Origin of the sequence: Micromonospora sp. NPDC053740 (assembly GCF_040677775.1) — a bacterium.
Classification (GTDB): domain Bacteria; phylum Actinomycetota; class Actinomycetes; order Mycobacteriales; family Micromonosporaceae; genus Micromonospora; species Micromonospora alfalfae.
The window spans coordinates 55469-109782 of record NZ_JBFASO010000012.1 but is presented as its reverse complement, the minus strand read 5'-3'; the positions used below and the strand labels follow the sequence as shown (position 1 = coordinate 109782).

The following is a 54314-nucleotide window of genomic DNA, read 5'->3' as shown; positions in this document are numbered from 1 at the left end:
GGGGGGGGTAAGTTCTGGTTTGGGGGGGGCGGGTGTGGGGGGGTGGTGGCCCCCCCTGGGGTGGGTGGGCCCCCCCGCGGCCCCGGGCCCCCCCCCCCCCGCGACGGGTTGAGGCCCGGCGATCATTAGGTTGACCAGCGACGATGCAGGCATAACCCGAACAGGTGTCAAGCTGCTTGACAGTTGTCAAGCAGCTTGACTAGGCTGTAAAGTATGAGGGCGCGGGAAGTCAACCAGCGGATCGAAAAGCTAGGCGGCAAAGAAACCCGCCAACGCGGATCACACCGCCGCTACGAGGCATCAACCACCCGCAACGGGGAAACCGTGACCGCCAAAACCACGGTCGCCCAACACTCGGGCGACATACCAAACGGCACCCTACGAGCCATCGAGAAAGATATGGAACCCGTCTTCGGAGAGGGCTGGCTGCGATGAACGAACACGCATACCGGGTCGTCGTCACCCGCGAAGATGGCGCATGGCTCGCCGACGTGCCCGAACTCGAAGGCACCCACACCTACGCCCGCAACATCCCCGGCCTCGATCAGGCCGTCCGCGAAGCCATCGCCCTCACCGAAGACCTCCCCGACGGCGCCGAAGCCACACTGCGGCTCGTCTACGAGTACCACACCGGCGATAAGCGTCTGGACGCCGCAGCCGCCGAACTGCGGGCGCTACGCGACCGGGTCCGCATCGACGAGCAGCGCGTAGCCAAGCAGACGGTTGAGCTGGCGAAAGAGATGGTGTCGCGCCACTCCATGTCGGTGCGCGACGCCGCAGCTCTTATCGGCGTCAAGCCGCAACGCATATCGCAGGTCGCACCGCGGAAGGCAATGCCGCGTGCCAGTGTTCGCAAGGGCGTTCGTACCGCCGGCCAGCGGTCAGTGGTGACGACTTCCACTAAGGCGGAGGCGAGAGAAGCGGGCAAGAGGCATACAGCATGAACGTCCGCGGCTTTGAGGGCTGGCTTGCTGGGGTGCTGGGCGCGCAACCGTGGGCTGAACAGGTGACCCGATGGTCGACGGGCGAGGGCCCGAAACCAGTCGGGTTGACGCTGGCGGGGCGGGTGCACCTGCAACTAGTCGGCGGGGACCAGAAAGCGGCGCCGCTCGACCCCAACGACGCCGGTGTGGTGCCTGCCGTGGAGGCGTCCCCGACTGATCCGGCGGGTTGCGCTGAGGCGATCACCCGCACCGTCGCGGAGGCTGGCATGCCGCGGGTGAAGTCGGCGGAGACGTACGCGGCGTGGGGTGGCAGCACGAAGCCGGGCGGCATGCGGGTGGTGTTCGTGGACGGGTCGGAGCTGTTCGCGTCGATCGTCGACTCGGGCCGCAGATAGCCCCCTGGCCGATCCCCGGGAACTGGCGGCGGCGCGGGCTCGCGTCCACTACGGTCGGACTCCCCCGACCGAGAGGAGCACCGCCCCGTGACTGACTTCAAGGGCGTTCGCGTCTACGCCGCAGGGAAGATCACCAAGAATGGGTGGCGGCACGGCCTGTTCCCTGTCATCGACGACGCCGATTACGAGAACCCCGGCGCCACCCCCTGGCCGACTGACGCACCCATCCGCAGTCTGCCCGGTGCCGTGTACGTGGGCCCGCATTTCATGAGCGACGACCACGGCTGCTACCACGGCGAGAACAGTCACGGCGTGGCCGCAGGCGACATGGCCTGCTCCGTCTACCCCGGCCTGTCCCGGCCTGAGGTGGCCGCCCGCTGCCTGGGTGCGATCCGCTCCGCCACCCACGTGTTCGCGTGGGTTGACGACCCGACCTGCCACGGCACCCTCGTGGAGATCGGTTACGCGCGAGCGTTGGGTAGGCAGGTTCACCTGTACACGCACGGTGGGCGCAAGGAGTTGGATGACTTGTGGTTCGCCGGGCAGATCGCGACGGCCCACGGGTCGGCGGCTTCGGCCAGGGAGGCTTGGGCGGATTTCTGCCTGCGCCTTCGGTAGTTCAGGTGACACGAAGCCCCAACCTCGGTTGAGGTTGGGGCTTCGTCGTGTCCGGGGTCAGGCGGCTCATGTTCGCGAGCGGGTTGGGTGTTGGGCACCCGCCGACCGGATGTCGGGCTGTCAGGTAGGCGACTGCCCGTCTTCGCCTGACTCGTTGACCGCCTCGTCGGCGACGGTGAGTGGAACAACGGCGGCGATGCGCCGCCCTCTGCTGGTGACGTAAGTGACCTTCCCGCCGGCAGCGTCGTAGAGCACGTCGGCTAGGTGCTCACGCGTGTCCCTGACGCTTTTCTCGGTGGCGGTCAACTTAGCCCTCTTTGACATGGCACGGATGTTATCTGTTGGCTATGAGTGTACACTGGTGTACACAAGCGCTGCCAACGATAGCGGGAGGCATCCATGAAGCAGGCACGCGACATGTCCGACGCCGAGATCATCGCCGCGATCGACGGCGACCCTCGGCTTAGCCACATCACCGCCGCCGCCCGGCGCGACCCGGCCACCATCGTGCGTGACCCCGACGTCGACCCGCGTTCATACGAGGCCGCCAAGGCGTCGCACGAGGATCGGGCGGCGTACATGGCGACCATGCCGCAGTCCCGGGGCGCGTTCACGATGCTCAAGGACGCGCTTACCGCGAACAGGGAGGGCTGACCATGACGACCTGGACCGTGATTTCCACCGTCGAACGCCTTGGTGGCCTCGACGACGCCCTCACCGGGCACCCGTTCGCCGCCATCGAAGGCCGCGCCGAGGTCGCCGGGTTCAACATCCACACCGCCGTCATCAACGCCGCCACCACCGACGCCGCGTTCGACGTCGTCCGTGAGGCGTTTCGGATCGCCGGCAACATCGCCCCCAACTGCGACCCCATGCACAGCCCGATCGTCGCCGACCGGTGGACGGTCATTGGCACCGCCACCAACGGTGTCTGCGCCACCCACAACGTGCTCGCTGTCGTTGCCGGTGAGCACACGGTGCACGGCCGGTGCGAGTCGATGCTGTCGCACCGGTGGGAGCGGGTTGTTGACGCGCCGGACGTTCACGCCGCCGAGTCGGCCGGGCACAAGGCTGCGGCCGAGGTGTACGACGAGACGTGGGACTGACCATGGCGGAGTTCCTGCCAACCGGAAGCGACCAGGCGACACGGATCGCCGCGAAGGAAGCGGAACTGGCACGGGCACTGAAAGCGTTCAACGCCGAGTGCGACCGCCCGGTGGGTGGGTCTTCTCGGCGGAAGAGTTTCGGGGTTCGGCTCGACGCGCAGATCAGGCGGGCAGCGCAGCTCGGCGGCGACGTGCAGCGGATTGAGCGGGAGTTGAGTGCCCTGCGCATCCAGGGCGCTCAGAGGCTCGGCCCGGCGGGGCAGCACGATGCGTCAACGCTGGCTGGGGTGCGGTTCGTCCGCACCGATATCGCCTGGTATGAGGTCGTCAAGGTCAACCGGGCGACGGTCAAGGTGAAGGTCCGTCCGGGAATGGACGATCTGATCAAGATCGGGAAGATCCTCGAAGCGCGGGATGCGGACGGCGCGACACTCCCGGCTGACGCGCCTCGCCCGGTCACCCAGGCGAAGGGCTGACCAATGCCGGTGATCAAGAACCGCGCGGCGTTCGCCGAGTACGCCGCACCGGAAGCCGTCGCCGCCCACCTGCGCAAGGCGCAACAGGCTGCCGCCCGAGCGAACGCCGAGGTGCGTTGGCTCGCTGACCTGCTCGCCGAGAAGACCAAGGCCGCCAGTGAGGGCGGCACCCAACCGACGAACGGAGACACCGCATGCCAGTAGTCATCACCGGTGCCAGCGACGACCTGATCGAGGTCGACGGCGACATCCGCGAAGAGTTCACCTACAAGAACGACAACGAAGGCGACCTGCTCGCCTTCTCCGACGGCACCCTCCTGCACGTCGCCTTCGGCCGCTTCGGCGTTTGGCGCATCACGCCCCTAGTGCAGGGCTCCGCGAAGCTGACGATCGTGCAGCAGGCTGACTACGAGGGCACCGACACGGCCACCCTCGACGGCGACGTCCGCTGGGTGGTTCACGGCATCGGCCACGCCAAGCGCAAGGACGCCTGACCGTGGCAACCACCACTGAGGCGGTAGACGAGCGGATCGAGCGAGCCGCCCGCGCCCTCGCCTACTTCGAGGGCTCCGACGCGTTCGACCAGCCGGACACCCCCGACTGCGAGGTTGCGCGGGACGTATACCGGACGCGCGTCGCCGCTCTACTGGCCCGAACCGTTCCGGCATCCCAGCGGGGCGCCCGTCCCCAACCTCCCGCCGTGCGGCCCGACCCGGTCCTCGCGTGGAGCTTCAACCGGCACATCACCGCCGACCAGTTGGCGGCTTTGGCCCCTGGCGAGATCACCGCCTTGTTCGGGGCGCTCAACACCATCGCAGCCGTCACCCAGCACAAGCCAACCGGAGGTACCGCATGACCGACACCATCGCCACCCTCGCCGAGGTGGAAACCGCCATCAACCAGGCTGCCACTGAGGGCCTTCCCCGCCCGACCTGGCAGACCGTCGGCGTCAACCACGGTAACCACGGCCCATTCATCAACCTTGGCCTGAACACCCCAGCCGACGTCGACCGGTGGGCGGCGCACGTCAATGCGACCGTCGGATACGGCGACTGCACGTACACCCCGGCGGTCGGGGCCCCGTTCCACGAGTACGGCACCAACGCCCCCGGCAGTGTGTACGGCCGCTGGCTGGGCCGGACCGTGTACGTGTCGTGTCAGGTGCCCGGACCGCACCCGGCCTGACCGGCGTACCGCCGCGCCGGAACGTGTGTCCGACGCGAGCGGCAGCCGACCAGACCGCCGAGAGGAACTCTGAATGCCTGACTACGCCATCGCCATCCTCATCTTCGCCGTCATGTTCGGTGCGGCGCTGTCCATGCACCTGTACGCCACCCGGCCGAGGCGACGCCGATGAGCAACAACCCGACGTCGCTCATCGAGCAAGCAGCAGCCACACTGCGCCGCCGAGGTGAGGCCGCCGAGGTCGTCCCCGGCGAGCGGTACATGGTTGACAGCAGCGCCGACCACGGCCTGGTCGTCGGCGTGTACAGCCCCGGCGATGTCAACCCTGACGGCAGCGTCAGCACTGGTTGCGCCGCCTACTTCGCCTACCCGGATGGTGCGGACGGCGCTGCCCCCGCCCAGTCCCTTGCGGTGGCCGCGTTGATGGCCGGTGTGGACCCGGTCGCGTCGAAGGCGCTGGCGGACCTGCTCGACGAGTCGGCTGGCGTGTGGGCCAGCCTGCCGAACAGCGTGCGCGGGCTGCTGGTCCGGTTCGCCCAGTCCTACCTACGGACGTCCGAGGCTCGATGACCATCCCCAACGACTTCGGCCCGAACTCCTGCCATTCGTGCTCCCGCCCCGACGTGATCCAACCGGACGGCACCGTCACACCACACAACGTGCTCGGGTTGGCCTCGCCGTGCGACGCACCGCCGAGCATCTACCCGGCCGCCCTGCCCCCGGTGTGGTTGCTTGACGTTGACGGTGTGGTTAACGCCCGCAAACCCGGGTGGGGTGCGGCACCCCGTAAACGTGGCTGCTGGTCCGCGTCCGACGCTTACGAATACGTGATGCGGTGGGCTCCCCCACTGGTCGACCGGATCCGCGACCTGCACAAGTCGGGCACGGTGGAGGTGCGCTGGTGTACCACGTGGTGCCCGGACGCCGACGCGTTGGAGCGGTTGTGGGCGCTGCCCACTCTCGCGCGGGCGTTCACCGAGCACGTCAAGGGTGAGGAGGCGCACGCGTTGAAGGTGGCCGCCGCCCGGCGGGTGCTGGCTTCTGGCCGTCGGCTGGTCTGGACGGACGATGACGTGGTGCCCCTGGACGGGGAGCTGCACGACGAGCTGATTGCCACCGGTCGGGCGCTGCTGATCCGCCCGAAGTCGGCAACCGGGTTGCAGCCCGAACACATGGACACGATCGAAGCGTTCGCCCTCGACATCCCTGGCGACGACGTCATCGGCGCGGCTGGAGGTGCCCGGTGATCGACGCCCGCCACCTGAAGCTCATCGACCGCATGTGGGTCATCCCGCAGCGAATGCGGGCCCGGCGCAAGCCCGAGCCGTGTGCCTGCCCCGGTCCGTATCCACACCCGTTCTGCTGGGTCGTCACCTGCCGGTGCGATCACGGGATCGGTGCGCGGTGACCTGGCAGTGCGCGCGTTGTGGCCGGTTCGTGCCCGCCACGGCTGTGCAGAGCGAAGACCGCATCGACCCGGGCGCTTACTACGGCGTCACGTCCCGGATGTGGGCTGACTGCCCTCGCTGCGGTGAGGTCGACAACCCGCGCCCCGTCATCGGCGCGGCCGGAGGTGCGTGATGCCAAAGAAGAACCCGCCCACAGGCGACCCCATCCTCGACGTCCTGAAAGCCGAACGGGAACGGCGGTGCTGGTCCCAGCAAGACCTGGCTCGGGCGATCGGACGCCAGACGTACCAGACCGTGTGGCAGTGGGAGAACGGCAGCAACGAGCCGAAGCTATCCAACCTGCGCGATTGGGCGGCGGCGCTCGGATACGACGTGACCCTGACCGCTCGCTCTGCCGAAACGCCCACCGCTGTGTGCGGCGCGGTCGCGGTGGCTGCACCACCTGACCCGAAACCTCCCATTTAACGACGTCCACAGAGACCAAGACGATCACGACAGGAGAGACCCATGGAACGAGAGCTGACGGAGCGCGACGAGAGAGACATCCGCGCCACTGCCCGACGCGACTTCACCCGCGAGGTCTGCGCACTCCTGAACTTCTGGGAGCCGACCGCTCGTGACGCTCTGGCGTCGGACGAGGAGCGGGACATCTACAACGACGAGGTCGAGGCGATGGTCGACAAGCTGGGGCGCTGCGGGTCGCAGGTGACCCACCCGTGACTGACCTCGTCGTGCGGTCCGTGCCGGGTGACCAGATCGCCCGGCCGTGGACGGTGCACACGTCGTGGCGGGCGAATGGCAACCTCCGCGCCGACAACCTGACCGAAAGCCACCCCGACTGGCCGACCGCCCGGCGCGCCGGCCTGCAATACGCCTGCCTCGCCGGGATCCGCTACGTCACCGTCACCGACCCCGACGACGTGGTGGCCGGCGACTACGACCGGTACACCAACCGGTGGCGTGAATACGCCCTCCAAGTCGGGGCGTGCACCGGCGAAAGTGAACCCGACGGGGTGCCGTGCGACGGTCAGCTGTACGCCAAACCCAGCGACGTGCAAATGCGCTGCCCTCGCTGCGGTGGTTGGACCGGCTACCGGGCGCACGGCATGCGGCAACCGTTCGAGGCGAGCAACACTGCAAGCAGGGCCAACTTGTACTGACATGCCCGGCCGGTGCCCCACCAGGCGGTTAACACACAATCGCCCGCGTGGGCACGTGGGAGCCGCCAGACATCAGCTCAGCAGAGCTGGCGGCGGTACTCCGCGACCAAATCCTTACCGGGCAACTCGCCCCCGGCGCACCCATCCCCTCCGACCGATGGTTGCAGGAAACCCACGGGGTGAGCCGCAACCTTGTCCGCCGGGCCATCAGCATCCTCCGTGGTGAAGGACTGGTCGTCACACGGCAGGCGCAAACTACGAGGGTGAGGCCGGTTCACCGGAAGCAGCCGATCGACCTGGCCGGTGTGGTGCGGGTCGAAACGCGTATGCCCACGGCCCCGGAGCGGCAACGGTTGGATGATGTGTTGCCGGGCGGCCTGAATGAGGGTGTCCCCGTGTTTGTGGTGTTCCGGGCGGGTGTGGACACGCCGGAGTTGCTGCCTGGGGATCGTTGGTTGTTGCCGGGGCCGGCACAGGCTTAAGCGACGTTAACGAGAGTTCCGCCTGCTGGGATATGCATTCGCGGAACCTTTTCGCCATGTGCATGTCAGCACATGTGGAAGTTGCCCGCTGCGTCGATTAGGGCACTATCGACTACTCACAGCCGCAACATCAACTACTCAAAGTCCGTGGTCAAAGGTGGCACGACCCCCGAACAGCCGTCAACCGTTCGGACCACACTTAAGGGATCTTTAAGGCAAAGACACACCCAGACACCGGATAGTTACCGACGCAACAACCCTGAGAACGTGAACGACACGTCACACGTACCACCGGAGCCCCTGGGGAGGGACCCACATGAACCAGCAGCACAGTCGCAGGCCACCACCACGCCTCCTGCTGCTCGCTGGCCTCACTGTCGGAGCCGGCGTCGGCCTGGCGCTCGCCGCCGGCAGCCCCGCCCACGCCTCCGACCAACCCGACCCCACACACCGCATCGCAGGTGTTGTTCGCGCCGCCACAGACGCGCCCGCGCGACTCACCGAACCCGCGACGCGCAAGCCCGCCGACCGGCCTCGCCCCGTCCGCGACCTCACCGCACACACCCGCCGCGCCGTGGACCAAACCGTTGCGGACACCAGCCGAGCCGTCAGGCACGTCACCGACACGCTCGATGAGGCCACCCGGCCTGTGCCCGTGGTGGGCCGCACCGTGGACACCGTCACCGACATCGCCGACCGGGTTGTCGACACCACCACCGCCGTTGCCGCCCGCCCGGAGCCCGCCAACACGGACGTGGCACCGCCCGGCGTCGACCACGAGCCCACCGGTGTCACACCGCCCGCCGCCGGCACCCCGCAGACTGCGCCCGAGCCGGCACCACCCGGTCCCCCCACACTCGGTGGCGTCAGCTCGGGCGCACCCACCACCCAGCACCCGACCGCCGGGCACCACCGCGAATCGCAACCCCGCACACAGCCTGCCGCGGCTCACACCCGCGAACGCCCCACGGTGACCATTCCCGACGGGCCGCAAGCCAGCGACGGGTGCAGCACCACCCACCGCCTCGGCGACACCACCCGCACCCTCGACTACGTCACCACCGGCAGCGGTTGGGCCGCCCCACCACCACCCGGGCTACCGGCCCACGGTCACCCCGAGCACCACGACGGGCGGACCCAATCACCGTCCCCGCCGCCCGGCTGACACGGCGCTTCACCCCTGGCATCCGTGCACCCTCACCGTGCACGGAGGCAACCGCCGCACGCCACCGATCGGCGTCACGGCGGGGAGACGCGCACCCGTTCACCGCGCAGTCTCCGATCCCTCCCCCGATCACGATCGGAGCCACATCACCATGTGCACCGCAACCATGCCCCACCCGGAAGACAGCCAGGACCTGCGCCGCGCCCAGTACGAGCACGACGAGATTGAGGCGCTTATCCGTGCCCGCCGAGACACCCGCGTGCCGTTCGTGTACGCCATGACCGCCGCGACCATGGGGTCCGCCGCCCTGCTGTTGTGGGGTGTCATCGGGGCTGTTGCGATTAGCAGCCCTGCCGCCCCGCAAACCCGAGCGTTCTCGGCGGTGGTCGCGTTCTCGGCAGTGCTGGGTGTGGCGGCGTGCGTGTCCGCGTTCGTGTACGTGTCCGAGCGCGCGGACCGGCGGCGGGCCGCCGAGTCGGACCGCATCCGCGACTACCAGGACAACCGGCAGGTGCGGGTGATCCGCGAGGCGATCGGCGTGTTCTTGAACGACGGAGACGCGGCGGCTCGGGACTTCATGGCGGAGACGCAGCAGATCGTCAACGGCCGTGGGGGCGACGTCCGACAGTTTCGGCGCCCCGGTAGATGAGCGATGAGGACACGCCCGGCGGGGTGCTGAAGTGGGGGCCGTGCCCCCAGCGTGCCCCCAGCAAATTCCGTGTCCTCGATCAACTTCCCGTGTTTGTGCTGGTGGGGCGGGCGGGGCTCGAACCCGCGACCGAGGGATTATGAGTCCCCTGCTCTAACCGGCTGAGCTACCGCCCCGAACACCGCGCCGGATCTTATCCCGCTCGGCGGTCAGCGGCCAGCATCGAGCCGGCCGGTGCCCACGCCTGCGCCAGCACGATGGGCTACAGGAATATAACAGCGCGCTCGGGTAGGCCTGTCAGCCGGCGCGCAGCTCGTCCAGCACCGCGCCGGCTGCGCGCCAGCCGCTGGTGAGGGCGCCCTGGATCGATGGGCTGTCCCGGTGGTCACCGGCGACGAACAGGCCCTCGCCCAGCGCCACCGGCTTGCGCAGCCGTCCCTGCGGGGGCGGCGCGGCGGGTAGCGCCTCGGGGATTGCCACTGTGGTGAGGTGGGTCCAGCCTGCGGTGGAGCGGCCGTACAGCCGGGTCAACTCGGCCCGGATGGTCGGCTCGGGTGGGGCGGTCGGGCCGACCACCGAGGTGGCGATCAGGTGCCGTCCGGCGGGCGCGTACGTCGCGGCGGCGTTGCTGAGCACCACGGTGTTGGCGACGAGTTCGCGTCGGTTGCCGTCGACGAGCAGGATCGGCTCGGTGAGGGGCGGCTCGGGCGCGCTGTGGTACTAGGTGGTGTAGCTGTGCATGCGTACCGTCGCCAGGGCCGGCAGCAGCGCGGCTGCGGCCGGCGGGTCGACGGCGACCACGACGGCCCGGCAGCTGATGTCGCCGGCCTGGGTGCGGACCCGGCCCGGGGTGACCTCCGCGACCGGGGTGTCCAGGTCGAGCAGGTCGGCGGGCAGTGGCGCGGCGATGGCCCGGGGCAGCGCGGCCATTCCTTCGGCGGGCAGGCCGATCCGGCCGCGGGCGAAGGAGCGCAGCACCATCGCCAGCACGTGACTGGAGGTGGAGAGTTCCCGGTCGATGAACACACCGGACAGGAACGGTCGCAGCAGTTCCTCGATGATGGCGTCGGAGAGGCCGGCGCGGCGCAGCGCTGTCTCGGTGCTGGTCTCCGGCGCGGCGAGGAGCCGGGTCGCGGGGAGGGTGGCGCAGCCGGTGGCGAGCGCGGCGAAGCGCAGCCGGTCGAGCAGGGAGCCGACGTCGGCGAGCGCGGTGCCGGGCCCACCGGTCGGTTCGCGCAGCGGGTTGACCAGCCGCAGCAGCTTGTCACCCTTGCGGACCAGCACGCCGGAGGTGAAGTAGCCGAGGTTGAGCTGGTCGGTGTCGAGCAGCGTGCCGAGCCGGGGGTAGGCGGTGTTGAGCACCTGGAAGCCCCGGTCGATGAGGTGACCGTCGACCACGTCGGTGGCGACCCGGCCGCCGAGCCGACCCTCGGCCTCCACCAGCCGCCAGGGCACGCCGGCGCGGTGCAGCCGGCGGGCGGCGGCGAGGCCGGCCAGGCCGCCGCCGACGATGACCACATCGGTTTCAGCCAGCACCGCGCGCCTCCCGCTCACCGTTCGCCCGGGACAACCGGCCCGGCCACCAGATCTTCGGCCCGATGTCGTACGCGAGTGCGGGCACCAGCAGCGACCGGACGATGATGGTGTCGATCAGTACCCCGATCGCGACCGCCGTACCCAGCTCGACGAGGATCACCAGTGGCAGGACGGCGAGGGCGGAGAACGTCGCGGCGAGCACGATGCCGGCGGAGGTGATCACCCCGCCGGTGACGGCGAGGCCGGCGAGTACACCGGCGCGGGTGCCGCGCTTCACCGACTCCTCGCGGACGCGACTCATCAGGAAGATGTTGTAGTCGATGCCGAGCGCGACAAGGAAGACGAACGCGAACAGCGGGAACGACGAGTCCACGCCGGGGAAGTCGAAGACGTGGCGGAACAGCAGCGCGCAGAGGCCGAGGGTCGCCGCGAAGCTGAGCAGCACTGTGGCGATCAGCAGCAGCGGGGCGAGCAGCGCGCGCAGCAGCAGGGCCAGGATGACCGCGATGACCACCAGCACCACCGGGATGATGACGTTCTGGTCGCGCTTCGCGGCGTCCGAGGTGTCCACGTTGATAGCGGTGAAGCCGCCGACCACAGCGTCCGCGCCGGGCACCTGGTGTACGGCCACCCGCAGCTCCCGGATGGTTCGTTCGGCGCCGTCGCTGTCGGGTGGGTCGGCCAGGGTCGCCTCCAGTTGCACCCGCCCGTCGACGACCTTCGGGGCGGCGTTCTCCTCGGGTGGGCCGGTCTGCGGGCCGGTGGTGAGGGGGCGGACGTCGGCGACGCCGGGCACGTCGGTCGCCACCTGGGCGACCTGTCGGGCGGTCTGCTCGGTGGTGAAGATGGTGGCCGGGCTGCCGGTGCCGGCCGGGTAGTGCCGGGAGATCACCTCCTGACCGTCGACCGAGTCGGTGCGCTGGGTGAACAGGTCGGACTGGCCGAGCGTGGTGGCGCCGAGCTGGGTGAGGCCGAGGGTCAGTAGGGCCAGCACGACGGCGGTGGTCAGCCAGATCGGGCGGGCGTGCCGGGCCACGAAGCCGGCGACCCGGCTCCAGATGCCGTGTTCGGCTCGCGGGTCGGCCTGGTCGGCTCGGGGCCGTCGGGGCCAGAACGCCCACCGCCCGCCGAGCACCAGCAGCGCGGGTAGGAAGGTGAGCATCACCAGCAGGGTGGCGGCGATGCCGATGGCGGCGACCGGGCCGAGCGCCCGGTTGGAGTTGAGGCTGGACAGCAGCAGACAGAGCAGGCTGACGATGACGGTGCCGCCGGAGGCGATGATCGCTGGCGCGGCGCCCTTCCAGGCGGTCTTCATGGCGTCCCACGGGCGGTCGTGCCGGTGCAGCTCCTCCCGGTAGCGCGCGATCAGCAGCAGTGCGTAGTCGGTGCCGGCGCCGAAGACCAGCACTGTGAGGATGCCCTGGGCCTGCCCGTTGAGTTTGACCACGTCCGCGTCGGCGAGCAGGTAGACGAAGACCGAGGCGAGGGCGTACGACATCCCGGCGGCGAGCAGCGGGAAGATCCAGAGGACCGGGCTGCGGTAGACGATCAGCAGGATGACCAGCACCACTCCCAGGGTGACCAGCAGCAGTGGTCCGTCGATGGCGGAGAAGACCTCGATCAGGTCGGCGAGCAGGCCGGCCGGGCCGGAGACGTCCACTGTGAGGCCGTCCCGGTCACCGCCGGTGATGTCGCGCAGTTGCTCGACGACGGTGCCGATCTCCTCGCCCTCGGCGTCGTCGACGGGTACGACGACCTGGAGTGCCTGGCCGTCGTCGCTCGGGATGGGCGGGGGCAGTGGGGTGACCACGCCGGGGATCTGGGCGAACCGGGCGGCGTCGGCGCTCGCCCGTTGCCGGTCCGCGTCGGTGATCCCGGAGGGCCGTTCGTAGACGACCAGAGCCGGGATGGTCTGCCGGTCGACGAAGTCGCCGGCGAGATCCTGGGCGCGGGTCGCCTCGGCGTCGGTGGGCAGGAAGGCAGCATTGTCGTTGGTGGCGACCTCGCTGAGGCGCCCCGCGTACGGGCCGGAGACGCCGCCGATCACCAGCCAGGCCAGCACGACCGCCACCGCGATCAGCGTGGCCTTGCCGCCTCGTCCGGACATCCGCACTCGCTCCAAGGATCGACGCGTCAGTCGACGCACTCTGAACGCGACTCAACATCGCCCATCCTGCCGCCGAAACCTCCCGAGACAGTGCGAATCCGGCATCCCGCCCGGGTCGATCATGGAGTTGTGGTGGGGGATGAAGGGCGCAGAACAGCACGCAACCGGCACCACAACTCCATGATCGACCCGGGAGTTGGGGTGGGGGTGGGGTGGGTATGACGAACGCCCGCCGGCTTCAGGCCGACGGGCGTTCGTGGGGAAGCTCCCCCGATTGGACTCGAACCAATAACCTGCCGGTTAACAGCCGGCTGCTCTGCCAATTGAGCTACAGGGGATCGTGCTCCGCGCGACCTCGGATCTCCCCGACGCCGTGCGACGGGACAAGAGTACAGGACATTCCCCGGTGATGGTCCAGTGGGTTCCCTCCCCGCCGTCGCATTGACAATCGGGGTAAATCGCCATCCCGGCACAACCATGCTTGAGCGGAGAGCAGGATGGGTAGTTAGCTGCGGACAGAGGACGCAGGCGCGAACAGGTCGCCTTCCGACGGGGCAACTCGCCGGGGTGACGGCGCGTCAGGTACGGAAGGAGCCGCCATGCGCGGAAAGATCATGTTTCTTGGCGGGCTGGCTGCGGGATTCGTCCTGGGCGCCCGTGCCGGCCGGGAGAAGTACGAAGAGCTAGTGGTCCGAGGCCGCAAGGTGCTCGACCACCCGACCGTCCAGGAGGCGGCCGGGGTCGCGCAGGCCCAGGCCAACAAGCTCTACAGCGAGGGTAAGGACAAGCTCGGCCAGACCAAACTGGGCGAGAAGCTGGGCAACGGCAACGGCAACGGCAGCACCGGCAAGCAGGAGCTGACCGCCGCCGACGACGCGTTCGCCGGCACGCCCGCCACGGTGGGCGCCAAGGCGGGCACCAGCACGGTCGGCACGACCTCCGGGTCGCCGTCGTCCACGAACCCCCGCACCAAGCCGTCCGGCTCGGGCACGAACGCCAGCACGCTCTGACCAACCGCACGTCGACGGGCCGGTCGCCGCAGGGCGACCGGCCCGTGGTCTGTCCGACGTGCGGTCAGTCCTTGCTGCTGAACGCCGCGTCGAAGGCGGCGCTCGGGGCGTCGAAGGCGAGCCGGCGGACGAACTGCAACGCCTCCGGGGCGCCGACCAGCCGGTCCATTCCGGCGTCTTCCCACTCGACCGAGATCGGGCCGGTGTAGCCGATCGCGTTCAACGCGCGGAAGCAGTCCTCCCAGGGCACGTCGCCGTGGCCGGTGGAGACGAAGTCCCAACCGCGCCGCAGGTCGGCCCAGGGAAGGTGCGAGGCGAGCCGGCCACGCCGGCCATCGCCGGTACGCACCTTCGCGTCCTTGCAGTCCACGTGGTAGATCCGGTCGGCGAAGTCGAAGATGAAGTTCACCGGGTCCAGCTCCTGCCACACGAAGTGCGACGGGTCCCAGTTCAGCCCGAACGCGGGCCGGTTGCCGATCGCCTCCAGCGTCCGCTTCGTCGTCCAGTAGTCGTACGCGATCTCACTGGGGTGCACCTCGTGCGCGAAACGCACTCCCACCTCGTCGAACACGTCGAGGATGGGGTTCCACCGGTCGGCGAAGTCCTGGTAGCCGCGCTCGATCATCGACGGCGGCACCGGCGGGAACATCGCGAGGGTGTGCCAGATCGACGAACCGGTGAAGCCGACGACCGTCTTCACCCCGAGCTTCGCCGCTGCCCGCGCGGTGTCCTTGATCTCCTCGGCGGCCCGCTGACGAACCCCCTCGGGCTCCCCGTCGCCCCAGATGCGGGCGGGCAGGATGTCCTGGTGCCGCTCGTCGATCGGGTGGTCGCAGACCGCCTGACCAACCAGGTGGTTGGAGATCGTGAAGACCTCAAGGTTGTGCTTCGCGAGGGTCTCCCGCTTGCGCTCGACGTACGAGTCGTCGGCGAGCGCCTTGTCGACCTCGAAGTGGTCGCCCCAGCAGGCGATCTCCAGACCGTCGTAGCCCCACTCGGAGGCGAGCCGGCAGACCTCCTCGAACGGAAGATCGGCCCACTGGCCGGTGAAGAGCGTGATGGGTCGCGCCATTGTCCTTCTCCCCTGTTGTGATGGGGATTCCTTGTGCGGACCGGGGCGAGGGTGACCGGACGTGCGTGGCACCCGAACGGTCACCGGTGGGTGCGGAACACACCTGAGCCCGGCGGGTTGCGCCTCCCACCGGGTCACCGGCCACCAGCACGGTCGCCGACCCCCACCCTATTTCCGCAGTGCCCCATCGGGGAAGCCCCGCGGTCGGCCGATCATCCGATCATTTCCTCGGGCGCGGGCAGGACAGCCCGTACGGTGAAGCCGCCGCCGGCGCGCGGGCCGGCCGAGAACGTGCCGCCGAGCCGCTCGGCGCGCCTGCGTACCCCGACCAGACCCCGACCGGCGCCCTGGGTGCCGCCGCCGGACGGAGCGGGACCGGCGCCCTCGTCGCGAACCTCGATGGTGATGCCCGCGGCGTCGTAGCGCAGGCGGACCCCGACCGGCGCGCCCGGCGCGTGCCGGCACGCGTTGGTCAGCGCTTCCTCGATGATCCGGTACGCCACCACGTCGACCGGGCCGGGCAGCGGCCGGGGTTGCCCGGCCATCTTCCACCGCACCGGTTGACCGGCGGTGAAGCCCTCCACCAGCGCGTCGAGACGGTTCAGGCTGGGTGCCGGCTGGGACGGGTCGTCGGGCTCGTCGGCCCGGCGCAGCGCGTCACCCAGCCGGTGCCCGTGCGCCAAAACCATCCCGCGCCACTGCGCGAACCGCCCCATGCAGGTCAAGGTACGGCAGCCGGCTGTGAGTCGGTCCGCGGGTGTCCGCGGGTGTCCGCGGGTCGGCGGACGAATCAGTGCGAGCGTGATGCCTCTGAATCATCAAGATGACTCAGAGGCATCACGCTCGTGAGGGACACCGCTTGCTGACCCGCGTCGTCGCGACGGCCGCCGGGGCACGCCGGCCGGGCTTCGTCGGCACTCGGGCCGGGTGCCGGGAGGGGCCGACGACGTGAGCGTCGACCCCTCCAGCACTAGTCGGTCAGGGCAGGGTCCACTTCTGGTTGGCCGCGTTGAGGCAGGTCCAGAGGTGCACGACGGTGCTGTCGGCGGAGTTGTTGCCGGAGACGTCCAGGCACTTGCCCGACGACGGGTTGCGCAGGGTGCCGTCGGACGCGGCGGCCCAGTTCTGTGCGCCACTGCCGTTGCAGGTCCAGAGCTGGATCTTGGTGCCGTCGGCGGTGCCGCTGCCGTTGACGTCCAGGCACTTGCCGAGCGCCTTGATCGTCGAGTTCGGCGTCACGGTCCAGGTCTGCGCCGTGCTGCCGTTGCAGGTGTAGAGCTGGATCTGGGTGCCGTCGGCGGTGCCGGCGTTGCGCACGTCCAGGCACTTGCCGGCGAGACCCTTGATCGGGCCGACACCGGTGCCCCCGCCGGTGCCCTTGACCAGGGTGAAGTCGTCCAGGTCGAAGAGCCCAGTGCCGCTACCGGTGAAGGTGAGGTAGAGGTTCTGGGTGCTGGACGGGACGTTTGACAGCGCCGTGGAGACGTTGGCGAAGGTCGTCCAACTGCCGGTGTTGGGCACCGCGACGGTGCCGAGCACCGGGCCGGTGGCCGAACCGGTGCGCACCTGGATGGCGCCACCCGCGCCACCGGAGACGACCCGGGCCGTGAACGAGGTGACCCCGGCCAGGTTGACCCCGTTGTACGCGGCCCAGTCGCCCGGGTCGATGTAGCCGACGGTCTGCCCACCGTTGGCGCCCGCCTTGGTGAACGCGGAGACACCGTTGGCCGAGCTGAACGCTTCGGCCTGGATCGTGCCGGTGGGCGGCGGCGTGGTGCCCAGCTCCTTGATCCGGATGTTGCGGAAGGAGGCGTCGTCACCGGTGCCGTGGTTCTGGATGCCGATGTGACCGGCCAACGAACGGACCGGGTTGGTGTTGGTGAAGTCGTTGATCTTCACCCCGTTGAGGAAGATCTGTAGCCGCTCGCCCTCGACCAGCAGCTCGTACGTGTTCCACTCCCCCGGCGCGTTCAGCGCCGCGTCGCGGGCGGCGATGTCGGCGGACTTGTAGGTGTAGACCGCGCCGGTGGTGCGGTCGGCCGCGTCGGTGGCGTCGATCTGGATCTCGTAACCGTTGTCCACCGCCGACCACGGGTCACTCGACGGTGGGAACCCGATGAAGATGCCGGAGTTGTCGTCACCGGCCAGCTTCCAGTCCAGCTTCAGCGAGTAGTTGGTGAACTGCTTGGCGTTGTACCAGTACAGCCCCATGCCGCCGACCGAGGTCAGGGTGGCGTCGGTGTTGGTGAAGCTGCCCGGGCCGGCCTGTGACCAGCCGGCCGTCGAGCCGTTGAACAGCGGGGTGTAGCCGGTCTCGGGCCGGCAGTCGGCCTTGCTCCGACCGGAGGCGTACCGGATGCCGCCGAGCAGGTGGTTCCGGAACCCGGACTCCGCGTACGACGCCTGGGTGTGCCCCGCGCCGGTGTAGAAGGACCGGCCACCGCTGTAGCTCTTGCACCAGCTCAGCGGGTGGTCGGCGCCCATCCCGCCGCCGGAGTACGACGACTCGTCCAGGGTGGCCAGCACGTGGGCGCTCGACCGGGCGTTGGTGCGGTAGTTGTACCACTCGTCGGTGCGGGTCCAGGTCTGCGGCAGGTGCCCGGTGGCCGCGTGGCCCCGGTCCTCCACCTTCATGTTGGCCTGCTGGATCGCGGGGTGCGAGGCGAACCACGCCCCCACGAGGTTGCCGTAGAACGGCCAGTCGTACTCGGTGTCGGCTGCGGCGTGCACACCCACGTATCCGCGGCCGGAGCCGATGTACGACTCGAAGGCGGTCTGCTGGCTGGCGTTGAGCACGTCGCCGGTGGTGTTGAGGAAGACGACCGCCTCGTACTGGTTGAGGTTGCTCGTGGTGAACGCGGCGGCGTCCTCGGTCGCGGTGACCGTGAAGTTGTTCGCTGCGCCCAGGTCGCGGATGGTCTGGATGCCGACCGGGATCGCGTCGTGCCGGAAACCGGCGGTCTTGGAGAAGACCAGCACGTCGTACGGGGCGTCGGCGGCGCTGGCCGGGGTGGCCGGGGTGGTACAGGCGATGACGGCGAGTGCGGCCATGGCCGCACCGAGGACGGGTCGCAGGCGTCTGCGCATATCGCTCTCCTAATTGCGGTTAGGAGGGGCCCCTCGCATCACACTAGGCGTTGTCGAAGGGCCCCTCCCGCCAGCTCAGGGCAGGGTCCACTTTTGGTTGGCGGCGGCGGTGCAGGTCCAGAGATGGACCACCGTGCTGTCAGCGGAGCTGTTGCCGGAGACGTCGAGGCACTTGCCCGACGACGTGTTGCGGAGCGTGCCGTCGGCTTGGGCCGCCCAGTTCTGGGCGGCGGTCCCGTTGCAGGTCCAGAGCTGGATCTTGGTGCCGTCGGCGGTGGCACCACCCGACACGTCCAGGCACTTGCCCAACGACTTGATCGTGGAGTTGGGGGTGACCGCCCAGGTCTGCGCGGCACTGCCGTTGCAGGTGTAGATCTGGATCTGCGTGCCGTCGGCGGTGGCGGCGTTGCGCACGTCCAGGCACTTGCCGCCGAGGCCCTTGATCGCCCCGGCCCCACCGGCCGGGGGCGTCCCGGTGACGAAGGTGAAGGCGTCCAGGTCGTAGAGCGCGCCGGTGCCCGACCCGGCGAAGGTCAGGTAGAGCGTGGTCGTGCCGGTCGGCGGGTTGCTGATCGTCCCGCTGACCGTGGTGAAGGTCTCCCAGCCGCCGGTCACCGGCACCGTGGCCGAGCCGAGCACCGTGCCGGTGGCCGAACCGGCCCGGACCTGGAGGGTGCCACCGGCGCCCGCCGAGGAGACCCGGGCGTTGAACGAGGTCACGTTGCCCAGCCGGTACGGCTGGAACGCGATCCAGTCGCCGTTGTTGATGTCGCCGACGGTCTTGCCGCCCTCGGCCGGGGTCTTGCTGAACACGTTGATCCCCGACGAGGTGCCGTAGAACTCGGCCTGGCGGTGCCGGGGCGGCAGCGTGTGCTGGGTGTGCGTGGTCAGCCCACCGGCGTCGGTGTACTCCGCGTCGAAGATCGCGAAGATGTTCGCCGCGTCGTCGTGCTCACCGTCGACCGGGATGGTGATCGAGCCCGAGCAGCCGGTCTTCGAGGTGATCTGGTGCCCGTGCTGGTCGTGGCCGAGCACGTAGGTCATCTTGACCTTCGTGCAGTCGATGGTGCCGTCCTCCGGGTCGGTCACCGTGATGCTGTACGCCACGGTGTCCCCGAAGCCGAACAGCTGACCGTTGCCCGGGTTGTTGATCGTGACCGTGGGCGCGGTGTTGCCGACGCTGATCTGCACGCTGCTGCTGCCGGTGGCGCCCTGCGGGTCCCGCACGGTCAGCGTGGCGGTGTAGGTGCCGTTGGCGCTGTAGGTCTTCGTCGGGTTGGCGGCGGTCGAGGTGGTCCCGTCACCGAACGCCCACGCGTAGGTCAACGTGCCGCCCTCGGGGTCGGACGAGCCGGCCGAGGAGAAGGTCACAGCGAGCGGGGCGGCGCCGGAGGTGCGGTTGGCGCTGGCCTTCGCGGTGGGCGCCCGGTTGCCGCCGCCGACGTAGTCGAAGCGGTAGAGCGCCGAGTTGGCGTCACCGTTGAAGTAGCCGGTGCCGTAGTCGAGCACGTAGTACGCGCCGTCCGGGCCGAACGCCGAGTCCATCACCTGCTTGCCGACCCAGGGGAAGGTGTCGATGGCGCCCCGGGAGCCATCGGAGTTGACGTGGATCGGCTTGATCCAGCCCCGGCCGAACTCGGTGGCGAAGAACTGCCCGTCGAACGACTGCGGGAACTTGGTGGTGGAGGTCGACGAGGCGTTGTACCGGTAGACCGGGCCGCCCATCGGCGACTCGGAGCCGCCGCCGAACTCGGTCGGGGTGCCGGCGTCGCCGGCGTACCGGATCCAGGCCGGCTGGGCCGGCGGCAGGGTGGTCAGGCCGGTGTTGCGGAACGAGTTGTTGGTCGGCCCGCCGGTGCAGTTGTACTTCGCGCCGCTGGCGCTGGTCGCGAAGTCGAACTCGTTGTACGTCTCGGTGCTGGTGTTGGTGCCGGTGCAGTACGGCCAGCCGTAGTTGCCCGGTGCCGCGACCCTGTTGAACTCCACCTGGCCGGACGGCCCGCGGGTGGAGCTGGTGGAGCCGGCGTCCGGCCCGTAGTCACCGACGTAGACCACCCCGGTGGCCTTGTCCACGCTGATCCGGAACGGGTTGCGGAACCCCATCGCGTAGATCTCCGGCCGGGTCTTGGCCGTGCCGGGGGCGAACAGGTTGCCCGACGGGATGGAGTACGTGCCGTTGGCGTTCACCTTGATCCGCAGGATCTTGCCGCGCAGGTCGTTGGTGTTGCCGGCGCTGCGCTGCGCGTCGTACGCGGGGTTGCGGTTGGTCCGCTCGTCCAGCGGCGAGTAGCCGGACGACTCGAACGGGTTGGTGTCGTCGCCGGTGGACAGGTAGAGGTTGCCGGCGGCGTCGAAGTCGATGTCCCCACCGACGTGGCAGCACACGCCCCGGCTGGCCGGGACGTCGAGCACGTCGACCTTGCTGGACTGGTTGAGCGTGAAGTCCGCGTTGAGGGTGAACCGGGAGAGCCGGTTGACGCCGTTCCAGGCCGAGAAGTCGGTGCCGGTGGCCGGCGCGTCGCCGCCGGGGGTGGAGAGCGGCGGGGCGTAGTAGAGGTAGATGTAGCGGTTGCTGGCGAAGCCCGGGTCGACCCCGACGCCCTGCAACCCCTCCTCGTCGTGCGAGTAGACCGACAGGGTGCCGACCACGGAGGTGGTGCCGTTGGCGTCGGTGCGGCGCAGGGTGCCGTTGCGGGCGGTGTGCAGGACCGAGCGGTCCGGCAGCACCGCCAGCGACATCGGCTCACCCATGTCGGTCACGCCACGAGCCAGCTCGACCTGCTGGAAGTCGCTGGCGACGATCGTGTGTGCCTGGGCGGGGGCCGAGCCGGCGGCGAAGGTGACCGTGCCGGCGGCGACCGCCAGCAGCAGCGCGGATCCGGCGGAGAACCATCGTCGGGACCGTTGTCTGGGAGCGTCCTTCATGGACATCTGTGCTGTCCCTTCCTGACGTGTGAATGCCAGGCCGGGCGCGCGCCGTCGCGCCGGATGCCGTAGCGGTGAGGGGGGTCGATGGGTTACCGCGCCGCCGGTTCACCTCGACGAAACATTGTCGTGTTGGTCACGACACTAAGTCGCACGTGTCGATGTGTCCATACCTTCCGGCGGTTCAGCATCAACTTTTGTCGATTTGATCGAAAGTCGCCGGTCAGGCGCGTCGGTCGATCGCCTGCCCGGCCAGCGCAACCAGGGCCGCGCGGGCCTCATCGGCCACCATGGCGTTCTGCAGGGCGGAGAGCGCGGCCTCGGTCCGGACCCGGATCATCTGCTCGATCCGCTTCCGCGCACCGGTCGCCTCGATGATGTCGCGCAGCTCCGCCGCGCCCTCGGCGTCCAAGGCCGGGTTGCCGAACAGCTCCCGCAGCCGGATGGTCTGCGTCCGATCGGCGGCGCTACGGGCCAGCGCCATCATCACGGTGGGCTTGCCCTCACGCAGGTCGTCCAGGACCGACTTCCCGGTCACCGCCGGGTCACCGAACACGCCCAGGACGTCGTCGCGGAGCTGGAACGCGTCACCTAGCGGGTCACCGAACTCGCCCAACGCGGAGATCAGCTCCTGCTCCGCGCCGGCCAGGGCCGCACCGATCTGCAACGGCCGGGTGACCGTGTACCGGGCAGCCTTCATCCGGATCACGGTGAGGGCGCTGGCCACCGAGCCGTCACCCACGCCGGAGACCAGGTCCAGGTACTCCCCCGCGATCACCTCGGTACGCATCAGCGCGAACACGCCGTACCCCCGGTGCACCTGCTCGGTGCTCAGCCCGCACTCGTGGAACATCTGATCCGACCAGGCCGCACAGAGGTCCCCGCAGAGCAGCGCCGTGTTGCGGCCGTACGCCTCGGGGTCACCGCGCCACGACGAGCGGGCGTGCAGGTCGGCGAAGAGCCGGTGCACCGACGGCTCACCCCGGCGGCGGTCGCTGCCGTCCAGGATGTCGTCGTGGATCAGCGCGAACGCGTGGAACAGCTCCAGGGCCGCCGCGGCCACCACGATCGGGGTGCCGTCGGCCGCCCCCGCGCCGCGCCAGCCCCAGTAACAGAAGAGCGGGCGCAACCGTTTGCCACCGGCCAGCACGAACCGTTGCAGCGCGGTGAAAACGCCCCGCGGCGCCCCGTCCGGCCAGTCCGGGCCCTGCCGGCTGAGAAACCCGGCCAGCTCCGCGTCGAAGCGCGCCCGCAGCTCGCTGGCGTCGGTGGGCGCGACAGTGACCGTCATGAGCCCTCCCCCGACGCGCCGGCACCGCCGGGGCTCAACCCGGCCAGCTCCAGCAGCAGCGCCTTGACCTCGGTCGCCGCGATCTTGTCCCGGGCAGCGGTCGGGTCGGAGCAGAGCAGCACCGGGCCGTCCGCCGGGTCGTCCGGCAGCCGCCCGTGCGAGCCCCGCACCGCCCGCGCCCCGGCATCGAGCCCGACCGCGCTCATCAGGTACCGCATGCCGAGCTTCTTGCGGGCCAGGGCGACCCCGGCGCGGGCCTTCGCGGCACCGGGGTTCGCCGGGTCGAAGAACAACTCGGCCGGGTCGTAGCCCGGCTTCCGGTGAATCTCCACGAGCCTGGCGAAGTCCGGCGCCTGGGCGTCGTCCAGCCAGTAGTAGTAGGTGAACCAGGCGTCCGGCTCGGCCACCAGCACCAGCTCACCGGCGCGCGGATGGTCCAGCCCGTGTGCGGCCTTGCCCTCGGCGTCGAGCACCTCGGCCACCCCGGGCAGGTTGGCGCAGAGTTTCGCCACCGCCGGAACGTCGGCCGGATCCTTGACGTAGACGTGCGCGATCTGGTGGTCGGCGACAGCGAACGCCTTCGACGTCCACGGGTCGAGGTACTCCATGCCCGCCTGGGTGTGCACCCGCAACAGGCCCTCGGCGCGCAGCAACCGGTTGACGTCCACCGGCCGGGACACGTCGGTGATGCCGTACTCCGACAGCACCACCACTGTGGCGTCCCGGGCCCGGGCGGCGTCCAGGAGCGGGCCGAGCACCGCGTCCAGCTCGGCTGCCGCCGCGGCGGCTTCGGCCGACGAGGGACCGAAGCGTTGCAGGTCGTAGTCCAGGTGCGGGACGTAGACCAGGGTCAGGTCGGGTGACACGTCGGCGAGGATCTGCTCGGCCGCCTGGCAGATCCACCGCGACGAGGGCAACCCGGCCGTCGGCCCCCAGTAGGTGAAGAGCGGGAAGGTGCCCAGCCGCCCGGTGAGCGCGTCGTGCAGCTCCGGCGGATCGGTGTAGCAGTCCGGCTCCTTGCGCCCGTCGGCGTAGTAGACCGGGCGTGGCGTCACCGTCCAGTTGACGTCGGCGCCCATTGCGTACCACCAGCAGACGTTGGCCACCGTGTAGCCGGGTTCGGCCCGGCGGGCGGCCTGCCAGAGCTTGTCCCCGCCGACCAGCGCGTTGTGCTGCCGCCACAGCAGCACCTCGCCCAGCTCCCGGAAGTACCAACCGTTGCCGACGATCCCGTGCCCGCTGGGCTGCTCGCCGGTGAGGAAGGTGGACTGCACCGAGCAGGTCACGGCGGGCAGCACGGTGCCCAGCTCGGCCCGGAAGCCGCCGTCGGCGACCCCCCGCAGTCGAGGCATGTGCGCCAGTAGTCGGGGGGTCAACCCCACCACGTCGAGGACCACCAGTCGCCGGCTCATCGCGTCACTCCCATAGTCACGTTTCGCTCTGCGGTCAGGCCGAGGCCGACCAGTTCGTCCCGGGCGAAGGCCAGCTCCGCGGCGATGCCGGCGGCCAGCTCCGCGTCGGTGCCGGGCCGTCGGGCGGCCGGCAGCACCCCCCAGGTGTACGTCTCGACGTCGAGGTGGTCGCAGCCGGCGGTCGGGCCGTCGAAGAGCGCTCTCAGGGCCGCGCGGAGCACCGGCAGGGTCGAGCCGAGCGGCTCCTCGGGTGGGGCGTGCAGCGGCACGTGGTAGTGCACCCGCCACGGCCCGGGCAGCGCCCGGTCCAGCGCCTCGTCCAGGTCGTCGGCCGCGTACGTCGGGTCGGCCGGGTCGGCCAGGCCGGCGCAACCGGCGCCCCGGGTCTGGTGCAGGAAGCGCGGCTCCACCCAGCGGCGCAACGCCTCGGCCCCGCCCTCCGGGTCGGCGGCCTCGACAGCGGCTGAGACCTGCACCTTCACCACCGGCAGTCCGGCCGCCCGCAGTCGGTGCAGCGCCTCGGCCGGCTCCTCCCAGGCGCAGGCCAGGTGGGCCAGGTCGACGCAGACACCCAGGCGTTCGGTGTCCATCCCGGACAGCAGCTCGGCCGCCTGACCGGTGCTCTCCACCACACAGCCGGGCTCCGGCTCGAAGGCGACGCGCACCTCACGGCCGGTGTCCTGTTGCACGTCGGCCAGGCCGGCGGCGAGCTGGTCCAGTCGGCGTCGGGCCGCGTCGGCCCGGCCGGTGTCCCACGGTTGACGCCAGGCCAGCGGCAGCGTGGAGATCGAACCTCGGGCGGCGTCGTCGGGCAGCAGGTCGGCGAGCACCCGGGCCAGGTTGAGGGTGTAGGTCAGGCGCTGCTCGGTGGTCCAGTCCGGGTGGTACACGTCCTGCTTGACCACCGGGGCCTGGAAGGCCGCGTACGGGAAGCCGTTGAGGGTGACCACCTCCAGGCCGCGCGCGTCCAGTTCGATGCGCAACCGGCGGCGTAGCGTCGGGTCGGCGGCCAGCTCGGCGGCGACCGGAGCGGCCAGCCACAGGCCGAGCCCGAGCAGGTCGCTGCCGAGCGTCTCGCGGACCGGCACCGCGTAGGTGTCCAGTTGACCGAGGATGCCGGCCAGGTCCTCGGCCGGGTGCACGTTCGTGCAGTAGCTCAGGTGGACGGTCTCGCCGCCGGAATGTCGCAGCCGCATCAGCTGCCGCCGCGCAGGATCGAGTTGCCGGTCTGCGGGTCCACGGCAGCGGCTGCGTCCAGGTCGCTGAGGTCGAGCCGCCCCGACTGACCGTAGAACTCCACCGGGTTTCGCCACAGCACCTGGTCGACGTCGTCGTCGCTGAAGCCGGCCGCGAGCATCGCCTCGCCGGTGGCCCGGGTCAGCAGCGGGTCGGAGCGACCCCAGTCGGCTGCCGAGTTGACCAGCATCCGTTCCGTGCCGTACTCCCGCAGCAACTCGACCATCCGCTGCGGCGTCATCTTGGTGTCCGGGTAGATGGAGAAACCCAGCCAGCAGCCGCTGTCGCGGACCAGCTTCACAGTCACCTCGTTGAGGTGGTCGACCACCACCCGACCCGCGTCGATGCCGGACTCGGCGACCACGGCGAGGGTCCGCTCGCAGCCGCGCGCCTTGTCCCGGTGCGGGGTGTGCACCAGCGCCGGCAGGTCGTACGCCACAGCGAGGGCGAGCTGCGCAGCGAACGCCTCGTCCTCCTCGGGCGTCATCGAGTCGTACCCGATCTCGCCGACCGCCACCACCGCGTCCTTGTCCAGGTAGCGGGGCAGCAGGTCGAGGACCGGCCGGCAGCGCGGGTCGTTGGCTTCCTTGGGGTTCAGGGCGATGGTGGCGAAGTGGCGCACCCCGAACTGCCCAGCCCGGAACGGCTCCCAGCCGATCAACGAGTCGAAGTAGTCGGTGAACGAGGCGGCGCTGGTGCGCGGCTGACCCAGCCAGAACGCCGGCTCCACCACCGCGCGCACTCCGGCGGCGGCCATCCGTTCGTAGTCGTCGGTGGTGCGTGAGGTCATGTGGATGTGGGGGTCGAAGATGCGCATTCACGCCTCCCGGGGCAGTGCGGCGGTGAGCCGGTGGAGCAGGTCGTTGGCGTCGGCGGGCAACTCCCGGCCGGCGGCGTGCCGTTCGGCGGCAAGCGCGGCCAGCATCGCGGTCAGCTCGCTGTCGGCCCGGGCGTCCAGATCGGCCACGTTGGCCAGGGGGACGCCGCTGAACACGCACTTGAGCACCGCCTGCCGCCAGGCGGCCTGGTCGAGGTGCCGGGCGTACGGGCCGAGCGCGGCGGCGACCAGCCGGGTGTCGTTGGTCCGGATCGCGTCGTGCAGCAACGGAACCCCGTCGGCGCCGATTGGCAGCAGCGGCAGGGCGCGCAGCACGGCTCGTCGTTCGGCCGCGTCACCGTGCTGGTAGAGGCGCTCGGCGTACGCGGCGTGCTCGCCGGGGAGGCTGGTGAGCAGCAGCACCCGGGCCGCGTCGTCGGCGGTCCAGCCGGGGGCGTCGGGCAGCGCGGCCCGCCCGCAGCGTCGGCCGACGGCGGGAAAGAGCCGGGTGATCGCGGTGGGCTCGGTGGTGACCCGGCGCAGCGCCGTGTCCAGCCAATCGGGATCGGGTACGCCTCCCAGCGCGGCCCGTAGTGAATCCGGTGTCATCCCGTCTCCTCCCTCGTGCTGCTGTGCGGCTCCGTAGGTGCCCGAGCGCGTCCTTTGCTCTGCTTCACTCCACGCGACGGTCGGTGGCCGGATCTGTTGCGTCCGTTGAAGCAGAGCAAAGGACGCCGGCAGGCACCTCTTGCCGCCGACGGTCACCGCTTGTCGAGGTGGCCGCCGCGGCGCGCAGGAATTCGATGGACCGGGCGGCCACGTCTGGTGCGGCGTGCGAGTCGCGGGGCAACTCGACGGCGACCAGGCCGCGGTAGCCGGCCTCGGCCAGGGCGGCCAGCACCGGCGGAAAGTCGATCTCGCCGACGCCGAACTCCAGGTGCTCGTGCACGCCTCGGCGCATGTCGTCGATCTGCACGTTGACCAGGTGGTCGGCCACCTCGGCGACGCACTGCGGCACCGGCCAGGGCTCCAGGCACCGGCAGTGGCCGATGTCGAGGGTGATGCCGCAACGGGCCGGGTTGCCGAGAGCGGCGTGCAACCGACGCCAGTCCGCGATGTCCTGCACCAACATGCCCGGCTCCGGTTCGAAGCCGACTGTGACCCCGGCGCTGTCGGCCGCGTCGACCACTGTGGCGCAGCCGGCCACCAACCGGTCCCAGGCGCACTGCTGTGACACCGCCTCGGGTCGGACACCGGCCCAGAACGAGACCGCCTCCGCGCCCAGGTCGGCACCGATCCGCACGGCCCGGCGCAGGAACTCGATCCGCCGGGTCGGGTCGTCGTGCAGCAACGTCGGGGCGTGCTTCTGCCACGGGTCGAGCAGGTAGCGGGCACCGGTTTCGATGACCACCGCCAGACCCAGCGACTCCAACCGTCGACCGACCGCTGCGACCCGGCGGGTGAGCCCGGGCGCGAACGGGTCCAGGTGGTCGTGGTCCAGGGTGAGCGCCACACCGTCGTAGCCGAGGTCGGCGATGACGGCGAGCGCGTCGTCGAGGCGGTGGTTGGCGAAGCCGTTGGTGCCGTACCCGAGGCGCAGCGTGGTGGCGTCGACTGCCGACGCACCGGGCCGGGGCTCGGGGACGCTCATGTCGGTGAGACCTTCCGGGCCAGCCGTCGACCCAGCGGCGCGGCCGCCGCGACGGCCACCCCGAGCAGACCCGCTCCACCCCGTGCGGTCAGGGCTCCCTGGAGGGCCGGCAACCCGGTGATCCCGGCGCCGACGGCCGCGCGGACCCGCCCGGCCGACGGGTCCCGGACGACCTCGGCCTGAGCCGCGCCGTACCGGGCGGCGTACCAGCCGGCCAGCACTGCGGGCAGCGCCGCCGCGATCGTGGCCGATCGGCTGCGACCAGCGCGCACGCCGGTCCCGTCGACGGTCTCGGCCCGGTCGGTGGCCCCGGTCTGGTTCGTCGTTCGGAAGGCTGCGCGTCGGGCGCCCGGCACGGCGACGGCGGCACTGGCGGCGACCAGCGCGGTGCCGGCGAGGGTACGCATCGGCAGGGTGGCGTCGGCGCCGGTGACCTCCCGGCGGGACAGCGCGGTGACCGTCCAGGTGTGCGCGGCGACTGTGGCAGCCGCCGGCAACGCCCGGGTCATCCGGCCGCCGGACGCGCCGAGCAGCACGTCCAGCCCTCGGCAGGCGGCCATCACGGCCGGGCCGGCGGCGGTGTTCTTGGCCAGCAGGTCGTACCCCCAGATGGTGGCGGCCAGCGGCACGGCGAGCGCGGCGGCGCGGCGACCGCCCACGGCGGCGGCCAGGCCCACCCCGGCGGCCGTGAGGCCCGCCGCGAGACCGACGGCGGCGGCGGGGCTGACCCGCCCGCTCGGGATCGGCCGCTCGGGCCGTTCCTCGGCGTCCAGACGCCGGTCGGCCCAGTCGTTGGCGGCCATGCCGGCCCAGTAGAGCAGCACCGAGGCGCCAGCCAGGGCCGGGGTACGCGGGCTCAACGCGCCGGCCGCCGCGGCCCCGGCGATCACGTCACCGGGCACCGAGAGCGCGGCTGGCGCCCGGACCAGCTCGGCGAGATCAGCCAACGTTGCCATGGTCACCGTCCCCGCCGTCGTGCAGTTGCCGGGTGAAGGTGGTCAGCCGGGCCCACTGCTCGCCCAGCGAGTGGGTCGGCGTGCCCAGCGGGTCCTTGAAGAAGAAGCCCAGGTCGGCCAGCGGCCCCACCTGCCCGGCGGCGTGCGCGGCGGCGGTGAGTCGGGCCAGGTCGAGCACCAGCGGCGCGGCCAGCGCGGAGTCGCAGCCGTGCCAGGTGAACTCCATCCGCATGCCGGTGCCGAGGAATCCGCTGAAGGTGATCAGATCCCAGGCGGTCTTGAAGTCGCCCAGTTCCTCGACGTACTCGATGCGGGTGCCGCCCTGCGGGACGTAGCCCAGCGTCTCGCCGAGCACCCGCTGCTTGCTCTGCACCTTCGCCGCGTTCGCGGCCGGGTCGGCGAGGGTGGCGCCGTCGCCACCGCCGAGCAGGTTGACCCCGGACCAGGAGCCCACTGCCAGGTTGCGCATCGCGAACATCGGCGCGAGCACCGACTTGACCAGGGTCTCCCCGGTCTTGCCGTCGTGCCCGGCGTACGGCAGTCGGGCCTCCTCGGCCAGCGCGGCCAGCGCCGGCAGCCGCAGCCCGGTGGACGGGGTGAAGTCGACGTACGGGCAGCCGGCGAGCACTGCGGCGTACGCGTAGAGAGAGCTGACCGGCAGCACCTCGTCCGGACCGTCGAGGGCGGCGCGTAGCGCGGCCGGGTCGGCGTGCGCGGGGTGCGGTCGAGGGGCCGGCTCGGTGGCGGAGACGTTGACCACCACGACGCGGTCCAACTCGTGCCGCTCGCGGAAGCTGATCAGGTCGCGGACCACGGCCTCGGCCCGGTCGGCCTGGGTGTCGCCGACCGGTGCCGGGCGCAGCTCCTGCTCGACCACGCCCAGCTCGTCGCGGAGCGCCGCGACCAGCCGCCACGGGATGACACCGGCGTCAGCGAGGGCCTCGGCGCGCTTGCACAGCGGAGTGGTGGCCAGGTCATGTCCGCCGAAGACCAGATCGGCGAACGCCGGCAGGGCCGGGCCGCGCAGCTCGGGAAGCTCGGTGACGCAGCCGGTGGGCCCGGCCAGGCCGGCCCGCAGCGCGAGCCCCCCGACGATGCTGGTGGTCGCGACGGAACCGCGCGCTCCTACCAGCCAGACACCTGTTCGCATGGTGCTCCTTCCCCATTCACGAGGAACCGTCGGTACCGCTAAATATAGGAATATCAGAATATGTTTCGGAAAGATACGGCCTTGTTTCGTAAAGTTTTCGGGCCGGGTGGATGGGCCCCGTCCGCTCGCCCCGCACCGGAACAGCACCGGCTTCCGACGTCGGCGTCGGCGGCGACGACGACGGACCGGATCCCGGCAGGTGCGAGCAGACGGGGCTGGTAGGCAGGGTCGGGTCGGCGTCTCGACCCTGCCTCCCCCGCATCCGGCCGGTCGGGGCATTGGCATGCCCCGGCCGGGCGTCTCAGGCCGCCGCGCCCACCGGAACACCGACCGAACCACTACCCGCCGGGAACCGGCGAGCGGATGCGGTACGGGTGGGGGCGGCGGCGGGCGGTGTCATCAGGTCCTCCGGAGGTCACCGGTGGTGGCGGTCCTCCGGTGCGGCCGGGGAATCCCGGTCCGGTCGCACCGGACGACCGTCCTGCTCGTGCGCCACCGGGCCGTGGGGCCCGGCTGCACGCTCTCCGATGCCGACCTCTGTCCCGGCCACGGGGCGCAATCCGTGGCTGGTCCCTCGCCGGTCGACTTCGGAAAGCCGGTCGGGCGATGGCGGTGCGAACACCGCCGTCGCGGATGGTCAATGGTCAGAGGGCCGCCGCGGTCAGCGTCGGTTCCACCTCGGCCCAGGATGAGCCGAGCTCCGCCGAGCGGGCCACCGCGTCCAGCACCAGCTGGACCTGCAACGCGTCGGCGAAGGAGGGAGTCGGGTCGACACCGGTGGCGACCGCCTCGATGAAATCGCGCATCTCGTGCGTGAACGAGTGCTCGTAGCCGATGATGTGGCCCGGGGGCCACCACGCCGACATGTACGGGTGCTCGCCCTCGGTCACCAGGATGCGACTGAAGCCCTGCTCCACAGCCGGACGGGTCGCGTCGTAGAACTCCAGCTCGTTGAGGCGCTCCAGGTCGAAGACCACACTGCCCAGCGAGCCGTTGATCTCGACGCGCAGCGCGTTCTTACGGCCGGTCGCGAACCGACTTGCCTCGTACGTGGCCAGGGCGCCACCGTCGAGTCGCGCCACGAAGACCGCGGCGTCGTCGACGGTGACCGTCCCGGTGGGCGCCGCGTGGCCGTCCACCGAAGCCGCCAGACCGCTCGACTCGGCCGGCAACGGCCGCTCCTTGACGAAGGTCTCGGTGACCGCGCTGACGCCGCTGATCCGCTGACCCGTGACGAACTGGGTCAGGTCGATGATGTGCGCACCGATGTCACCGAGCGCGCCGGAGCCCGCCCTGTCCTTCTGCAACCGCCAGACCAGCGGGAACTGCGGGTCCACGATCCAGTCCTGCAGGTACGTCGCACGGACGTGTCGAATCACCCCGAGCCGTCCGTCGGCGACCAACTGGCGCATCATCGTGACCGCGGGGACCCGGCGGTAGTTGAACCCGCACATCGACCGCACTCCGGCAGCCCGGGCGACGTCCGCAGCAGCGGTCATCGCCCGTGCCTCCTCCACCGAGTTGGCCAACGGCTTCTCGCACAGAACGTGCTTGCCTGCGGCCAACGCGGCGAGAGCGATCTCGGCGTGACTGTCGCCCGGGGTGCAGATGTCGACTACGTCGATGTCGTCCCGGTTGATCAGGTCACGCCAGTCGGTGGTGTACGCGTCCCAGCCGAGTGTGTCGGCGGCGTCAGCCACCTTCGCTGTGTCTCGGCCGCAGATCAACGCCATCCGGGCCCGCGCCGGCAGGTCGAAGACGCGGTTCACTGTGCGCCACGCCTGTGAGTGCGCGGCGCCCATGAACGCGTAGCCGACCATGCCGACCCGCAGTTCTTTGTCTGTCGTGGACAAGGTGGGTCTCCCCCCGATATGTCAGAACCCGAGCTTGTCGTAGCTGCTCGCGTTCTCCTTGGTGATCGTCTCCGAGGCCAGGGTCACTTCCTTGGGCACCTGCAGCTCCGTCAGGTCGCCCAGGCCCCGACCCTGCGCGATGAGCCGCGCGAGCGAGACCGCCGAGGAGGCCATCGACGGGTTGTAGGTGACAGTGGCCTTCAGCACGGTGTTGTCGGCCTTGATGGCGTCGATCGCGAGCTTGGAGCCCGCGCCGCCGACCATGAAGAACTCCGACCGGTTGGCCTGCTTGATGGCCGCGAGCACACCGATGCCCTGGTCGTCGTCGTGGTTCCAGATGGCGTCGATCTTCGGCAGCGCCTGGAGCAGCTGGGACGCCTCGCGCTGGCCGCTGTCCGAGGTGAACTCGGCCGAACGACGGTTCTTCACAGTGAACCCGTAGGTCGCCAGGGCGGCCTTGAAGCCCTCGCTGCGCTCGACGGTCAGCGGGATCTCCAGACCGGCGATCTCACCGATGATCGGGTTGGCGACGCCCTTGTCCTTGAGCATCTTGCCGATGTAGTGCCCGGCCGAGACGCCCATGCCGTAGTTGTCGCCCTTGATGACCAGCCGCGAGGCCAGTGCGTCGGGGAACGCCCGGTCGAGGTTCACGATCGGGATGCCCGCCTGCATCGCCTGGAGGGCAACGGCGTTGACCTCCTTGCCGTCGTGCGGCAGCACGACGATGATGTCCGGCTTCTGGGCGATCAGGGTGCCGAGCGTGGAGCGCTGGGCCTCGGAGTTCGACCCACCGTCGACCTCCTTGAACTCCACGTCCGAGTAGGCAGCCGCCTGCGCCTTGGCGTTGGCGTGGATCGCGCCCATCCAGCCGTGGTCGGCGGCCGGGGCGGAGAAGCCGATGACGACCTTCTTGCCGGGGGCGTTGTTGCCTTCGCTGTTTCCGGCGGCCTTGGTCTGGGTGCTGGCAGCCGGGGTCTCGTTGCTGGTGCAGGCAGTGAGGAGGGTGGCAGCGCCCACTGCGGCTCCACCGAAGAGCAACCGGCGGCGCGACAGGTCGCGACTGTGCTGGGTCATTAATGACCTCCTGGGAGCGGGATTTGACTTATTGAGGGTGTGCGAGGCCCGGCCACCGTCGAGTTTCTCGACGTCGCCAGGACAACGGTGCGGTGCGTCAGGTTGCGGTGGTGACCCTGTTCCGCGCGAGGAGCCGAGTGACGGACTTGAACTGGAACTGCTGGACCAGGACGGCGGCGACGATGATGCCGCCCTTGACCATGTTCTGCGCCTCGATGGAGAGGCCGTTGATGGCGAAGAGGTTCGTGATGGTGGCGAAGATGATGACGCCGAGCAGCGAGCCGACGATGGTGCCCCGGCCGCCGCTGAGCAACGTCCCGCCGATGATCGCCGCGGCGATCGCGTCCAACTCGTACAGGTTGGCCATCGCCGCCTGGGCCGAGGTCGCCTGCGAGGTGAGCATGATGGCGGCGATACCGCAGCAGAGACCGGAGAGCGCGTAGAGCAGCATGGTGTGCCGCCGCACGTTGATGCCGGCCAGCCGCGCCGCCTCCGGGTTACCGCCGACGGCGATGGTCCGCCGGCCGAAGGTCGTGCGGTTGAGCACCACCCAACCGGCCAGCACGACAGCGCCGAGGATGTAGACCAGGATCGGGATCCCGATCACCTTGCGCGCCGCGATGTCGTTGATGAAGGTGCTGCTCGACACCTGCGTCTGCTTGTTGGAGATCGATGCCGCGAGCCCTCGCGCGGCCACCAGCATCGCGAGCGTCGCGATGAAGGGGACCAGCCGCCCGTACGAGATGAGCACACCGTTGACGAGGCCGACGCAGATGCCGACAGCGAGGGCGGTGAAGATCATGCCGCCGGCGCCGTAGCTCTGGGTGGCCACAGTGGTGCACCAGACCCCGGCCAGCGCGACGATCGCGCCGACCGACAGGTCGATGCCACCGCCGATGATCACGAAGGTCATCCCGACGGTGACCACGCCGACGACCGAGGCCAACTGGAGGATGGCCAGGACGTTGTTCCAGACCCAGTTCGGGTCGCCGTACAGGTCGGGCTTGGTGATCGCGCCGACCACGATGAGCGCGGCCAGCACCCCGATCAGGCCGAGGTTGCGCTTGGCGCCGTCGCCACCGTCACCCCGCCACCAGGAGAGCTTGCGCCCTGATCCTGCCTTGTTATCGGCCACCGCCGTCTCCGCCGGGTCCACCGGCGGCGACTGCGCCGGAAGCTGCGGGCGCTCCGGTGTCGCGGTGGGAGTGGGAGTCGCGTCGCTCATGCCGGTGCGCCTTCCATCAAGGACCCCGCCATCACGAGGTCAAGCACAGTGTTCTCGTCGAGTTCGCCGGCCGCGGCTTCGCGGACGACCCGCCCTTCCCGCATCACCAGCACCCGGTCGGCCAGACCCAGCACCTCGGGCACCTCGCTGGAGACCAGCAGCACCCCCACGCCCTGAGCGGCCAATGACCGGATGACCTGGTACAGCTCGGCCCGGGCGCCCACGTCCACGCCCCGGGTCGGCTCGTCGAGAAGCAGCAACTTGGTGCCGCCGAGCAGCCAACGCCCGACCACCACCTTCTGCTGGTTGCCGCCGGACAGCGTGCGTACCGGCCGGTCGACGTCCCGGGGCCGCAGCTCAAGGGTCTCCGCGATCCGGTCCGCCTCGGCGCGTTCCTTGGCGGCGTTGGTGAAGCCGAGCCGCGCGTACCGGCCGAAGGTGGCCAGCGTGACGTTGCGGTAGATCGGCTCGCCGAGCAGCAGCGCCTGGCTCTTGCGTTCCTCCGGGGCCATTCCCATGCCGGCGCGAACCGCCGCGCCGACACCGGGGCGCAGGACCTTTCCGTCCATCTGCACGGTGCCGGCCTCCGGGAGGCGGGCACCGTAGATCGTCTCCAGCAGTTCGGAACGACCGGAGCCGACCAGCCCCGCGATGCCGACGATCTCCCCGGCACGCACGTTCAGCGACACGTCGGCGAACTCGCCGGTGCGGGTCAACCCCTGCACCTGGAGCAGGTCGGCACCCGCGGAGTCGTCGGTCGGCCGGTCCGGGAAGACGTACTCGATGGTGCGGCCGGTCATCCGGCTCACCAGGTCGCGGGTCGGGGTGTCGCGCGCCGGCAGGTTCGCCGCCGTGGTCCGGCCGTCCTTGAGTACGGTGACCCGGTCGCCGATCTCGCGGATCTCCTCCAAGCGGTGGGAGATGTAGATGACGGCGATGCCCTGCGCGGTCAGCTCTCGGATGATCCGGAACAGGTTGCCGACCTCGTCGTGGGCCAGCACCGCGCTCGGCTCGTCCATGATGATCAGTCGGGCCTCGTGCGACAGCGCCCGCGCCATGCTGACGATCTGCTTGCCGGCCGCCGGCAGGGACCGGACCATCCGCCCCGGCGGAATCTCACCGTGGCCCAGCCGGCTGAGGATCTGGCGGGTGTGCCGGGCCATCCGGCCGCGCCGGACGAAACCGAAGTTGCGGTACTCGTGCCCCAGGAACGCGTTCTCCGCCACCGACAGATCCTCGACGAGGTCGAGCTCCTGGTAGATGGTGGCGATGCCCGCCTTCATGGCGGCCTGCGGGTTGGCGAACGTGGCCGGCTCACCGCGCCACTCCACCTGCCCGGAATCCGGTTGGTGTACCCCGGCGAGCACCTTGATGAGAGTGGACTTGCCGGCGCCGTTCTGCCCGAGCAGGCAGTGCACCTCGCCGGCACGCACCTCCAACTGCACGCCGTCGAGCGCGCGTACGCCGGGAAAGGTCTTCACCACATCGGTGAGGCGCAGGACCACCTCGCCCGCGACGGTGTCGGCGGGAGCCTCGACCAGCGGCGCCTCGGCGACGGCCTCGGCCGACGCGGTGGCGGGGTCATCCTCGGGCAGAGCCACAGTCTCCTCCTCGCTCACGACGGAATCTCGAACAGCTTCATGCGGCTTCCCCGAAGGCGACGTCGCTCGCGAGCACCGCAGCGCCGGTGACACCGGCACGGCCGCCCAGCTCGGACAGGACGACGGGAAGGTTGCCGGTGGCCAGCGGCAGCGACCGGCGGTAGACCACACTGCGGATCTCGGCGAGCAGGATGTGGCCCAGCTGGGCCAGCCCGCCACCGATCACGATCATGGACGGGTTGGTGAAGCTGACCAGGCCGGCGAGCACTCCGCCGACCCGCCGTCCGCCGTCCCGGATCAACTGGATGCAGGTCACGTCGCCCTCGACGGCGCCCTCGGCGACGTCCAGCGCGGTGACGACACCCCGCAGCGCCAGCCGCTCGGCCAGCGCCGGCGACGTGCCACTGCGGGCGGCGGCTGCGGCGTCCTTGGCCAGCGCGGCACCGCTGAACAGCGCCTCCAGGCAGCCGACGTTGCCGCAAGAGCACATCGGACCGTGCGAGTCGACCTGGATGTGCCCTATGTCGCCGGCACAGCCGTCGGTGCCCCGGTAGACCTCGCCGGTGAGGTAGATGCCGCACCCGATGCCGGTGCCGATCTTCACGAAGAGGAAGTCGTCCACCGAGTGCGCGACCCCACCGTGTCGCTCGCCGATCGCCATGATGTTGACGTCGTTGTCGACCACCGCCGGGCAGCCGTGCTCCCGGCTGAGCAGCTCACGCACCGGGAACCGGTCCCAGCCGGGCATGATCGGTGGTGAGACCGGAACGCCGTCGCGGAAGCTGACCGGGCCTGGTACGCCGATGCCGACCGCGTCCAGTCGCTCGTACGCGCCGTCGACCCGGGCCTTGTGCAGCAGTTCGTTGACCCGTTGCAGGGTCACCTTCGGGCCGTTGCGGATGTCGGCTGCCTCGGCGTAGTGGGCCACCGGTTCGAGGCGGCCGTTGACCACCTCGACGTCCATCGAACTGGCGCCGAGGTCGACGGCGGCGAAGCGCAGCTTCGGGTTCAGCTCGACAAGAGTCGAGCGACGCCCACCTCGGGATGCGGCGAGCCCGGCCTCGGCCACATAACCCAGCGTCACCAGGCGATCCAGCTCGGCCAGCATGCGCGGACGCGGCATCTGGAGCCGGTCGCCCAGCTCGGCCCGGGACACGGCGCCCTCGTCGCGGAGCAGCCGCAACAGGCGCACGTGCAGGGGGTCGACGGTGCGCACCCGGGGCCCCCTCTTCTTTGGCAGCGTTCACATCGACGCAATGCCGATGTGTTGTGTCCGACACAGTAAGAGCGTTCCACGCCGCCTGTCCAGAGCTTCAACCGTTCCGAGACCAACTTTTGTCCGAAAGAACAAAAGCTACTAGTCGATCAAGTAAAGGATCACGGACGGCCCGCGCTCCCTCGCCCGCAGTTCCATCGACGGACACGCAAACGCCCCGCCAGCCGAACCTCGGTGGCGGGGCGTTTGGTGCGGGGACCGTCAGCGGCGGCCGGCTGAGTTGCGCTTCTTGCGGAGCTTGCGGTCGTCGCGCAGCTCGACGTACGGCTCGTCGTCCACAGCGTGGCCGGCCGCGATGGCGCGGCCACGCTCCAGCTCGGCGTCGAACTCCGCCCCCAGCAGGATCGCGATGTTGCTCAGCCAGAGCCAGACCAAGAAGATGATCACCCCGGCGAGCGTCCCGTACGTCTTGTCGTACGAACCGAAGTTGCTCACGTAGAAGGCGAACAGGCCGGAGATCACCAGCCAGATCACCACTGCCAGCACCCCGCCCGGGCTGACCCAGCGGAAGCCGCCGTGTCGCGCGTTCGGCGAGGCCCAGTAGAGGATCGCGAACATCAGGCTGACCAGGATCAGCAGCACCGGCCACTTCGCGACGTCCCACACCGCGACCGCCGTCGAGCCGAGGCCGATCACATCACCCACCGATTCGGCGAGACGGCCGGTGAAGACCACTATCACCGCGCAGACCAGCAGCAGCACGCCGATCACCGCTGTCACACCGGCCCGGATCGGCAGCGTCTTCCAGATCGGCCGACCTTCCGGCACGTCGTAGATGGTGTTGGACGCACGCATGAACGCGCCGATGTAGCCGGACGCGGACCAGAACGCGGCCAACAGACCGATGATCGCCGCGATGCTGGCGAGGCTGGCGTTGCGGTCCGCGGTGCCGATCGCCTCGTTGATGATCTTCTGGATGCTGTCGTTGGGCACCGCCTGGTTGACCGTGTCCTTGACGCCCTCGGTGGCGCTCTCGCCGAGCAGGCCGAGCAGGGAGATCAGCACCAGCACGCCGGGGAAGATGGACAGCACCCCGTAGTAGGTCAGCGCCGCGGCCCAGTCGGTCAGGCTGTCGTCCTGGAATTCGGTGATCGTCCGGCGCATCGCCGCCTTCCAGCCGCTGCCGGGCAGGTCGGTGGGGCTGTCCGGGCCCGCGTCGGGCCCGACCGGCGTGGTGGCGGGATCACGCTCCCGCTCACGCTGGGCGGAAGACTCGTCCGAGGCCATCGCCCCTCCTCCTGGTCGGCGGTGTCACCTCCGGACATGCCCCGTCGACGGGCGCGGATAACCCCTACTTGTAGAGCAACCTCGCCATTCGGCGAGAAGCCACCGTCAGGCCGACCGCCACCATCGCCACGAGGTAGAGCACGTCGAGCAGCCAGAACCAACCACCACTGCCCAGCGCGACCCCCCGGATCAGGTGCACCGACCGGTACAGCGGGGTGATCTCGACGAGCCAGTGCAGCACTGTCGGATAGGCCTGCGCCGGCACGAAGGTGCCGGAGAAGAGAAAGAGCGTGAACTGCGCGGAGCCCACCAGGTCAAAATCCTGCCAGCTACGCATGAAGGTGGAGATCGCCATACCGAGCGCCCCGAACGCGAACCCGACCAGCACCGCGGCCGGGAGAGCGGTCAGCGCCCGGCTGACGCTGGTCAACTCCAGCGCGACCATCACGCCGAGGAACGCCGCCGAGTAGGCGCTGCCCCGCAGCATCGCCCAGGCCAATTCGCCGACTGCGATCTCGAACGGCCGTACCGGGGTGGCGATCATCCCGTCGTACAGCTTCATGTACTTCATCTTGCCGAAGAAATTGAATGTGGTCTCCGCGAGCACCCCGGTCATCGCCGAGGCGGCGAGCATCGCCGGGGCCACGAACTCGGCGTACGAGACCAGCCGCCCGTCGGGCAGCGGCAGGTCGCCGACCAGCGCGCCGACGCCCACCCCGATGGAGAGCAGATAGAGCAGCGGCTCCACGAAACCGGAGAGCAGCAGCAGCCAGTAGACCGACTTCAGCGCCGCGACGTTGCGCCCGGCCACCGACGCCGACCGCCGGGACGCGGCGGAAACGTCGACCAGTCGGGGCAGGATCAGCGTGACCACGACACCCTCTCTGCTTGATCTTCAAACGACGAGTCTGTTGGGGCCAGCTCGGCCGACGGACCAGCTCGGCCGCCGGGCCAGCTCGGCTGCCGGACCAGCTCGGCTAGACGACGAGCTTGCGACGGAACGCGCGCACCGCCAGCAACCAGCCGCCGACCGCCCAGGCGGCCAGGTAGAGCAGGTGCCCGACGATCGACCACTGTGGGGCAACGCCGAGCGTGGCCGCGCGGCACAGGTCCACGGCGTGCCACAACGGCGTCGCGTACGCCAGCCAGCGCAGCGCCTCGGGCAACGACTCGACCGGAAAGAACACCCCGGCGAAGAGCGTCATCGGGATGACCGCGAACCGGAACAGCATCGCCAACCAGTTGTCGCTGGACACCGACGCGGCGTACGCGAAGGTCGGCGCGGCGACGGCCAGCCCGAGCAACGCCACCACCGGCAGGGTGACCACCGCCCACGGCGACCGCAGCGCCCCGAACAGCCCGGTGACCAGCAGGAACGCCGCGATAGTGGTGAGCACCCGGAACAACACGAAGGCCAGGTGCCCCGCCACGATGTCGCCCACCCGCAGCGGTGACGCGCCCTGCGCAAAATAGATCTTGACCCACTGGAAGTTACTGAACACCGGCCAGGTCGAGTCACCGACTGTCACCTGGAGCGCGGTCGAAGCGATCAGCCCGGGGACCAGCCAGTCCAGATAACGAACCCCGTCGACGCCCTGGTCGATGTAGGCCCCGACGCCCACCCCGAACCCGAGGACGGTCAGCACAGGCAGCAGGAACGAGGAGAACACCCCGGCCCGCCAGGTGCGCCGCAGCCCCACCAGGTAGTGCTCGAACACCGCGTACGCCGGCACCCATGGGAACCGCGCCGATCCCGCCACACTCACCCGATCACCCCGCCCACCGCGCCGGCCACCACGACCTGTCTACCCCCGGGGTACGACAGACCGCCGGTCACCCTACGACGACCCCGCCGACGTGTCGTCCGGGTTTCGCCACGTCGGTCTGGGCCCCGCTCGTTGATCGACTCGGTTTTCAGGAAGTCGCGGTGTCAGAGCCGCCCTGATGCCCCGATTTCCTGAAAACCGAGTGGATCTTGAGGGCGTGGCCGCTATCTACCGGCGAACGGCGCCGGAACCGACGAATGCGCGCCACGCGTCAGATGGGAAGACGAGCAGGGGGCCGGTCGGGTCCTTGGAATCACGCACGGCCACCAGCCCAGGCAGGTTGCTGGCAACCTCCACACAGTTGCCGCCGCTGCCGTTGCTGCGAGTGCTCTTGCGCCACCGGGCGCCGGTCAGCTCCATGTCTCCGCCACTTCCGCGATCAGGTCGAGGGACTGTTGCTGCGATAGTGCCTCACCGCGGATCGACTCCCACACCTCGACCATCTGCCGGACATACTCGGCGCGGTCGATGACCTGCCCGTGGCGCTGCCCGTCCAGGTAGACCACATCTTCGCCGGTCGCTGTGGTAGCGATTACGAAGGGACCATCGAGCCCAGCGTACGCACCTGCCGACAGCGGCACGACCTGGATTCGGACCCGCGGCAGGGCCGAGCCGAGCTTCACCAGGTGCCGCAACTGCTCGCGCATCACCTCCGGCCCGCCGACGTGGCGACGCAGCGCGTACTCGTCGACAACCATACTGAGCAGCGGCGGCCGGTCCCGGGTGAGCACGCCCTGCCGATCGAGCCGGGCGGCCACCTGCTGCTCGACCTCTTCAGCCGCGAAGAGTCCAGCACCGACCAGGATGGCCCGGGCGTATCCCTCGGTCTGCACCAGGCCCGGCACGTAGAGCGGCTCGAACGAGCGCAGCGCGGTGGTCTCCTGCTCGATGCCGGCCCAGTCGCGGAACCACGGCACCACGGCCTCCCGGCTGATCCGCCGCTGGATGCGTTCGAACCGACCGTCGACCCCGAACACGGCGTCACACCGGCGGGCGAAGTCCAGACTTGGCCGGCGCTCGGATGTCTCCACCTTGGCGACCAGCGCCCCGGAATAGCTCAACGCCTCGGCCAGCGCCGCCTGCGACATCCCGTTGGCGGCCCGGGCCAGTCGCAGCTCCTCGGCGAAGTGCTCCAGCATGGACGAACCTTCCACGGACAACCCCCGTACATTCCCGTACCGTGCCGGGCCGATCGCCGTACGCGCTGGTCGTCGGCGTGCGGAACCTCCCACCGTAGTCGGATCCTCACCAGACTGTCACGCAGCGGAACCGCTCACGGGATCCAGACGGCGGGCGGAACCAGGCCGGGAGCGCCCCGTGACCCCCGATCCGGGGCGCTCCCACCCACCCGATGGAGGTTCGCTCGTGCGACTGACCTGGTCGGCTCATCACAGCGGCGGGCACTGATGCCGCGGTACCGCCCGCACGTGGCGGCACGCCCGTCCTGGCGCTGCCGGGTCTGCGGCGCGGCGTGGCCCTGCTCGCCGGCCCGGCTGGCGCTGCTCGGCGAGTACCGCGAGGACCGGATCGGCCTGCTCATCTACCTCGCCGCGTTGCTCTACGAGGCGGCCGGGGATCTCGCCGGACAGGCCGGTCAGGACCGGCTGACCGATCGATTCATCACCTGGGCCAGAGCCCGTTGAGCGTGATCGTTGGCAGCTCAGCGTGCTCGATACGCGGGAACGGTTGTTGCTGAGCTGCCAACGATCGGACCCGCGAACCGTCAACGATCGGGCCTGTGGTCTGCGCGCGGTCAGGCCGGTCGGTACGCGCGGACCAGCGCCTGCACGGCGTAACCGAGCAGCAGCAGTCCCGCGCCAACGCCCACCACCAGACCGGCGGAGACCGCCGAGGCGAGGCCGGTGACGAGACCCGCCACCGCCACCAGGCACAGCGCGGCACCGAGCGGGCGAAGCAGCGGGTCCCGCAGAAGCGGGGCGAGCGGGAAGAAGTGCAGACCGACCACCAGGCAGACCAGCACGGGAACGTACTCGGACCAGTTGGCCGCTACCAGCACCGCGGCACCCAGCCCGGCGGCGGCGAACTCGGCCCCGACGATGAGCAGGTACGGGCGGTCGGCGGCCCGGTCCCGGGGGCTGCCGGCCCGCCGCAGTCGGGAGGACAGCACACCGCCCAGCGCGGCGGTGAGCAGCGCGACGATGCTGCCCACCACGAGCAGGGCACGCAGCGGCTGCTCCGCCGCCGGGACACTGAACCAGACCATCGCGAAGATGCCCAGGTAGACGGCGGTCAGCCCGGCCTGACGTCGGTTGGCGGCCACCAGATCAGACATGAAACTCCCCCGTGCTACGACAGATCGGCGGTCACCCTACGACGTTCCCGTCGACTTGTCGCCCGCGTTCCACCCAGTCGTCAGGGCCCCGCCCGCGGCCTGGCGCTCTCGGGCTCCAGCTCCCTGATCGACTCGGGTTTCAGGAAATCGGGCTGCCCGCTCGGCCGTATTACCCCGACTTCCAGGAAGCCGAGTCGATCAAGCGGGATCCGGGGCGACACGAAGCCGAGTCGATCAAGCGGGGTCCGGGGCGACACGCCGACGATGTCGCGGGCTGAGCCGTCAACGGTCCTCTTGGCCCGTCAGTCGACCAGGGTGCGGCCGGTCAGGTGCAGGAAGACGTCCTCCAGGCCGCTGCGCCGGACCAGCACGTTCGCCGGCTGGAGCCCCAGCGCGGTGACCTCGGCGACCGCCGCGTCGCCGTCGGGCACGTAGAGCAGGACCCGGTCGGGCAACACCTCGACCCGCTCCCCCAGCCCGTCGAGCTTGCCGGCGAACGGTTCCTGCGACTCGGCGGCGAAGCGCAGCTCGACCACCTCACGGGTCGAGTGCTGCTCGATCAGCGCCCGGGGCGAGCCCTCCGCGACGATCCGGCCGCCGTCCATCACCACCAGGCGGTCGCAGAGCTGCTCGGCCTCGTCCATGTAGTGCGTGGTGAGCACCAACGTGACGCCCTGCTGCTTGAGCCGGAACAGCCGCTCCCACACCAGGTGCCGGGCCTGCGGGTCGAGCCCGGTGGTCGGCTCGTCGAGCAGCACGATCTCCGGATCGTTCACCAGCGCGCGGGCGATGGTCAGCCGACGCTTCATCCCACCGGACAGCGGCTCGACCTTGCTGTCGGCCCGTTCGGTGAGCTGGACGAAGTCGAGCAGCTCGGCGGCGCGCTCCCGGGCCGCCCGCCGGGAGATGCCGAAGTAACGGGCGTAGACAGTGAGATTTTCCCGGACGGTCAGCTCCGGATCGAGATTGTCCAGCTGGGGGCACACCCCGAGCCGCGCCCGGATCGCCGGCCCGTCAGCCACCGGATCCATGTCGAGGATGCGCAACTCACCCCCGCTGGGTGGGGAGATGCAGCCGACCATCCGCATGGTGGACGACTTGCCCGCGCCGTTGGGCCCGAGGAAGCCGAACGCCTCACCCGGCAGCACCTCGACGTCGATGCCGTCCACGGCGGTGAAATCGCCGAACCGCTTCACCAGCCCGCGAGCCTGAATCAGTGGTCGCTCCGAAGTCACCGCCCGACCCTAACCGCCGGGTCCGACACCCCTCCACGCAAATATTCGCCGGCGACCGGCCGGCCGTCGACATGCCGATACCGCCGACGGCGAAACACCGATCAATGCCCCACCGGTCAGCTGATCGACGTGTATCGTCCTCTCGTGTCGCCCATCAGCTCCCCCGATGGTTCGCCGTCACCTGCGCGACCAGCCAACTCTCCCGTTGATGGGCCCGCAGCGACGCCCGACGGCGGGCCACCCCGACCAAGGTCGGGAGCCGACCCGGCAGAGCCCGACAGCGCCCACCCGCCCAACCCCACCACCCTCGCAACCGAGCCCGACCCGACCGAGCCCGGCACCACGACCGAGCCCGGCAGCACAAGCGGGCCCGGCACCACAAGCGAGCCTGGTGCCGCCGAGCGGGCGACTCGGGACCTGGCCGCCCAGTTCGAGGACGAGAAACCGGGACGGGTGCTCTCCGGGCCGGCGGGCCTGCTCCTCACCGCGGCGGCGCTGGCGGTCGGCGCTCTCGCCCTGTGGCAGGTGTTCCGCCCTCTGTCGCAGGGCAGCAAGTATTACCTGATCATCTTCCTGGCCGGCGTACTCCCGCTGGTCTTCCTCGCCTACCCGGCCGACCTGCGGCTGCCGGCCCGCCTACGCTTCTGGCGACGAGGCACCAGTCGCGACGGGGCCACCGACAGCGACAGGGGCACCCCGGCACTCGTGTCGTCGGGGCCCACAGTGACCGACTGGGCTCTGGTCGTCCTGGCGGTCGCCGCCTGTCTCTACCCCGTCCTGCCGATCCGGATCGGCAGCGGTGGCGGCGGCTACAACGCGTTCCTCGACCGGCAGGGTCTGCTGACGCCGACGGATCTGGTGTTCGGCACCATCCTGCTGCTTCTGCTGCTGGAAGCGTGTCGACGTGCCACCGGTTGGATCCTGCCGGCGGTCTGCCTGCTGTTCCTCGGCTACGGCTACTACGGCGGGTTGTTGCCGCAGTCCTGGCCGGTCGCGCACGCCGGGCTCGACTTCAGTCAACTGGTCGACGCGTTCTACAACTCCGACAGCGGCTTCTACGGCACGCCACTCGACGTGGCCGCCTCGTACATCGTGCTGTTCACCATCTACGGCGCGGTGCTGGAGTTGTCCGGGGCCGGGCGGTTCTTCGTCGAGTTGTCGGCGGCGGCGTTCCGTCGCTCGCGTACCGCCGCCGGCCGGACGGCGGTGGCCTCGGGTTTCCTGCTCGGCACCGTCTCCGGTTCCGGGGCGGCGACGACGGTGAGCATCGGTGCGGTCACCTGGCCGCTGCTGCGCCGCGCCGGTTACCCGCCGGAGCGGGCCGGCGGCATGCTGGCCGCGGCCGGGGTGGGCGCCATCCTGTCCCCGCCCACACTGGGCGCGGCGGCGTTCATCATCGCCGAGTACCTGGGCGTCTCGTACCTTCAGGTGCTGGGCTGGGCGACGGTGCCGACGGTGCTCTACTACCTCGGCATCCTGCTCGCCGTGGAGATCGACGCGCGCCGGTCCGGCGTACGCCCCGTGGTGATCGACGTCGGCTCGCCCTGGCGGCTGCTGGCCCGGTTCGGGTACCACTTCGCCTCACTGATCGCCATCATCGTCCTCCTCGCGGTCGGCGTGTCCGCGACGAGGGCTGTCGTCTACGCCATCGTGCTCACCGTCGCGTTGTCCTTCCTGGCCCCCAGGAACGAGGACCGCGCGCACCGACTCACCCCGGGCCGGCTGGTGACAGCGCTCGTCACCGGCGTACGCGGCGTCCTCGCCGTCACGGCGGTCTGCGCCGCCGCCGGCATCATCACGGCGACCACGACGAAGACCGGCCTCGGACCGCAGGCGGCGGCGTTGCTGATCGGTGGGGCGCAGGCGGCCACGTCGGACCCGACGCTGGTGCTGGTGCTCACCGCGCTGCTCGCCGCCGTCGCGCTCAGCCTGCTGGGCCTGGCCGTGCCGGTCACCGCGTCGTTCGTGATCGGTTGGGTGATCGTCGGTCCGGCCCTGCTCGACCTGGGCGTCACCGCGCCGGCGGCGGCGATGTTCGTCTTCTACTTCGCGGTGCTGTCCGAGGTGTCCCCACCGACCGCGCTCGCCGCGGTGGCCGCCGCCGCTGTCACCGGCGGCCGGCTGGTGCCGACCATGTGGCAGACCCTGCGGTACGCGCTGCCGGCGTACCTGACTCCGATCGCGTTCGTCATCACGCCGGCCGGGCTCGGTCTGCTCGGCATCGGTGGCGTCCAGCGGATCGCCTTCGCCGCCGGAGTCACAGCGCTCAGCGTGGCGGTGCTCGCCGTCGCCGCCGGTGGCTGGCTGCCCGGCGTGGGCCCGGCCGGCGCCCCGGAACGGGTACTGGGCGCCCTCGCCGGTGTCACATTGCTCTGGCTCGAACCAGTGCCGGTCACTGTCGGCGCGGCACTGGCCGTCGTCGCGGCGGCGGGCGTGTTCATCCGACGCGGCGCCGCCGGCCGGTCATCGTCCAATCCTGTGGAGGAACAACTGTGAGACGAATCGACGTACGGCTCTCGGCGGGCCTGAGCGTGCTCGCCCTCGTCACTGTTGGTGCCGCGGGTTGCGGAGGTCAGCAGGGCGGCGCGGCGACTGACGACGCGGCCAGTGCTGTGACGTGCGAGGTGACCCGGGAGACCCGCGTCGGCATCGCCACCGGCAACGCGACAGGTGTCTACTACGTGGTCGGCAACGCCCTGGCCGGGCAGTTGTCCGGGGCGACCGGCGGCAAGCTCACCGGCACCGCCGCCGAGACCGGCGCGTCGGTGCAGAACGTCGAACAACTGGTCGGTGGCCAGTACGACGTGGCGTTCTCGCTGTTCGACACGGCTGTCAACGCGGTGGAGGGCAAGGGCAGCTTCACCGCGCCACAGCCGGTGGAGGCGCTGACCCGCATCTACGACAACTACACCCAGGTGGTGGTCCGCAACGACTCCGGGATCACCTCGGTGGCCGACATGCGGGGCAAGCGGATCTCCACCGGTTCACCGAAGTCCGGCACTGAGGTGATCGCCAACCGGCTGTTGGAGGCCGCCGGCCTCGACCCGGCCAAGGACATCCGGGCGCAGCGACTCGACCTGACCAAGACTGTCGAGGGGATCAAGGACGGCAGCGTCGACGGCTTCTTCTGGTCCGGTGGTCTGCCCACCGGTGGCCTCACCGACCTGTTCACCACTGCCGGCGACACTGTGAAGTTCGTCGACGTCTCACCGTTGCTGCCGAAGATGACGGCGTTGAGCCCCGGCTATCAGGAAGGCACGATCGGACGGGACGCGTACCGGACGGCGACCGACACCCCGACCATCGTCGTGCCCAACGTCCTGTTGGTGCGCAAGGACCTGGACGCCAACGTCGCCTGCGCGATCACCCGCACAGTGTTCGAGAAGCGCGACGCTCTGGCCCAGGCCAACCCGGCGGCGAAGGGCATCTCGCTGGAAAAGGCCCGCAGGACCCTGCCGGTGCCGCTGCACCGCGGCGCGGAGAAGGCGCTGAACGACCTGGGGGCGAAATGACCCGCCGGTCAGACGTCGGCCGGCGCGGTGGCGGCGCGGGCCACACCCACCAGCCGGTCGGTCTCGGCGAGCACTGCCTCGTCGTCAGCCGGAGTGCCGGGGTCGAGTCGGACCGTCCAGGTCAGACCGTCGACCCCGGCCACGCGCCGGGCCGCGACCCGCGCCGCGCCGCCGGGCACCGGCTGGTGCTCGGTGTACGCGACCGAACGGGTCACCCGGGCCCGCACCTGGTGCGGCAACTCCCCCGGGTCGAGCAGCAGGTACGTCTCAGCCGGACCGTCGGCGACCACCTTGTAGCCGTCCCGCTCGACGAGTGGCTCGGCGGGGGTGACCGTCAGCTCCCGGCCGGACCAGACCGCCTTGAGGATGCTGTGCCACCCGAACCGGTGCCCCCGACCGGGCAACCACAACCCGAGGTTGGTGGCGACCACAACCCCGTCGCCCTCGCCGTTGCCGGCGGCGGCCCAGGCCAACACCCGCTCGTCGGCGGCCAGCGGCGGCCGGTCGGCCGGCGGCAGCTTCGGCTTGCGGCTGAACAGTCCCATCTAGAGGCCTCCCGCAGCCTGCTCGCGCAACGCCCGGGCGTGCTGCTCCAGGGACAGCAGCTCACCGAAGGCGGCGAAGTACTCGTCCTTGTTGTTGACCGGGTTGATCCGCTGGATGCGTGACTTGAGGTCCCGGACCCGGGAGGTCACCGACCCGAACTGCACCCGGGCCATGGTGATCGACACGTAGCGCGGGTCCGGTTCGCCGTCGATCCGCAGTGGTTCGACGGCCATCTCACCGACGAGCGCCGCGGCCGCCAGGTCGTCGCAGGCGTCGCGGACCGACTCGATCCAGACCGCGCCGCCGGTCGCCGACGCGGCGCCGCCGGCCGCCGCGATGGCAGTACGCACCGCGACGTGCACCGGGTGGCGGTATTCGGTGGCCTCGACCGCGTCGAACATCGGCCCGGCCAGAACCGGTTGCTGGAGGGCGAGTTTGAGCGCCTCCCGTTCGACCATCGACTGCGGGCTGTCCACCGCCGGCTCGGGGCGGGCCGAGGTTGGCCGGGCCGCGGGGGTGGCCTCGCGGGTGTTGGACGGCGCGGCGTTGCCGGCGGCGAGCACCGCCCGCTGCACCGGCTCGATCTCCATGCCGAGGTCCATGGCGAGCTTGCGGACGTACTCCGGGCGCTTCTCCCGGTCCTTCAGGCGCGCGACCAGCGGCGCGGCGTGGCGCATCGCCTCGACCCGGCCGTCGACGGTGTCCAGGTCGAAGCGGCTGATCACGTGTCGCAGCGCGAAGTCGACGAGCGGCTCGCGGCGGGCGACCAGGTCACGCACCGCCAGGTCGCCCTTGGCCAGCCGCAGGTCGCACGGGTCCATGTTGTCCGGGCTGACCGCTATGAACGTGCGCCCGACGAAGCGCTGGTCGTCTTCGAAGGCGCGCAGCGCGGCCTTCTGACCGGCGGCGTCGCCGTCGAAGGTGAAGATGATCTCGCCGGCCACCTCGTCGCTGTCGAACAGGAGCCGACGCAGGACGGAGATGTGGTCCGCGGCGAAGGCGGTGCCACAGGTCGCCACCGCCGTGGTCACCCCGGCCAGGTGACAGGCCATCACGTCGGTGTAACCCTCGACGATCACCGCCCGACCCTGCTTGGCGATCTCCCGCTTGGCCTGGTCGATGCCGTAGAGCACGTGCGACTTCTTGTAGATCGGCGTCTCGGGGGTGTTCAGGTACTTCGGGCCGTCGTCGTCGTCGAAGAGCTTGCGCGCGCCGAAGCCGATCACGTCGCCGGCGAGGTCGCGGATCGGCCAGAGCAGCCGACGACGGAACCGGTCGATCAGGGTGCCGGAACGGGATTCCCGGGACAGCCCGGCGGTGACCAGCTCCTGGTGGGTGAAGCCCTGCTGGCGCAGGTGCTTGGTGAGCGGGTCCCAACCCTCGGGCGCGAAGCCACAGCCGTAGCGCTCGGCGGCGGCCCTGTCGAAGCCCCGTCGCGCCAGGAACTCCCGTGCCGGCCGGGCGCCGGCGGTGCTCAGTTGCGCGCTGTAGAACTGCACGGCGGCGGCGTGCGCGGCGACCAGGCGCTGCCGCTGGCCCTGCTGCGGGCGGGGACGCGGGGTGCCCTTGTCGTCCTCGATGTAGCGCAGTTGGATGCCGGCGCGGCCGGCGAGCCGCTCGACGGACTCCACGAAGCTGAGGTGGTCGGCGTCCATCAGGAACTTGATCGCGTCGCCGCCGGCCCCGCAGCCGAAGCAGTACCAGACGTTGCGGGCCGGGGACACGTTGAACGACGGACTCTTCTCGTCGTGGAACGGGCACAGACCCTTGAGGTTGCCGCCGCCGGCGGACTTCAGGGTGACCGTCTCGGAGATCACATCCCCGATCGAGGTGCGTTCCCGGACCAGTGCGATGTCCTCGTCCCGGATCCGCCCAGCCATGCGCCACCCCCTCGCCGTACATCCTGCCCTGCCGGACCGACGACACGCCGGCCGGGGGACACCGGTGTGGCGGCGACCGCTGCCGGCTCGGCGGTTCCGGCACGCAGGCCAGGTCCGCACGGGGACCATGACCAGATGCGCCGGGTACGGAGCCAAGCCCCCCGCCTGCCGAGATGGCTGGCCGATCGGATGGGGCTACCCGGGCAGACCCCGCAGACGGACGAGGCCGGCCACCGGCACGCCACCTGGCTGGAGCTTTTCCTCGACCTCATCTTCGTGTACGCGCTGGCGGCGGTGGTGGCCCGGCTGGGCAACGAACCGTCGCCGTCGCCGAAGGCCGTGCTGGCCGTGATCGGGCTCTTCGTGGTGATCCAGTGGGCCTGGATGGGGCAGGTCTACTACGACACCCGGTTCGATCCGGACGACGCGCTGCACCGGGTGCTGGTGCTTGTCGCGTTGGTCGGCGCGGGCGCGATGACCCTCGGGGTCGACGAGGTGCCGGAGAGCGTGCTGCTGCCCATCGGGTACCTGATCGTGCGGGGCGTGCTGCTCCTGCTGTACCTGCGCGCCCGCCCCACCAGCCCGATGGCCCGGATGGTCACGACGATCTATCTGATCGGCTTCGGGTCGGGCTGGCTGATCTGGCTGGTGTCGCTGATCGTGCCAACCGAGCTGCGGCCCGTCCTCTGGATCGTCGCGATGGTGATCGAGCTGGCCACGCCCTGGGTCGGGGTGCGCTGGCTCAACCGCTGGCCGGTGGACAACAGGCATCTGCCGGAACGGATCGGCCAGTTCACCATCATCGTGCTGGGTAGCGCGCTGGCCAGCCTGCTCTTCGCCGTGCCGGACCATCCTCCGCCACACATGATCCTCACCGCCGCGTTGGCCTTCCTCATCCCGGCGGCCGTCTGGTGGGTCTACACCACATTCGTCACCACCCGCCTCCTTCAGCGACGGCTACGTGGCGGGCAGGCGTACAGCTACCTGCACATTCCGCTCGGCGGTGCGCTCCTGCTGCTCGGTTGGGCGCTCGGGCAGGTGGTCCGACTGGTCGACGACAACGCCAACCGGCTGCCGCTGGAGCTGCGGCTGCTGCTGGGCGCCTCGATGGTGATCTGGACGGTCTGCGGGCTTGCCCTGTACTGGTTGTGGACCCGACCGAGCGGTGCCCGGTTGGCGATCGCCGCCTACGGGGTGGTCTCGGTCAGTCTGATCACCACGACGGTGCACCAGCCGAGGCTGATGCTGACGCTGCTCTCGCTGGCGGTGGTCGGCTACGCCGTCCTGCTCAGCCGACGCCTCGCCCGGGCCGGTCAGGAGATGACCACCCCCGAGGGATGACCGGCGCTCAGGCAGCCGCGGCCGGCGCCGGAATGGCTGTCTCCTCGGCCGCCACCTGCTGGTTCCAGTCGGCCTTGGTGGAGCGCCAGCCCTCGTCGTCCATGCCGCGCCGCCAGTAGCCGGAGATGGAGAGCCGGTCCAGCGGTACGCCCCGCTCGCCGCGCAGCAACCGGCGCAACTCCCGGACGAAGGCGGCCTCGCCGTGCACGAACGCGTGCACCTGGCCGGCCGGGAACTCCAGTGCCCGAACCGCCTCGACCAGCGCCTCGCCCACCGGGCGTTCGCCACGATGCAGCCAGGTCAGCTCGACCGCCCCGGGGCTGAGCAGCTTCTGCTCCTCCGCCGGGTCGGCGACCTCCACGAAGACGTGGGCCGGGGCGCCCAGCGGGAGGCGCTCCAGCGCGGCGGCGATCGCCGGCAGGGCGCTCTCGTCACCGACCAGCAGGTGCCAGTCCGCCTCCGGACTCGGGGCGTACGCGCCGCCGGGGCCGACGAAGTGCACCGGGTCGCCGGGACGCAGCGCGGCGGCCCACGGGCCGGCCAACCCCTCGTCGCCGTGGTGCACCACGTCGACGGTCAGCTCCCCGGACAGCGGATCCCAGCGCCGCACCGTGTACGCGCGCAGCCGGGGCCACTGCTCCCGGGGCAGGTCCCGGCGGATCGCGGCGAGGTCCAGCGGCTGCGGGTACGCGACGCCCTGCTGCGGGAACACCACCTTGATGTAGTGGTCGGTGAACTCGCCCACCGGTAGGCCGACCAGTTCGTCCCCACCGAGGACGAGCCGGATCAGGTGCGGGGTGGGCCGCTCGGTGCGCAGCACCTGGGCCGAGGTGACGTTCCTGGAGCGTTCCGTCATGTCAGTTAGGCTAGCCTAAGCTGGCTCGTGCGCGGTCGGGGGTGTCCCCTTGCCGACCAGGCGGGTGTGCCAGGTCACCGCCGCCGGGTCGGTGAGCGAGGCGACCTGGTCGATCACCACCCGCAGTCTGGCCCGGTCGTCCGGGGCGGCCCGCCACAACGGGGCGAAGATCGGATCGAGCCCTTCCGGGGCACACCGGACCAGCGCGGCGACCAACTCCGCCAGCATCGTCCGCTGCCGCTCGTAGCGGCCCCGGAAGCCACTGCGACGCATCACGTACCGCAGCGCGATGCCCTTGAGCAGCGCACACTGCGCGCGTACCAGCCGGGGCACCACCAGATCGGCGGCGTAGCGGCGGTGCGGGCCCGGACCGAAGCGTTCCTCCGTCGCCGCCACCGCCGCGGACACGAACAGCCCGGTCACCCCGCTGGTGGTGGCCTTCAACGCAACCTGCGCGCGATGGCTGCCGTCGTACCCGGTGAACGGGGCGAGCAGCGGACCGGCCAGCAGGTCGACGAGCACCTCGGCCAGGTCCGCCGCGGACTCCCCGGAGTAGGCGGCGGCCACGTCGGCGCAGAGCGCGGCCCGCTCGTCGGCGTCGGTGAGCAGCCTGTGCAACGTGACGTAACCACCGTGGATGCCGTCCTCCACGTCGTGCACCGAGTACGCGACGTCGTCGGCCCAGTCCATCACCTGGGCCTCCAGGCAGCGCCGGTCGCCGGGCGCGCCAGCCCGGATCCAGTCGAAGACAGCGGCGTCGTCGGCGTACACCCCGAACTTGCGCTCCCCCGGCCGGCGCGGCCAGGGGTACTTGCCGATCGCGTCGAGCGACGCCCGGGTCAGGTTCAACCCGGCGGACGAGCCGTCCGGGGCGAGCACCTTCGCCTCCAGGCGGGTCAACACCCGCAGGGTCTGCGCGTTGCCCTCGAAACCACCGCACGGCGTGGCGAGCAGGTCCAGCGCAGCCTCGCCGTTGTGCCCGAACGGCGGGTGCCCGAGGTCGTGCGCGAGCCCCGCCACGTCCACCACGTCCGGGTCACAGCCCAGCCGGGCACCCATCTCCCGGGCGATCTGGGCCACCTCCAACGAGTGCGTCAGCCGCGTACGCAGGAAGTCGTCGGTGCCGGCGGTGTGCACCTGGGTCTTGGTGGCCAGCCGGCGAAACGCCGCCGAGTGCAGCACCCGGGCCCGATCGCGCTCGTACGGCGACCGGCGATGCCCGGTGTCCTTCGGGGGCTCCTCGACCAACCGCGATTCCGCCGCCCCCGGCTCAGTTCTCACGCAGCCGCCGTTGTCCGCGACTGCGGGGCTCGCAACACCGGCTCACTCCTCGCGTTCACGCAGTACGCAGAACTCGTTGCCCTCGGGGTCGGCCAGCACCGTCCACTCGACGTCGCCCTGACCGATGTCGACGTGCCGGGCGCCCATGTCGACCAGACGCTCGACCTCGGCTTCCTGGTTGGCGGGGCGCAGGTCGAGGTGCAGCCGGTTCTTGCGCTCCTTGCCCTCGGCCACCGGGCCGAAGAACAGGGCGGGCAACTGGTCTGGGGACTGGCGGATCTCCACCCCGCTCGGAGTCTCGGTGACCACCTGATAGCCGAGCGCCTCGGCCCACCAACGGGCCAGTCGGGCCGGATCGCGGGCGTCGACAGTCAGGCTCTCCCAGACACTGGTCATGCAGTCACCTCTTCCCGTTCGACGCGGCGCCCAATCGGCCGTGTGCGAGCGGACCAAGATTACGCCCGCCACCACTGCTCGACCCGCCCACGACGCATCGACGAAGGGCACACAACCACCGATTGGCCCGCAGTTGCCAACCGATTGCCGAGGGTTACGGGCTCGCGGCCGGAAGTCGCCACCGGTAGCGTTCCCAGCGCGGAACGTGACCAGCCGACTGACACGCAGAGCCCGACGGTGAGGGGTAACGCTCGTGGACGCAGACACGGTGATGGGAACGGAGCTACGCGGGCTGCGCCAGCGCCGACCCGACATCGCCGGCACGGTGCTCGCCGGCACCGACGGCCTGCTCATCTCCAGCGACCTGCCCAGCACCGACGCCACCCATCTCGCCGCGCTCGCCGCCGCGAGTTTCGGGCTCGGTCACCGGGTGGCCGACACCGTCCGGCAGGGCGAGTTCCGGGAATCGGTGGTGTGCACCACCGCCGGCTGCGTGGTCACCTACCCGGCCGGGCGCAGCGCCCTGCTGACCCTCGTCACAGTCTCGGCGGCGGGCGACCTGGAGGCGCTGCACGAGGAGGCGCGGGCGGTGGCCCGTCGGGCGGGGTCGTTCCTGGACGTTCGCGGCGCAGGCATCGGCGCGACCTCCGTACCGGACGCGCACGCCCCGCTGGCCACGCGTACCCCGATGGCGACCCTGCCGACGCAGTTGCGCCGCTCGTCCCGACCCACCTGGCGTCGTCCGCCGATCTGAGCGTCGGCGGCGGCCGGGTGACCAGGCCGCCGCCGACGTGCGTCAGCGGCTGTCCGACCCGCCGGTCTCCACTACCGCCCGACCGGCCTCCAGCCGGGCCACCGGCACCCGGAACGGCGAACAGGACACGTAGTCCAGGCCGACCTCGTGGAAGAAGTGCACCGAGTCCGGGTCGCCACCGTGCTCACCGCAGACACCGAGCTTCAGACCGGGCCGGGCGGCCCGACCCTCCTCGGCGGCGATCCGCACCAGCCGACCGACGCCGTCGCGGTCGATCGACTCGAACGGCGAGATGCCGA

General features: G+C 70.5%; 56 protein-coding genes, 2 tRNA genes and 2 pseudogenes (1 of these 60 cut by a window edge). 25 read left to right on the top strand and 35 right to left on the bottom strand.

Annotation, left to right across the window (positions count from 1 at the left end; translation table 11 throughout):
• Positions 1-213 precede the first annotated feature (213 nt).
• The 4 genes from AB0K35_RS27660 (at position 214) to AB0K35_RS27645 (ending at position 1957) form a co-directional block, all read left to right on the top strand.
• A complete protein-coding gene (locus AB0K35_RS27660; RefSeq protein ID WP_363888827.1) occupies positions 214-435 on the top strand; it encodes a type II toxin-antitoxin system HicA family toxin in 222 nt (73 codons plus the stop codon).
• On the top strand, positions 432-944 hold the full coding sequence (locus AB0K35_RS27655; protein ID WP_363888824.1) for a hypothetical protein: 513 nt from the start codon (positions 432-434) through the stop codon (positions 942-944). Before AB0K35_RS27660 ends, AB0K35_RS27655 begins: the two co-directional genes overlap by 4 nt.
• Complete coding sequence (locus tag AB0K35_RS27650) at positions 941-1339, top strand: hypothetical protein (RefSeq protein WP_363888822.1); 399 nt, start codon at positions 941-943, stop codon at positions 1337-1339. The genes AB0K35_RS27655 and AB0K35_RS27650 overlap by 4 nt, the downstream gene beginning before the upstream one ends.
• 87 nt (positions 1340-1426) lie before the next feature.
• Positions 1427-1957, top strand: coding sequence for a hypothetical protein (locus AB0K35_RS27645; RefSeq protein WP_363888819.1), 531 nt, complete (start codon positions 1427-1429; stop codon positions 1955-1957).
• 120 nt (positions 1958-2077) lie between these two features.
• On the opposite strand, the gene AB0K35_RS27640 is transcribed toward AB0K35_RS27645, so the two are convergent.
• Entirely contained in the window at positions 2078-2281 is a 204-nt protein-coding gene (locus AB0K35_RS27640) for a hypothetical protein (RefSeq protein WP_363888817.1), read from the bottom strand.
• Between the two features lie 75 nt (positions 2282-2356).
• On the opposite strand from AB0K35_RS27640, the gene AB0K35_RS27635 reads away from it, so the two are divergent.
• The 15 genes from AB0K35_RS27635 to AB0K35_RS27565 all read left to right on the top strand — a co-directional run bounded on the left by AB0K35_RS27635 (position 2357) and on the right by AB0K35_RS27565 (position 9589).
• The gene (locus AB0K35_RS27635) at positions 2357-2611 is read left to right on the top strand and encodes a hypothetical protein (RefSeq protein WP_363888815.1); all 255 of its coding nucleotides are present in this window, start codon (positions 2357-2359) and stop codon (positions 2609-2611) included.
• Between the two features lie 2 nt (positions 2612-2613).
• The gene (locus AB0K35_RS27630; protein ID WP_363888812.1) at positions 2614-3063 is read left to right on the top strand and encodes a hypothetical protein; all 450 of its coding nucleotides are present in this window, start codon (positions 2614-2616) and stop codon (positions 3061-3063) included.
• Positions 3064-3065: 2 nt separating this feature from the next.
• The gene (locus AB0K35_RS27625; RefSeq protein ID WP_363888810.1) at positions 3066-3539 is read left to right on the top strand and encodes a hypothetical protein; all 474 of its coding nucleotides are present in this window, start codon (positions 3066-3068) and stop codon (positions 3537-3539) included.
• A 3-nt stretch (positions 3540-3542) separates the two neighbouring features.
• Positions 3543-3743, top strand: coding sequence for a hypothetical protein (locus tag AB0K35_RS27620; protein ID WP_363888807.1), 201 nt, complete (start codon positions 3543-3545; stop codon positions 3741-3743).
• Positions 3734-4033: a hypothetical protein gene (locus tag AB0K35_RS27615; protein ID WP_363888804.1), complete on the top strand. Its 300-nt coding sequence runs from the start codon at positions 3734-3736 to the stop codon at positions 4031-4033. Before AB0K35_RS27620 ends, AB0K35_RS27615 begins: the two co-directional genes overlap by 10 nt.
• 2 nt (positions 4034-4035) lie before the next feature.
• Entirely contained in the window at positions 4036-4395 is a 360-nt protein-coding gene (locus tag AB0K35_RS27610) for a hypothetical protein (RefSeq protein WP_363888802.1), read from the top strand.
• Positions 4392-4724 carry a hypothetical protein gene (locus AB0K35_RS27605; RefSeq protein ID WP_363888799.1) on the top strand — a complete coding sequence of 111 codons (333 nt, stop codon included), beginning with the start codon at positions 4392-4394 and terminating at the stop codon, positions 4722-4724. Before AB0K35_RS27610 ends, AB0K35_RS27605 begins: the two co-directional genes overlap by 4 nt.
• Positions 4725-4892: 168 nt before the next feature.
• A complete protein-coding gene (locus AB0K35_RS27600; RefSeq protein WP_363888797.1) occupies positions 4893-5294 on the top strand; it encodes a hypothetical protein in 402 nt (133 codons plus the stop codon).
• A complete protein-coding gene (locus AB0K35_RS27595) occupies positions 5291-5971 on the top strand; it encodes a hypothetical protein (RefSeq protein WP_363888794.1) in 681 nt (226 codons plus the stop codon). The genes AB0K35_RS27600 and AB0K35_RS27595 overlap by 4 nt, the downstream gene beginning before the upstream one ends.
• Positions 5972-6304: 333 nt before the next feature.
• The gene (locus tag AB0K35_RS27590) at positions 6305-6598 is read left to right on the top strand and encodes a helix-turn-helix transcriptional regulator (RefSeq protein WP_363888792.1); all 294 of its coding nucleotides are present in this window, start codon (positions 6305-6307) and stop codon (positions 6596-6598) included.
• Between the two features lie 42 nt (positions 6599-6640).
• Positions 6641-6853, top strand: a complete 213-nt coding sequence (locus AB0K35_RS27585; RefSeq protein WP_363888789.1) for a hypothetical protein — start codon at positions 6641-6643, stop codon at positions 6851-6853.
• Entirely contained in the window at positions 6850-7293 is a 444-nt protein-coding gene (locus AB0K35_RS27580; RefSeq protein ID WP_363888787.1) for a hypothetical protein, read from the top strand. Before AB0K35_RS27585 ends, AB0K35_RS27580 begins: the two co-directional genes overlap by 4 nt.
• A gap of 47 nt (positions 7294-7340) precedes the next feature.
• A complete protein-coding gene (locus AB0K35_RS27575; RefSeq protein ID WP_363888784.1) occupies positions 7341-7775 on the top strand; it encodes a winged helix-turn-helix domain-containing protein in 435 nt (144 codons plus the stop codon).
• A gap of 316 nt (positions 7776-8091) precedes the next feature.
• Positions 8092-8940, top strand: coding sequence for a hypothetical protein (locus AB0K35_RS27570; RefSeq protein ID WP_363888781.1), 849 nt, complete (start codon positions 8092-8094; stop codon positions 8938-8940).
• Between the two features lie 151 nt (positions 8941-9091).
• Positions 9092-9589 carry a hypothetical protein gene (locus AB0K35_RS27565; protein WP_363888779.1) on the top strand — a complete coding sequence of 166 codons (498 nt, stop codon included), beginning with the start codon at positions 9092-9094 and terminating at the stop codon, positions 9587-9589.
• A 99-nt stretch (positions 9590-9688) separates the two neighbouring features.
• Here the strand turns inward: AB0K35_RS27565 and AB0K35_RS27560 are convergent.
• The 4 genes and pseudogenes from AB0K35_RS27560 to AB0K35_RS27545 form a co-directional block, all read right to left on the bottom strand.
• A tRNA-Ile gene (locus AB0K35_RS27560) sits at positions 9689-9765 on the bottom strand.
• A 121-nt stretch (positions 9766-9886) separates the two neighbouring features.
• Positions 9887-11125, bottom strand: a pseudogene (locus AB0K35_RS27555) (FAD-dependent oxidoreductase).
• On the bottom strand, positions 11115-13232 hold the full coding sequence (locus AB0K35_RS27550) for an MMPL family transporter (RefSeq protein WP_238670331.1): 2118 nt from the start codon (positions 13230-13232) through the stop codon (positions 11115-11117). The pseudogene AB0K35_RS27555 and the gene AB0K35_RS27550 overlap by 11 nt, the downstream one beginning before the upstream one ends.
• A gap of 265 nt (positions 13233-13497) precedes the next feature.
• Positions 13498-13570: transfer RNA gene (locus AB0K35_RS27545), tRNA-Asn, on the bottom strand.
• 261 nt (positions 13571-13831) lie between these two features.
• On the opposite strand from AB0K35_RS27545, the gene AB0K35_RS27540 reads away from it, so the two are divergent.
• Complete coding sequence (locus AB0K35_RS27540) at positions 13832-14242, top strand: hypothetical protein (RefSeq protein WP_238649121.1); 411 nt, start codon at positions 13832-13834, stop codon at positions 14240-14242.
• Positions 14243-14306: 64 nt separating this feature from the next.
• Here AB0K35_RS27540 and AB0K35_RS27535 read toward each other — a convergent pair whose 3' ends face one another.
• The 22 genes from AB0K35_RS27535 to AB0K35_RS27430 form a co-directional block, all read right to left on the bottom strand.
• Complete coding sequence (locus AB0K35_RS27535; protein ID WP_357815653.1) at positions 14307-15314, bottom strand: sugar phosphate isomerase/epimerase family protein; 1008 nt, start codon at positions 15312-15314, stop codon at positions 14307-14309.
• A gap of 212 nt (positions 15315-15526) precedes the next feature.
• Positions 15527-16030 carry an ATP-binding protein gene (locus AB0K35_RS27530; RefSeq protein WP_238670332.1) on the bottom strand — a complete coding sequence of 168 codons (504 nt, stop codon included), beginning with the start codon at positions 16028-16030 and terminating at the stop codon, positions 15527-15529.
• 262 nt (positions 16031-16292) lie between these two features.
• On the bottom strand, positions 16293-18401 hold the full coding sequence (locus tag AB0K35_RS27525; RefSeq protein ID WP_238670333.1) for a ThuA domain-containing protein: 2109 nt from the start codon (positions 18399-18401) through the stop codon (positions 16293-16295).
• A 75-nt stretch (positions 18402-18476) separates the two neighbouring features.
• Entirely contained in the window at positions 18477-21332 is a 2856-nt protein-coding gene (locus AB0K35_RS27520; RefSeq protein WP_363888774.1) for a PQQ-dependent sugar dehydrogenase, read from the bottom strand.
• A gap of 217 nt (positions 21333-21549) precedes the next feature.
• Positions 21550-22617 (bottom strand): polyprenyl synthetase family protein, encoded by a 1068-nt coding sequence (locus tag AB0K35_RS27515; protein ID WP_363888771.1) that lies wholly within the window; start codon positions 22615-22617, stop codon positions 21550-21552.
• Positions 22614-24029, bottom strand: coding sequence for a nucleotide pyrophosphatase/phosphodiesterase family protein (locus AB0K35_RS27510; protein ID WP_363888768.1), 1416 nt, complete (start codon positions 24027-24029; stop codon positions 22614-22616). The genes AB0K35_RS27515 and AB0K35_RS27510 overlap by 4 nt, the downstream gene beginning before the upstream one ends.
• Positions 24026-25225: a metabolite traffic protein EboE gene (eboE, locus tag AB0K35_RS27505; protein ID WP_363888766.1), complete on the bottom strand. Its 1200-nt coding sequence runs from the start codon at positions 25223-25225 to the stop codon at positions 24026-24028. The genes AB0K35_RS27510 and eboE overlap by 4 nt, the downstream gene beginning before the upstream one ends.
• Positions 25225-26082 carry a TatD family hydrolase gene (locus tag AB0K35_RS27500; protein WP_238670338.1) on the bottom strand — a complete coding sequence of 286 codons (858 nt, stop codon included), beginning with the start codon at positions 26080-26082 and terminating at the stop codon, positions 25225-25227. Before AB0K35_RS27500 ends, eboE begins: the two co-directional genes overlap by 1 nt.
• A complete protein-coding gene (locus AB0K35_RS27495) occupies positions 26083-26691 on the bottom strand; it encodes an EboA domain-containing protein (protein WP_357361764.1) in 609 nt (202 codons plus the stop codon).
• Positions 26692-26755: 64 nt separating this feature from the next.
• Complete coding sequence (locus tag AB0K35_RS27490; RefSeq protein WP_363888761.1) at positions 26756-27733, bottom strand: sugar phosphate isomerase/epimerase family protein; 978 nt, start codon at positions 27731-27733, stop codon at positions 26756-26758.
• On the bottom strand, positions 27730-28689 hold the full coding sequence (locus tag AB0K35_RS27485) for an SCO3242 family prenyltransferase (RefSeq protein WP_238670341.1): 960 nt from the start codon (positions 28687-28689) through the stop codon (positions 27730-27732). Before AB0K35_RS27485 ends, AB0K35_RS27490 begins: the two co-directional genes overlap by 4 nt.
• Positions 28673-29839, bottom strand: a complete 1167-nt coding sequence (locus tag AB0K35_RS27480; RefSeq protein WP_363888758.1) for an inositol-3-phosphate synthase — start codon at positions 29837-29839, stop codon at positions 28673-28675. Before AB0K35_RS27480 ends, AB0K35_RS27485 begins: the two co-directional genes overlap by 17 nt.
• Positions 29840-30483: 644 nt before the next feature.
• Complete coding sequence (locus AB0K35_RS27475) at positions 30484-31692, bottom strand: Gfo/Idh/MocA family oxidoreductase (RefSeq protein WP_238670343.1); 1209 nt, start codon at positions 31690-31692, stop codon at positions 30484-30486.
• A 21-nt stretch (positions 31693-31713) separates the two neighbouring features.
• A complete protein-coding gene (locus AB0K35_RS27470; protein WP_238670344.1) occupies positions 31714-32766 on the bottom strand; it encodes a substrate-binding domain-containing protein in 1053 nt (350 codons plus the stop codon).
• A 97-nt stretch (positions 32767-32863) separates the two neighbouring features.
• Positions 32864-33991: an ABC transporter permease gene (locus tag AB0K35_RS27465; RefSeq protein ID WP_238670345.1), complete on the bottom strand. Its 1128-nt coding sequence runs from the start codon at positions 33989-33991 to the stop codon at positions 32864-32866.
• Positions 33988-35496 (bottom strand): sugar ABC transporter ATP-binding protein, encoded by a 1509-nt coding sequence (locus tag AB0K35_RS27460; protein ID WP_238670412.1) that lies wholly within the window; start codon positions 35494-35496, stop codon positions 33988-33990. Before AB0K35_RS27460 ends, AB0K35_RS27465 begins: the two co-directional genes overlap by 4 nt.
• A gap of 133 nt (positions 35497-35629) precedes the next feature.
• Positions 35630-36808, bottom strand: coding sequence for an ROK family protein (locus AB0K35_RS27455; protein WP_124819665.1), 1179 nt, complete (start codon positions 36806-36808; stop codon positions 35630-35632).
• A gap of 261 nt (positions 36809-37069) precedes the next feature.
• Positions 37070-38095 (bottom strand): YihY/virulence factor BrkB family protein, encoded by a 1026-nt coding sequence (locus AB0K35_RS27450; protein ID WP_363888752.1) that lies wholly within the window; start codon positions 38093-38095, stop codon positions 37070-37072.
• Between the two features lie 64 nt (positions 38096-38159).
• Positions 38160-38969: an ABC transporter permease gene (locus AB0K35_RS27445; RefSeq protein WP_238670347.1), complete on the bottom strand. Its 810-nt coding sequence runs from the start codon at positions 38967-38969 to the stop codon at positions 38160-38162.
• A gap of 103 nt (positions 38970-39072) precedes the next feature.
• A complete protein-coding gene (locus tag AB0K35_RS27440) occupies positions 39073-39861 on the bottom strand; it encodes an ABC transporter permease (RefSeq protein WP_238670348.1) in 789 nt (262 codons plus the stop codon).
• Between the two features lie 228 nt (positions 39862-40089).
• Positions 40090-40281, bottom strand: coding sequence for a DUF397 domain-containing protein (locus AB0K35_RS27435; protein ID WP_363888749.1), 192 nt, complete (start codon positions 40279-40281; stop codon positions 40090-40092).
• Entirely contained in the window at positions 40272-41060 is a 789-nt protein-coding gene (locus tag AB0K35_RS27430) for a helix-turn-helix transcriptional regulator (protein ID WP_363888746.1), read from the bottom strand. Before AB0K35_RS27430 ends, AB0K35_RS27435 begins: the two co-directional genes overlap by 10 nt.
• Positions 41061-41348: 288 nt before the next feature.
• Here AB0K35_RS27430 and AB0K35_RS27425 point away from each other — a divergent pair, with 288 nt between their 5' ends.
• A complete protein-coding gene (locus AB0K35_RS27425) occupies positions 41349-41564 on the top strand; it encodes a flavin reductase (RefSeq protein WP_238670351.1) in 216 nt (71 codons plus the stop codon).
• Between the two features lie 110 nt (positions 41565-41674).
• On the opposite strand, the gene AB0K35_RS27420 is transcribed toward AB0K35_RS27425, so the two are convergent.
• Both AB0K35_RS27420 and AB0K35_RS27415 read right to left on the bottom strand, forming a co-directional pair.
• Complete coding sequence (locus AB0K35_RS27420; protein ID WP_363888743.1) at positions 41675-42214, bottom strand: hypothetical protein; 540 nt, start codon at positions 42212-42214, stop codon at positions 41675-41677.
• Positions 42215-42516: 302 nt separating this feature from the next.
• Positions 42517-43449 carry an ABC transporter ATP-binding protein gene (locus AB0K35_RS27415; RefSeq protein WP_238670353.1) on the bottom strand — a complete coding sequence of 311 codons (933 nt, stop codon included), beginning with the start codon at positions 43447-43449 and terminating at the stop codon, positions 42517-42519.
• A 144-nt stretch (positions 43450-43593) separates the two neighbouring features.
• Between AB0K35_RS27415 and AB0K35_RS27410 the strand changes: the two genes are divergently transcribed.
• Complete coding sequence (locus AB0K35_RS27410) at positions 43594-45945, top strand: TRAP transporter fused permease subunit (protein WP_363888740.1); 2352 nt, start codon at positions 43594-43596, stop codon at positions 45943-45945.
• Positions 45942-46961 (top strand): TAXI family TRAP transporter solute-binding subunit, encoded by a 1020-nt coding sequence (locus AB0K35_RS27405; protein WP_238670355.1) that lies wholly within the window; start codon positions 45942-45944, stop codon positions 46959-46961. The genes AB0K35_RS27410 and AB0K35_RS27405 overlap by 4 nt, the downstream gene beginning before the upstream one ends.
• Before the next feature lie 8 nt (positions 46962-46969).
• Here AB0K35_RS27405 and AB0K35_RS27400 read toward each other — a convergent pair whose 3' ends face one another.
• Together AB0K35_RS27400 and dnaG are read right to left on the bottom strand one after the other, a co-directional pair.
• The gene (locus AB0K35_RS27400; protein WP_238670356.1) at positions 46970-47506 is read right to left on the bottom strand and encodes a hypothetical protein; all 537 of its coding nucleotides are present in this window, start codon (positions 47504-47506) and stop codon (positions 46970-46972) included.
• Positions 47507-49409: pseudogene (gene dnaG / locus AB0K35_RS27395) on the bottom strand (DNA primase).
• 113 nt (positions 49410-49522) lie between these two features.
• Between dnaG and AB0K35_RS27390 the strand changes: the two are divergent.
• Positions 49523-50728, top strand: coding sequence for a low temperature requirement protein A (locus AB0K35_RS27390; protein ID WP_238670357.1), 1206 nt, complete (start codon positions 49523-49525; stop codon positions 50726-50728).
• A gap of 7 nt (positions 50729-50735) precedes the next feature.
• Here AB0K35_RS27390 and AB0K35_RS27385 read toward each other — a convergent pair whose 3' ends face one another.
• The 3 genes from AB0K35_RS27385 to AB0K35_RS27375 are packed head-to-tail and all read right to left on the bottom strand — an operon-like array spanning position 50736 to position 53261.
• Positions 50736-51584: a siderophore-interacting protein gene (locus AB0K35_RS27385; RefSeq protein WP_363888735.1), complete on the bottom strand. Its 849-nt coding sequence runs from the start codon at positions 51582-51584 to the stop codon at positions 50736-50738.
• Positions 51585-51599: 15 nt separating this feature from the next.
• Positions 51600-52865, bottom strand: coding sequence for a deoxyguanosinetriphosphate triphosphohydrolase (locus AB0K35_RS27380; protein ID WP_363888732.1), 1266 nt, complete (start codon positions 52863-52865; stop codon positions 51600-51602).
• A 42-nt stretch (positions 52866-52907) separates the two neighbouring features.
• Positions 52908-53261 carry a VOC family protein gene (locus AB0K35_RS27375; RefSeq protein ID WP_112675786.1) on the bottom strand — a complete coding sequence of 118 codons (354 nt, stop codon included), beginning with the start codon at positions 53259-53261 and terminating at the stop codon, positions 52908-52910.
• A 253-nt stretch (positions 53262-53514) separates the two neighbouring features.
• Here AB0K35_RS27375 and AB0K35_RS27370 point away from each other — a divergent pair, with 253 nt between their 5' ends.
• Positions 53515-54015 (top strand): roadblock/LC7 domain-containing protein, encoded by a 501-nt coding sequence (locus tag AB0K35_RS27370; RefSeq protein WP_363888729.1) that lies wholly within the window; start codon positions 53515-53517, stop codon positions 54013-54015.
• A 42-nt stretch (positions 54016-54057) separates the two neighbouring features.
• Here AB0K35_RS27370 and ppdK read toward each other — a convergent pair whose 3' ends face one another.
• Positions 54058-54314, bottom strand: the end of a protein-coding gene (gene ppdK, locus AB0K35_RS27365; RefSeq protein WP_363888726.1) for a pyruvate, phosphate dikinase. 2452 nt of this gene lie beyond the right edge of the window; the window shows 257 of its 2709 coding nt (coding positions 2453-2709); its start codon lies beyond the right edge, outside the window — the gene reads right to left on this strand; it ends in the stop codon at positions 54058-54060.

Coding starts and splice junctions, on each gene's coding strand:
- AB0K35_RS27660 (WP_363888827.1), top strand. CDS start 214: ATGAGGGCGCGGGAAGTCAACCAGCGGATCGAAAAGCTAGGCGGCAAA.
- AB0K35_RS27655 (WP_363888824.1), top strand. CDS start 432: ATGAACGAACACGCATACCGGGTCGTCGTCACCCGCGAAGATGGCGCA.
- AB0K35_RS27650 (WP_363888822.1), top strand. CDS start 941: ATGAACGTCCGCGGCTTTGAGGGCTGGCTTGCTGGGGTGCTGGGCGCG.
- AB0K35_RS27640 (WP_363888817.1), bottom strand. CDS start 2,281: ATGTCAAAGAGGGCTAAGTTGACCGCCACCGAGAAAAGCGTCAGGGAC.
- AB0K35_RS27635 (WP_363888815.1), top strand. CDS start 2,357: ATGAAGCAGGCACGCGACATGTCCGACGCCGAGATCATCGCCGCGATC.
- AB0K35_RS27630 (WP_363888812.1), top strand. CDS start 2,614: ATGACGACCTGGACCGTGATTTCCACCGTCGAACGCCTTGGTGGCCTC.
- AB0K35_RS27625 (WP_363888810.1), top strand. CDS start 3,066: ATGGCGGAGTTCCTGCCAACCGGAAGCGACCAGGCGACACGGATCGCC.
- AB0K35_RS27620 (WP_363888807.1), top strand. CDS start 3,543: ATGCCGGTGATCAAGAACCGCGCGGCGTTCGCCGAGTACGCCGCACCG.
- AB0K35_RS27615 (WP_363888804.1), top strand. CDS start 3,734: ATGCCAGTAGTCATCACCGGTGCCAGCGACGACCTGATCGAGGTCGAC.
- AB0K35_RS27605 (WP_363888799.1), top strand. CDS start 4,392: ATGACCGACACCATCGCCACCCTCGCCGAGGTGGAAACCGCCATCAAC.
- AB0K35_RS27600 (WP_363888797.1), top strand. CDS start 4,893: ATGAGCAACAACCCGACGTCGCTCATCGAGCAAGCAGCAGCCACACTG.
- AB0K35_RS27595 (WP_363888794.1), top strand. CDS start 5,291: ATGACCATCCCCAACGACTTCGGCCCGAACTCCTGCCATTCGTGCTCC.
- AB0K35_RS27590 (WP_363888792.1), top strand. CDS start 6,305: ATGCCAAAGAAGAACCCGCCCACAGGCGACCCCATCCTCGACGTCCTG.
- AB0K35_RS27585 (WP_363888789.1), top strand. CDS start 6,641: ATGGAACGAGAGCTGACGGAGCGCGACGAGAGAGACATCCGCGCCACT.
- AB0K35_RS27570 (WP_363888781.1), top strand. CDS start 8,092: ATGAACCAGCAGCACAGTCGCAGGCCACCACCACGCCTCCTGCTGCTC.
- AB0K35_RS27565 (WP_363888779.1), top strand. CDS start 9,092: ATGTGCACCGCAACCATGCCCCACCCGGAAGACAGCCAGGACCTGCGC.
- AB0K35_RS27550 (WP_238670331.1), bottom strand. CDS start 13,232: ATGTCCGGACGAGGCGGCAAGGCCACGCTGATCGCGGTGGCGGTCGTG.
- AB0K35_RS27540 (WP_238649121.1), top strand. CDS start 13,832: ATGCGCGGAAAGATCATGTTTCTTGGCGGGCTGGCTGCGGGATTCGTC.
- AB0K35_RS27535 (WP_357815653.1), bottom strand. CDS start 15,314: ATGGCGCGACCCATCACGCTCTTCACCGGCCAGTGGGCCGATCTTCCG.
- AB0K35_RS27530 (WP_238670332.1), bottom strand. CDS start 16,030: ATGGGGCGGTTCGCGCAGTGGCGCGGGATGGTTTTGGCGCACGGGCAC.
- AB0K35_RS27525 (WP_238670333.1), bottom strand. CDS start 18,401: ATGCGCAGACGCCTGCGACCCGTCCTCGGTGCGGCCATGGCCGCACTC.
- AB0K35_RS27520 (WP_363888774.1), bottom strand. CDS start 21,332: ATGTCCATGAAGGACGCTCCCAGACAACGGTCCCGACGATGGTTCTCC.
- AB0K35_RS27515 (WP_363888771.1), bottom strand. CDS start 22,617: ATGACGGTCACTGTCGCGCCCACCGACGCCAGCGAGCTGCGGGCGCGC.
- AB0K35_RS27510 (WP_363888768.1), bottom strand. CDS start 24,029: ATGAGCCGGCGACTGGTGGTCCTCGACGTGGTGGGGTTGACCCCCCGA.
- eboE (WP_363888766.1), bottom strand. CDS start 25,225: ATGCGGCTGCGACATTCCGGCGGCGAGACCGTCCACCTGAGCTACTGC.
- AB0K35_RS27500 (WP_238670338.1), bottom strand. CDS start 26,082: ATGCGCATCTTCGACCCCCACATCCACATGACCTCACGCACCACCGAC.
- AB0K35_RS27495 (WP_357361764.1), bottom strand. CDS start 26,691: ATGACACCGGATTCACTACGGGCCGCGCTGGGAGGCGTACCCGATCCC.
- AB0K35_RS27490 (WP_363888761.1), bottom strand. CDS start 27,733: ATGAGCGTCCCCGAGCCCCGGCCCGGTGCGTCGGCAGTCGACGCCACC.
- AB0K35_RS27485 (WP_238670341.1), bottom strand. CDS start 28,689: ATGGCAACGTTGGCTGATCTCGCCGAGCTGGTCCGGGCGCCAGCCGCG.
- AB0K35_RS27480 (WP_363888758.1), bottom strand. CDS start 29,839: ATGCGAACAGGTGTCTGGCTGGTAGGAGCGCGCGGTTCCGTCGCGACC.
- AB0K35_RS27470 (WP_238670344.1), bottom strand. CDS start 32,766: ATGACCCAGCACAGTCGCGACCTGTCGCGCCGCCGGTTGCTCTTCGGT.
- AB0K35_RS27465 (WP_238670345.1), bottom strand. CDS start 33,991: ATGAGCGACGCGACTCCCACTCCCACCGCGACACCGGAGCGCCCGCAG.
- AB0K35_RS27450 (WP_363888752.1), bottom strand. CDS start 38,095: ATGGCCTCGGACGAGTCTTCCGCCCAGCGTGAGCGGGAGCGTGATCCC.
- AB0K35_RS27435 (WP_363888749.1), bottom strand. CDS start 40,281: ATGGAGCTGACCGGCGCCCGGTGGCGCAAGAGCACTCGCAGCAACGGC.
- AB0K35_RS27430 (WP_363888746.1), bottom strand. CDS start 41,060: ATGCTGGAGCACTTCGCCGAGGAGCTGCGACTGGCCCGGGCCGCCAAC.
- AB0K35_RS27420 (WP_363888743.1), bottom strand. CDS start 42,214: ATGTCTGATCTGGTGGCCGCCAACCGACGTCAGGCCGGGCTGACCGCC.
- AB0K35_RS27400 (WP_238670356.1), bottom strand. CDS start 47,506: ATGGGACTGTTCAGCCGCAAGCCGAAGCTGCCGCCGGCCGACCGGCCG.
- AB0K35_RS27390 (WP_238670357.1), top strand. CDS start 49,523: ATGCGCCGGGTACGGAGCCAAGCCCCCCGCCTGCCGAGATGGCTGGCC.
- AB0K35_RS27385 (WP_363888735.1), bottom strand. CDS start 51,584: ATGACGGAACGCTCCAGGAACGTCACCTCGGCCCAGGTGCTGCGCACC.
- AB0K35_RS27375 (WP_112675786.1), bottom strand. CDS start 53,261: ATGACCAGTGTCTGGGAGAGCCTGACTGTCGACGCCCGCGATCCGGCC.